Origin of the sequence: Lacrimispora struthionigena, from assembly GCF_048627165.1 — a bacterium.
GTDB lineage: Bacteria > Bacillota > Clostridia > Lachnospirales > Lachnospiraceae > Lacrimispora.
The window spans coordinates 2,707,672-2,765,342 of record NZ_JBMBWP010000002.1; the positions used below are offsets into that span (position 1 = coordinate 2,707,672).

47 protein-coding genes (1 of these 47 running past the window's edge) are annotated in these 57,671 nt (G+C 40.6%); 27 read left to right on the forward strand and 20 right to left on the reverse strand.

All coding sequences use genetic code 11. The features are described from left to right. Positions 1-57: 57 nt before the first annotated feature. Both ACOAOT_RS21655 and ACOAOT_RS21660 read right to left on the reverse strand, forming a co-directional pair. Positions 58-492, reverse strand: a complete 435-nt coding sequence (locus ACOAOT_RS21655; protein ID WP_420218840.1) for a DUF3021 domain-containing protein — start codon at positions 490-492, stop codon at positions 58-60. 11 nt (positions 493-503) lie between these two features. Next, on the reverse strand, positions 504-938 hold the full coding sequence (locus tag ACOAOT_RS21660; RefSeq protein ID WP_420218841.1) for a LytTR family DNA-binding domain-containing protein: 435 nt from the start codon (positions 936-938) through the stop codon (positions 504-506). Between the two features lie 406 nt (positions 939-1,344). Here ACOAOT_RS21660 and ACOAOT_RS21665 point away from each other — a divergent pair, with 406 nt between their 5' ends. The 8 genes from ACOAOT_RS21665 to ACOAOT_RS21700 all read left to right on the forward strand — a co-directional run bounded on the left by ACOAOT_RS21665 (position 1,345) and on the right by ACOAOT_RS21700 (position 10,305). Further along, positions 1,345-3,015: a putative manganese-dependent inorganic diphosphatase gene (locus ACOAOT_RS21665; protein ID WP_420218842.1), complete on the forward strand. Its 1,671-nt coding sequence runs from the start codon at positions 1,345-1,347 to the stop codon at positions 3,013-3,015. A gap of 11 nt (positions 3,016-3,026) precedes the next feature. Further along, the gene (locus tag ACOAOT_RS21670) at positions 3,027-3,665 is read left to right on the forward strand and encodes a flavin reductase family protein (RefSeq protein ID WP_420218843.1); all 639 of its coding nucleotides are present in this window, start codon (positions 3,027-3,029) and stop codon (positions 3,663-3,665) included. Then, positions 3,662-4,195, forward strand: a complete 534-nt coding sequence (locus ACOAOT_RS21675; RefSeq protein ID WP_420218844.1) for a shikimate kinase — start codon at positions 3,662-3,664, stop codon at positions 4,193-4,195. Before ACOAOT_RS21670 ends, ACOAOT_RS21675 begins: the two co-directional genes overlap by 4 nt. Before the next feature lie 314 nt (positions 4,196-4,509). Further along, entirely contained in the window at positions 4,510-6,192 is a 1,683-nt protein-coding gene (locus tag ACOAOT_RS21680) for a peptide ABC transporter substrate-binding protein (RefSeq protein WP_420218845.1), read from the forward strand. Between the two features lie 90 nt (positions 6,193-6,282). Then, a complete protein-coding gene (locus ACOAOT_RS21685; RefSeq protein ID WP_420218846.1) occupies positions 6,283-7,230 on the forward strand; it encodes an ABC transporter permease in 948 nt (315 codons plus the stop codon). After that, on the forward strand, positions 7,217-8,278 hold the full coding sequence (locus tag ACOAOT_RS21690; protein WP_420218847.1) for an ABC transporter permease: 1,062 nt from the start codon (positions 7,217-7,219) through the stop codon (positions 8,276-8,278). The genes ACOAOT_RS21685 and ACOAOT_RS21690 overlap by 14 nt, the downstream gene beginning before the upstream one ends. Before the next feature lie 10 nt (positions 8,279-8,288). After that, complete coding sequence (locus ACOAOT_RS21695; RefSeq protein WP_420218848.1) at positions 8,289-9,371, forward strand: ABC transporter ATP-binding protein; 1,083 nt, start codon at positions 8,289-8,291, stop codon at positions 9,369-9,371. After that, complete coding sequence (locus ACOAOT_RS21700) at positions 9,358-10,305, forward strand: ABC transporter ATP-binding protein (protein WP_420218849.1); 948 nt, start codon at positions 9,358-9,360, stop codon at positions 10,303-10,305. Before ACOAOT_RS21695 ends, ACOAOT_RS21700 begins: the two co-directional genes overlap by 14 nt. A gap of 57 nt (positions 10,306-10,362) precedes the next feature. On the opposite strand, the gene ACOAOT_RS21705 is transcribed toward ACOAOT_RS21700, so the two are convergent. Continuing rightward, the gene (locus ACOAOT_RS21705) at positions 10,363-12,042 is read right to left on the reverse strand and encodes a methyl-accepting chemotaxis protein (protein ID WP_420218850.1); all 1,680 of its coding nucleotides are present in this window, start codon (positions 12,040-12,042) and stop codon (positions 10,363-10,365) included. A gap of 428 nt (positions 12,043-12,470) precedes the next feature. Between ACOAOT_RS21705 and ACOAOT_RS21710 the strand changes: the two genes are divergently transcribed. Both ACOAOT_RS21710 and ACOAOT_RS21715 read left to right on the forward strand, forming a co-directional pair. After that, positions 12,471-14,756, forward strand: coding sequence for a glycosyltransferase (locus ACOAOT_RS21710; RefSeq protein ID WP_420218851.1), 2,286 nt, complete (start codon positions 12,471-12,473; stop codon positions 14,754-14,756). 36 nt (positions 14,757-14,792) lie between these two features. Beyond that, positions 14,793-16,628: a glycosyltransferase family protein gene (locus tag ACOAOT_RS21715; RefSeq protein ID WP_420218852.1), complete on the forward strand. Its 1,836-nt coding sequence runs from the start codon at positions 14,793-14,795 to the stop codon at positions 16,626-16,628. 307 nt (positions 16,629-16,935) lie between these two features. On the opposite strand, the gene ACOAOT_RS21720 is transcribed toward ACOAOT_RS21715, so the two are convergent. From ACOAOT_RS21720 to ACOAOT_RS21785, 14 genes are all read right to left on the reverse strand, one after another. Beyond that, a complete protein-coding gene (locus ACOAOT_RS21720; RefSeq protein WP_420218853.1) occupies positions 16,936-17,310 on the reverse strand; it encodes a hypothetical protein in 375 nt (124 codons plus the stop codon). A gap of 17 nt (positions 17,311-17,327) precedes the next feature. Then, positions 17,328-18,734 carry a glycine-rich domain-containing protein gene (locus ACOAOT_RS21725; protein ID WP_420218854.1) on the reverse strand — a complete coding sequence of 469 codons (1,407 nt, stop codon included), beginning with the start codon at positions 18,732-18,734 and terminating at the stop codon, positions 17,328-17,330. Then, the gene (locus ACOAOT_RS21730; protein ID WP_420218855.1) at positions 18,727-19,353 is read right to left on the reverse strand and encodes a hypothetical protein; all 627 of its coding nucleotides are present in this window, start codon (positions 19,351-19,353) and stop codon (positions 18,727-18,729) included. The genes ACOAOT_RS21725 and ACOAOT_RS21730 overlap by 8 nt, the downstream gene beginning before the upstream one ends. Positions 19,354-19,367: 14 nt before the next feature. Continuing rightward, the gene (locus ACOAOT_RS21735) at positions 19,368-20,858 is read right to left on the reverse strand and encodes a DUF5048 domain-containing protein (RefSeq protein WP_420218856.1); all 1,491 of its coding nucleotides are present in this window, start codon (positions 20,856-20,858) and stop codon (positions 19,368-19,370) included. An 8-nt stretch (positions 20,859-20,866) separates the two neighbouring features. Further along, entirely contained in the window at positions 20,867-21,760 is an 894-nt protein-coding gene (locus ACOAOT_RS21740; protein ID WP_420218857.1) for a hypothetical protein, read from the reverse strand. A 4-nt stretch (positions 21,761-21,764) separates the two neighbouring features. Then, positions 21,765-22,832: a hypothetical protein gene (locus ACOAOT_RS21745; protein WP_420218858.1), complete on the reverse strand. Its 1,068-nt coding sequence runs from the start codon at positions 22,830-22,832 to the stop codon at positions 21,765-21,767. Between the two features lie 36 nt (positions 22,833-22,868). Continuing rightward, positions 22,869-23,144: a hypothetical protein gene (locus tag ACOAOT_RS21750; protein ID WP_420218859.1), complete on the reverse strand. Its 276-nt coding sequence runs from the start codon at positions 23,142-23,144 to the stop codon at positions 22,869-22,871. A gap of 20 nt (positions 23,145-23,164) precedes the next feature. Then, positions 23,165-29,014 carry a hypothetical protein gene (locus ACOAOT_RS21755; protein ID WP_420218860.1) on the reverse strand — a complete coding sequence of 1,950 codons (5,850 nt, stop codon included), beginning with the start codon at positions 29,012-29,014 and terminating at the stop codon, positions 23,165-23,167. Between the two features lie 48 nt (positions 29,015-29,062). Continuing rightward, on the reverse strand, positions 29,063-29,281 hold the full coding sequence (locus tag ACOAOT_RS21760; RefSeq protein WP_420218861.1) for a hypothetical protein: 219 nt from the start codon (positions 29,279-29,281) through the stop codon (positions 29,063-29,065). Positions 29,282-29,397: 116 nt separating this feature from the next. Further along, on the reverse strand, positions 29,398-30,135 hold the full coding sequence (locus ACOAOT_RS21765) for a YomU family phage tail tube protein (protein WP_420218862.1): 738 nt from the start codon (positions 30,133-30,135) through the stop codon (positions 29,398-29,400). Positions 30,136-30,188: 53 nt separating this feature from the next. Next, positions 30,189-31,010: a hypothetical protein gene (locus ACOAOT_RS21770; protein WP_420218863.1), complete on the reverse strand. Its 822-nt coding sequence runs from the start codon at positions 31,008-31,010 to the stop codon at positions 30,189-30,191. A 219-nt stretch (positions 31,011-31,229) separates the two neighbouring features. Continuing rightward, positions 31,230-32,105: a hypothetical protein gene (locus ACOAOT_RS21775; RefSeq protein WP_420218864.1), complete on the reverse strand. Its 876-nt coding sequence runs from the start codon at positions 32,103-32,105 to the stop codon at positions 31,230-31,232. Further along, on the reverse strand, positions 32,102-34,867 hold the full coding sequence (locus ACOAOT_RS21780) for a hypothetical protein (protein ID WP_420218865.1): 2,766 nt from the start codon (positions 34,865-34,867) through the stop codon (positions 32,102-32,104). Before ACOAOT_RS21780 ends, ACOAOT_RS21775 begins: the two co-directional genes overlap by 4 nt. A 27-nt stretch (positions 34,868-34,894) precedes the next feature. Then, the gene (locus ACOAOT_RS21785) at positions 34,895-35,080 is read right to left on the reverse strand and encodes a hypothetical protein (protein ID WP_420218866.1); all 186 of its coding nucleotides are present in this window, start codon (positions 35,078-35,080) and stop codon (positions 34,895-34,897) included. A 465-nt stretch (positions 35,081-35,545) separates the two neighbouring features. On the opposite strand from ACOAOT_RS21785, the gene ACOAOT_RS21790 reads away from it, so the two are divergent. The 10 genes from ACOAOT_RS21790 (at position 35,546) to brnQ (ending at position 46,734) form a co-directional block, all read left to right on the forward strand. Then, on the forward strand, positions 35,546-36,664 hold the full coding sequence (locus tag ACOAOT_RS21790) for a C45 family autoproteolytic acyltransferase/hydrolase (RefSeq protein ID WP_420218867.1): 1,119 nt from the start codon (positions 35,546-35,548) through the stop codon (positions 36,662-36,664). Between the two features lie 16 nt (positions 36,665-36,680). Then, entirely contained in the window at positions 36,681-37,556 is an 876-nt protein-coding gene (locus tag ACOAOT_RS21795; protein WP_420218868.1) for an AraC family transcriptional regulator, read from the forward strand. A gap of 108 nt (positions 37,557-37,664) precedes the next feature. Further along, positions 37,665-38,450: an AAC(3) family N-acetyltransferase gene (locus tag ACOAOT_RS21800; RefSeq protein WP_420218869.1), complete on the forward strand. Its 786-nt coding sequence runs from the start codon at positions 37,665-37,667 to the stop codon at positions 38,448-38,450. Positions 38,451-38,611: 161 nt separating this feature from the next. Further along, the gene (locus ACOAOT_RS21805) at positions 38,612-39,121 is read left to right on the forward strand and encodes a QueT transporter family protein (protein ID WP_420218870.1); all 510 of its coding nucleotides are present in this window, start codon (positions 38,612-38,614) and stop codon (positions 39,119-39,121) included. 180 nt (positions 39,122-39,301) lie between these two features. Beyond that, positions 39,302-40,195 (forward strand): hypothetical protein, encoded by an 894-nt coding sequence (locus tag ACOAOT_RS21810; RefSeq protein ID WP_420218871.1) that lies wholly within the window; start codon positions 39,302-39,304, stop codon positions 40,193-40,195. 257 nt (positions 40,196-40,452) lie between these two features. Next, positions 40,453-41,832 carry a UDP-N-acetylmuramate--L-alanine ligase gene (murC, locus tag ACOAOT_RS21815; protein WP_420218872.1) on the forward strand — a complete coding sequence of 460 codons (1,380 nt, stop codon included), beginning with the start codon at positions 40,453-40,455 and terminating at the stop codon, positions 41,830-41,832. A 263-nt stretch (positions 41,833-42,095) separates the two neighbouring features. Continuing rightward, a complete protein-coding gene (locus ACOAOT_RS21820; RefSeq protein ID WP_420218873.1) occupies positions 42,096-43,130 on the forward strand; it encodes a DnaD domain protein in 1,035 nt (344 codons plus the stop codon). 33 nt (positions 43,131-43,163) lie between these two features. Beyond that, a complete protein-coding gene (locus tag ACOAOT_RS21825; RefSeq protein WP_420218874.1) occupies positions 43,164-44,153 on the forward strand; it encodes an ATP-binding protein in 990 nt (329 codons plus the stop codon). Positions 44,154-44,225: 72 nt separating this feature from the next. Beyond that, positions 44,226-45,404, forward strand: coding sequence for a ribose-phosphate pyrophosphokinase (locus ACOAOT_RS21830; protein ID WP_104439714.1), 1,179 nt, complete (start codon positions 44,226-44,228; stop codon positions 45,402-45,404). A 10-nt stretch (positions 45,405-45,414) separates the two neighbouring features. Further along, complete coding sequence (brnQ, locus tag ACOAOT_RS21835; RefSeq protein WP_420219465.1) at positions 45,415-46,734, forward strand: branched-chain amino acid transport system II carrier protein; 1,320 nt, start codon at positions 45,415-45,417, stop codon at positions 46,732-46,734. Positions 46,735-46,779: 45 nt separating this feature from the next. On the opposite strand, the gene ACOAOT_RS21840 is transcribed toward brnQ, so the two are convergent. The 3 genes from ACOAOT_RS21840 to asnS form a co-directional block, all read right to left on the reverse strand. Next, positions 46,780-48,642, reverse strand: coding sequence for an ATP-binding protein (locus ACOAOT_RS21840; RefSeq protein WP_420218875.1), 1,863 nt, complete (start codon positions 48,640-48,642; stop codon positions 46,780-46,782). 3 nt (positions 48,643-48,645) lie between these two features. Then, complete coding sequence (locus tag ACOAOT_RS21845) at positions 48,646-49,716, reverse strand: metallophosphoesterase family protein (RefSeq protein WP_420218876.1); 1,071 nt, start codon at positions 49,714-49,716, stop codon at positions 48,646-48,648. A gap of 163 nt (positions 49,717-49,879) precedes the next feature. Continuing rightward, on the reverse strand, positions 49,880-51,271 hold the full coding sequence (gene asnS, locus ACOAOT_RS21850) for an asparagine--tRNA ligase (RefSeq protein ID WP_420218877.1): 1,392 nt from the start codon (positions 51,269-51,271) through the stop codon (positions 49,880-49,882). Positions 51,272-51,517: 246 nt separating this feature from the next. Here asnS and ACOAOT_RS21855 point away from each other — a divergent pair, with 246 nt between their 5' ends. The 7 genes from ACOAOT_RS21855 to ACOAOT_RS21885 all read left to right on the forward strand — a co-directional run. Continuing rightward, a complete protein-coding gene (locus ACOAOT_RS21855) occupies positions 51,518-52,792 on the forward strand; it encodes a glucose-1-phosphate adenylyltransferase (protein ID WP_420218878.1) in 1,275 nt (424 codons plus the stop codon). Beyond that, complete coding sequence (glgD, locus tag ACOAOT_RS21860; RefSeq protein WP_170824088.1) at positions 52,789-53,910, forward strand: glucose-1-phosphate adenylyltransferase subunit GlgD; 1,122 nt, start codon at positions 52,789-52,791, stop codon at positions 53,908-53,910. Before ACOAOT_RS21855 ends, glgD begins: the two co-directional genes overlap by 4 nt. Before the next feature lie 26 nt (positions 53,911-53,936). Beyond that, a complete protein-coding gene (gene spoVG / locus ACOAOT_RS21865; RefSeq protein WP_104439707.1) occupies positions 53,937-54,224 on the forward strand; it encodes a septation regulator SpoVG in 288 nt (95 codons plus the stop codon). 141 nt (positions 54,225-54,365) lie between these two features. After that, positions 54,366-55,352, forward strand: a complete 987-nt coding sequence (locus ACOAOT_RS21870; RefSeq protein ID WP_420218880.1) for a diaminopimelate dehydrogenase — start codon at positions 54,366-54,368, stop codon at positions 55,350-55,352. A gap of 21 nt (positions 55,353-55,373) precedes the next feature. Next, on the forward strand, positions 55,374-55,784 hold the full coding sequence (locus tag ACOAOT_RS21875; protein WP_420218881.1) for a DUF3783 domain-containing protein: 411 nt from the start codon (positions 55,374-55,376) through the stop codon (positions 55,782-55,784). Then, complete coding sequence (locus ACOAOT_RS21880) at positions 55,781-57,508, forward strand: ABC transporter ATP-binding protein (protein ID WP_420218882.1); 1,728 nt, start codon at positions 55,781-55,783, stop codon at positions 57,506-57,508. The genes ACOAOT_RS21875 and ACOAOT_RS21880 overlap by 4 nt, the downstream gene beginning before the upstream one ends. Continuing rightward, positions 57,505-57,671, forward strand: the beginning of a protein-coding gene (locus ACOAOT_RS21885) for an ABC transporter ATP-binding protein (protein WP_420218883.1). 1,591 nt of this gene lie beyond the right edge of the window; the window shows 167 of its 1,758 coding nt (coding positions 1-167); its start codon is at positions 57,505-57,507; the stop codon falls past the right edge of the window. The genes ACOAOT_RS21880 and ACOAOT_RS21885 overlap by 4 nt, the downstream gene beginning before the upstream one ends.

Consider the following 57,671-nt stretch of genomic DNA (forward strand, 5'->3'; position numbering starts at 1 on the left):
AAGTTGTAAAAAAAAGATGGTAAGCTGTAAATAGCCTGCCATCTTTATCGTGATATTCTATTGTGAACGGTAACGCTCTCTAAGTCGATGATTTAGCTTGTCTGCTAATTTTTTATCTTGATATTTGCAAATTATATAAACCATAATATATACAAAAAGAAAAAGCAAAACGAATGTCAGCACTTCTTTGGTGTGGTTAATACTGATCCAGTCCCAAAGGCAGGCAAAATACAAAACTACGGATAAAAGTACTGGCAGGTGTATTGACTTACGAATGTACATCTGCTTTTTACTGAGTTCCTTGCTTGAGTAAAAAAGGAGATATGGAAGATCGCTGACAAAAGCCATCACTAGTATTCCGCCAATGTCATGCAGGGAAAAGCTGGCATCTGGATAAAATACCAGGCAAAATACGTACATAGAAGTAATAATCCCTGTTACTATAATGAAGAAGGAACGAAACATTGTTTTTATCAAATTTTCTATATTCATGCTGACGCCTCCTATATTCCGAGAATTCTCTTTAAATCGCTTACATACTGCCGGGAAATAATAACTTTTTCGTTATTGGAAAGAGTCGCTTCAAAGCGTCCGCTCAGCGCAGGACTTAGCGTTTTGATTTTACTTAAATTAAGCAGTATCGATTTTGATACCCGAAGAAAGTCACTTTTTAAAAGTAGGCTTTCTAATTCATATAATTTTTGTTTTGATTCAAGCACCTTATCTTTGCAATATAGGAAAGTTTTATTATCAACAACTTCAATGTAATAGATCTCTTTCGGTTGAAGACGGTGAATATTAGTTCCATCGTAAGCAATAAGTGCATCATGTAATTTAATCATAGCCAGTAGATGAATCAACTCGTCAGTCATCTCCCGGCATTTAATAATTATTTGGTCTTCTTCCCCGTCTTGTGATTCCTCAATGACAATTTTCAACTTATTTCACCTGCCTGCAGATTTAGAATATAATAATTTATTGTAGCATAAAGGCATTGGTATTACTATCGTAATTACAATAACACTCCATATAATGGAATTACTTTTGATTATCATTATTTGCCCTGAGAGGGAAATGTTCTCACCAAGAGCATGTTAACAGCAGTCATCGCTTATTTACAATTTACTAAATTATGATATAATGGGAATACTTCACAAAGAATAAAACCTTGTAAAATGAGGAGACCCCGGCTGCCAGGCAGTCGGGGCAATTATGAAAAATCTATGTGCAATTTGACTATTTAAGCGTTTTTGTTTGTTTGATTTCTATACAATTAGTATAAAAAATACATGTGAACACAATATGAACGCTGTGTAAACAGATTATGAAATAAAGGAGGAACGCATGGAAGAGAACCGTAGAAACAGGAAAACAATTGTAATTGGACATAAAAATCCGGATACAGATTCCATTTGTTCAGCTGTCTGTTATGCCAATTTAAAAAGGCTGCTGACAAAGGAAGACTATCAACCGGGAAGAGCTGGGCGGGTGAATGAAGAAACCCAGTTCGTACTTAATTATTTTGGAGTTGAGCCTCCGGAGCTGATTGAGAATGTAAAGACCCAGGTACTGGATATTGAGATAAGGGAGACCAGAGGGGTAAAGAAAAACCTTTCTTTGAAAAATGCCTGGAATTTAATGCAGGAGGCCAATGCTGTGACCATTCCTGCTGTGACTGACGATGGAATGCTAGAGGGGCTTATTACAGTAGGTGATATTGCCAAGTCCTATATGAATGTGTATGACAGCAGTATTTTATCAAAAGCCAATACCCAGTATGCTAACATTGTGGAGACTTTAGAAGGAAACATGGTGGTTGGTAATGTCAGCGATTATTTTAATAACGGAAAGGTTTTAATTGCTGCAGCCAATCCTGACATGATGGAATATTATATTGCCAAAGGTGATCTGGTTATTTTAGGAAACCGCTATGAATCCCAGCTGTGTGCCATTGAGATGGAAGCAGCCTGCATTATTGTCTGTGAAGGTGCTGCAGTATCCATGACCATAAAGAAGCTTGCCCAGGAGCGTGGGTGCGCAGTTATGACAACTCCGTATGATACTTACACAGCTGCCCGTCTGGTAAATCAGAGTATTCCCATCAGTTATTTTATGAAAACAGACGGACTGATTACCTTCGAGGTAGAGGATTATATTGACGATATTAAGGATGTAATGGCCAGCAAACGCCACCGCGATTTCCCTGTTCTTGATAAGAATGGAAAATACAAAGGTATGATATCCCGTAGAAACCTTCTTGGCGCCAAAGGAAAGCGTCTGATTCTGGTTGACCATAATGAGCGGTCCCAGGCAGTTGAGGGAATGGAAAGTGCTGAGGTGCTGGAGATTATCGATCACCACAGACTTGGAACTGTGGAAACCATAGCCCCGGTATTCTTCCGCAACCAGCCAGTTGGATGTACGGCTACGATTATATACCAGATGTATCAGGAAAATCACGTGGAGATAGAACCCAAGATTGCCGGTTTATTATGCAGCGCCATCATTTCCGACACGCTGCTGTTTCGGTCTCCTACCTGCACAGAGGCAGATAAGAGGGCGGCTCTTAATCTTGCAGACATTGCAGGGATTGAGGTGGAAAAATACGCTTCATCCATGTTTGCAGCAGGAAGCAATTTAAAAGGGAAAACAGACGGAGAGATCTTCTATCAGGACTTTAAGAAGTTTACATTTGGAAAGGTGAACTTTGGAGTAGGACAGATCAGCTCCTTAAACCCCAAGGAACTGGATGAATTAAAAGAGAGAATGCTTCCTTATATGAAAAAGGCCAGAGAGGAGCATGGGGTAGATATGATGTTCTTCATGCTGACCAATATCCTTACAGAATCCACGGTACTTCTTTGTGAGGGACAGGGTGCGAAACAACTGATTGCAACTGCATTCCGTGCAGAGGACTCCACAGACAGCAGTGAAGATCATCTGGTAAGTCTTCCTGGTGTTGTATCCAGGAAAAAGCAGTTGATTCCTGGTATCATGCTTGCAGTGCAGGAATAGAGGGAGGAATCATGAAAGATAAGAATAACAGAGAGTCCGGGCAGGCGAAGCCATCCGGAAAGATAGACTGGAAGCCTGGAAATATGCTTTATCCAGTACCTGCAGTTATGGTGAGCTGTATGCGCCAGGGAGAAAAGCCCAATATCATTACGATAGCCTGGGCCGGGACGATCTGTTCTTCTCCTGCCATGCTGTCCATTTCCATCAGGCGGGAGCGCTACTCCTATAATATTATTAAGGAAACCCGCGAGTTTGCTTTAAATCTGGTGACTGCCGATTTGGTACGGGCAGCAGATTACTGCGGTGTGAAATCTGGTAGGGACGTGGATAAATTTGCGGATATGAAATTAACCCCCTGTTCTTTAACAAATATAGGAGTGCCGGGAATCGCAGAAAGCCCGGTGATTCTCTCCTGTAAAGTTACAGAGATCAAGCCTCTTGGAAGTCATGATCTTTTTCTCGCTGAGGTAGTAGGGGTAACGGTAGATGACCGGTATATGGATGAGCAGAACAAATTTCATCTGAATCAGTCAAAACTGATTACTTATTCCCATGGAGAATATTTTGAGCTTGGAAAAAAGGTGGGCACTTTTGGCTATTCAGTAAGAAAATCGGATAAGAAGTCAAAGGACAGGAGGAAAAGGAAATGAGAAGAAACCAGAATCTTGACAACATTACCTTAATTGGAATGCCGGCCTCAGGAAAGAGTACAGTAGGAGTTCTTTTAGCAAAGCGCCTGGGCTATTCCTTTGTTGATGTGGATATCGTAATCCAGGAACAGGAGGGAAGGCTGTTAAAAGAGATCATTGCTGAGGAGGGACAAGAGGGCTTTCTTCATGTGGAGAACAGAGTGAATGCAGAGCTTTCCGTTCATAACAGTGTCATTGCCCCTGGTGGAAGTGTGATCTACGGAAAGGAAGCCATGGAACATCTTAAAAATATCAGTACAGTGGTTTATTTAAAACTTAGTTATGAAGCAGTAGAGGAACGGCTTGGTAATTTAACGGATCGTGGAGTTGTGCTGAAAGATGGAATGACACTAAAGGATTTGTACGAAGAGCGGATTCCTTATTATGAAAAGTACGCGGATATCACCGTTGATGAGACCGGAATTGATGCCGGCGGTATCGTTGATGTACTTAGAGGTATATTGGAAGAGCGTTTCGGATTGGAAACATAATGGAAACATAAAGGAATGAAAGCAAGACGTTGAATTGATAAGATTCTGCGTCTTATTTTATTTGTACCAGCATATTTATATAAAAAATGAGGTGATAATGTTAATATATTTAATTTATTAGTTTAAAATATTAAGTAAGTAATTCAAAAATTAACTTATTGATTTTATTATAAGCAATGGATATCGAAAACTATTGACAAATATATAAAAATATCATAAAGTTATAGAAAATTAAGACTAAGGCGTCTGAACAGAAAACAATTCTGCCAGATGCCTTTATTTTTTTAAAATTAATTGCATTGGGAGGTAATTAAATGAAGAAAGCCATGAAAAAAATGGTATCACTGGGAATCTCCGGACTAATGGTCTGGTCTTTGGCCGCTTGTGGCAATTCCAAACCTGCGGCTCCAGTCTCAGGCACAACCCAGGCTGCGGCGGAAACGAAGGCGGCGGAAGCGGCAAAAGGGAATGCATTAAACGTACATATCGATGTGGAGGTTGCTTCCATGGACCCCCAGATAGCGACAGATGGAACATCATTCGAAGTAATTGCGGATACAACGGATGGACTCTATGAACTGGATGCAGACGGGAAACCGGTTCCCGCATTGGCGGAGAGTGTGGATAAGAGCGCAGATGGGCTGACTCTTACCTATCATTTAAGGGATGCAAAGTGGTCTAATGGAACACCTGTTACAGCTAAGGATTTTGTATTTGCATGGAGAAGGGCAGTGAATCCTGTAACGGCAAGTGAATACGCTTTTATTGTTGGAATCGCGGGCATTAAGAACGCAGATGCAGTTTCTTCTGGTGAAAAACCAATAGAAGAACTGGGAGTAACTGCGGTTGATGATAAGACACTGAAAGTAGAACTTGACGTACCGGTGCCATTTTTTGAATCTTTAATGGCTTTCCCAACCTTCTATCCCGTAAATGAAGAATTTTTCACCAAGTGTGGAGATCAGTATGCAAGTACACCGGATACACTGCTGTCAAACGGACCATTTAAGATTACCGCCTATGAGCCGGCAGCAACTACTATTACTCTGGAGAAAAATCCGGATTACTGGGATGCAGGAAAGGTAAAACTTGATGGTATTAATTATCAGGTTATTAAGGATTCCCAGCAGGCAATGCTTGCATATCAGAATGGAGATCTGGACTTAGTTACACTTTCTGGTGAGCAGGTGGAACAGTTCCAGGCAGATCCTGAATTTAAAAATATTATGGCAGGATATTTATGGTATATGTCACCCAATACCAAAGTGGCAGGCCTTGAAAACCTTAATTTAAGAAAGGCATTGTCCCTTTGCTTTGACAAAGAGGCAGTTTGCAAAAATATTTTAAAAGATGGTTCAATTCCGGCATATTTTGCAGTACCAACCCTTCTTGCAACAGGTCCTGACGGAAAAGATTATAGAGAAGATGCAGGAAGCAACTACTTTAAGACAGATAAAGCGGAAGCTTTGAAATATTGGGAAGAGGCGAAAAAAGAACTGGGAGTTGAGAGCCTGACTTACACCATGATTGTGGAAGATACGGAATCTGCCATTAATGTGGCACAGTTCCTTCAGTCAGAAATTCAGACCACGCTTCCGGGAATCACCATTAACTTAGAGCAGATGCCTAAGAAAAACCGTGTAGAGCGGATGCAGGAAGGTACTTTTGAACTTGGTCTTACCCGTTGGGGACCGGACTATGCGGATCCTATGACTTATCTTGACATGTGGATTACCGACAGCCCCAACAACTATGGCTTCTGGTCAAATGCTGAATATGATTCCATTATCCAGTCTGCTAAGAAAGGGGATCTTGCACTTGATCCTGCAGCAAGATGGAAAGCCTTAATTGGTGCAGAAAAGATTGTTTGTGACAATGCAGTGATTCTTCCTGTTTACCAGAAGGGAAATGCAGTAATGCAAAAAGCTGGTGTTGAAGGCGTGGAATTCCACTCCATCGCGATCAACCGTTATTTTAAGAATACAACTAAGAAATAAGACTTTGTAAGTTTTATATTCTGGCTGCCGGAGGGGTTACAGGTCCTGCCTGTTATTCCTCTGGCTGCTTAATTTGGGAGGGTAACGTTTGTGAAACGATATATTGTTAAGAGAATCTGCATTTCAGTAGCCACTTTGCTGGCTATCCTGCTTATATTATTTCTGATGCTGGAATTAATGCCGGGTTCCCCATTCAATGATGAGAAACTAACCCAGTCTCAGGTGGCGCTGTTAAATGCCAAGTACGGTCTGGATAAACCGGTATTCATACGGTTTTTAAATTATGTTAAGAACATGCTGTCCGGTGATTTTGGGGTATCCTATACCATTTCCAAGAATACGTCTATTACTACTCTTTTAGCAACCAGACTTCCTATTTCCATCAGAATCGGAGGGCAGGCAGTTTTACTTGGAACTGTGGTGGGACTGATATTGGGACTCATAGCTGCTTTAAAGCATAATACGATTTTTGATACCATGACAACGGTCATTTCTGTTCTTGGAGTCAGTCTTCCATCTTATGTATTTGCACTGGGACTGTCCTATACTCTTGGCTATCAGTTTAAATGGTTTCCTTTATTGTATCAGCAGCAGGAAGCGGTGAAATCTTCCGTTCTTCCTACCATCTCCTTAGCCATGTTTACAGTAGCAACCGTAGCCAGGTTTACCAGAACGGAAATGCTGGAGGTTCTGGGTTCCGATTATATGCTTCTTGCAGAAAGCAAAGGACTTCCGGGCTGGCGGCTCATACTGATTCATGGATTAAGAAATGCACTGATTCCCATTGTCACAGTTCTGGCGCCTCTTGTTGTCAGTCTGATGACCGGTTCTCTGGTGGTGGAAAAAATATTCTCCATTCCTGGAATCGGAAGCCTTCTGGTCACGGCCATTCAGTCCAATGATTATAATGTGATCGTAACTCTGGCATTTATATACAGTGCCATGTATATCGGAATCATGCTTGCTGTGGATATCTTATATGGTCTCATTGATCCACGGATCAGGCTGGCGAAGGAGGATGACTATGAGCAGTCATAACAGGGAATCAGTATCGTTTGAATTTAAGCCGGATGATTTTATTATGGCTGATAACCGCAGGATTGGAATTGACCGGGTTTATCCGGCACAGTCTTACTGGAAAGATGTTATATCTTCCTTTTTAAAAAATAAAGGAGCAGCAGCGGGTTTTATTGCTATAGTTTTTGTCATTTTTTTGGCAATTGCGGGCCCATATATGAATGGCTATACATACAATGAACAGATCATAGCAAACCAGAATCTTGCACCAAGAGTTCCGGTTCTGGAAAAGTGGGGAATTATGGATGGATCAGAGACCATGAACACCTCCACTGGTAAAGTAACAGTTAACCGGTATGTTGATCCGCAAAAGACTACCGGACTTGAAAATACTTATTACTGGTTTGGTACAGATGTACTGGGCAGGGATATATTTACCAGGACGTTTATGGGAACAAGAATCTCCCTTTACATTGCTTTGGTGGCGGTTCTTGTTGATATGTGCTTTGGTATGAGCTACGGTCTGATCAGCGGATATTTTGGGGGTGCAGTGGATAATGCCATGCAGCGGTTTGCGGAGATTTTAAATGGAATTCCAACCCTTGTCATTGTTACCCTTCTTATGCTGGTGTTAAAGCCAGGGCTTGCAACCATTACTCTGGCACTTGCAATTACCGGCTGGATTGGTATGAACCGGGTCGCCAGAGCCCAGGTTTTAAAGCTGAAGGAGCAGGAGTTTATTCTTGCATCCAGAACACTTGGAGCGGGGGATTTCTATTTGATTTTTAAGGAAATACTTCCGAACATTTTTGGTCAGCTGATCATAATGTCCATGTTTTCCATACCAAACGCAATCTTTACGGAAGCATTTCTTGCATTTATCGGCCTGGGGGTTCCGGCACCGTTAGCTTCTCTTGGGTCACTGATCAGCGATGCGTTTAAGTCCTTCACAACCCATCCCTATATGATCATATCACCAGTGATCGTTCTGGCAGTTATTATGCTCAGCTTTAATATGCTGGCAGATGGACTGAGAGATGCGTTTGACCCGAAGATGAAAGAGATGTAGGAGGCAGATTATGAATAAAGATAAGGTTTTATCAATCAGAGATTTATCCATCTCGTTTCAGACCTCTGCCGGCGAAGTAAATGCCATTAGAGGAGTCAATCTGGATTTATATCAGGGGGAAACGCTGGCTATTGTAGGAGAATCGGGCTCCGGTAAATCAGTGACTGTAAAGGCAATTATGGGTATATTAAGCGGAAACGGAAAAGTAAAGAGCGGAACCATTGATTTTACCTCACGTAAGAGTGGGGAGGAGATAAAAGAAGAACTATTGTCTTTCAGTAAAAAAGAAATGCGCCGCCGGATTAATGGCCGCCGGATCGCCATGGTATTTCAGGACCCTATGACTTCTTTAAATCCAACCATGCCAATTGGCAGTCAGATTATGGAAGGAATGCGTTATCACTATAAAACCAGTAAAAAAGAAGCATATGAAAAAGCGGTGAAACTTCTTGATCTGGTTGGGATTACAGAGCCGGAAAAGAGAATGAAAAGCTATCCCCATCAGCTTTCCGGAGGAATGAGGCAGAGAGTGGTAATTGCAATTGCCTTGTCCTGTGATCCTGAGATATTGATTTGTGATGAACCTACTACTGCTTTGGACGTGACCATTCAGGCTAAAATACTGGAACTGATTAAAGATATTCAGAAGAAAACAGGAATTTCTGTCATCTACATCACCCATGATTTGGGAGTAGTGGCGAAGGTGGCGGATTATGTTGCTGTGATGTATGCGGGGAAAGTGGTAGAAAAAGGGCTTTCTGAGGAGATCTTTTATGATCCCAGACACCCCTACACCTGGGGATTGTTGTCTGCCATGCCGGATTTAGATACCAATGACGAGGTGCTTTATACCATCCCCGGAAGTCCGTTCAATCTGTTAAATAAAACAGAGGGTGATGCATTTGCAGAGAGAAACCGGTTTGCATTAAATATTGATTACCGTATGGAACCGCCTATGTTCCAGGTCACGGAGACTCATTATGCGGCAACATGGCTTCTTCACGAAAACGCACCTGCTGTGTCAATGCCAGAGGCATTAAAGGAAAGAATTAAGAGAATAGGGGAGGAGGTGAATATGCATGGAGGAGAATAGAAAACCGCTTTTGGAAGTGAAAGGTTTAAAGCAGCATTTTAAGCTTGGCAGGAAGTTTTCCATAAAAGCTGTTGATGGAGTTTCTTTTCAAATATACCCAGGAGAAACCTATGGTCTGGTGGGAGAGTCAGGAAGCGGAAAATCTACCATCGGAAGGTCTGTTATCCGTCTGTATGAGCCCACTTCTGGTGAGGTGTGGTTTCAGGGAACAAAAATTTCGGGAAAACTTTCCCCTCAGGATACAAAACATTTAAGAACTAACATGCAGATGATCTTTCAGGATCCCATGGCTTGTTTAAATCCCAGAAAAAAAATTCTGGATATTGTTGCCCAGGGACTTGATATTCACCACATGTACACAACCCTGCAGGAGAGAGAGGAAAAAGTATATCGGATTCTTGATATGGTGGGGCTTTCCAGGGAACATGCCAATCGTTATCCCCATCAATTCTCGGGAGGTCAGAGACAGCGGATCGGAATTGCAAGAGCGCTTATTATGGAACCGGAATTAATTATTGCAGATGAGGCAATTAGTGCATTGGATGTTTCCATTCAGGCCCAGGTTGTAAACTTGATGAAAGAGCTTCAAAAACAGACGAAGACAGCCATATTATTTATCGCTCATGATTTATCCATGGTAAAATATATTTCTGACAGGATTGGAGTTCTCCATTTGGGCCATTTGGTGGAAACGGGGACAACAGAAGAAATATTTTTAAGGCCGATCCATCCCTATACAAGATCTTTATTGTCCGCAATACCAAAACCGGATCCTGTTTCAGAACGGAGCCGGACGGCATTTACTTATGACCTAAAAGGAATGGGGATCGATTATCTGTCGGGGACGGAGCATCACGTAGAGGGTGAGCATTATGTTCTCGGAACAGATGATGAGGTGAAACGGTGGCTGACCGATGATTTCTTACAACAATAAAAAAAGAAGGTATGCACATTGACGGGCATACCTTCTTTTTACTTCTTATCGCTTAATTTAATCTTTTAACTGAAACTGTTTCATCAGAGATTTAAGCATCTGAGCCTGACCGGCCATCTCTTCGCTTGCTGCAGCACTCTCTTCCGACGTGGCGGAATTCGTCTGAACTACGCTTGCAATCTGGTCAATGCCCTGTGTAACCTGGTTGACTGCAGTGGCCTGCTGTTCGGATGCGGTGGAAATCTGGTAAACAAGGTTGGCTACTGTCTGGGATGATAATACAATGCGATCCATGGATTCCTTTGTTTCTTTTGCAATGTGATTGCCGGATTCTATGGAAGCCAGTGCCCGTTCAATTAGTGCAGCCGTATTCTTGGAAGCTTCCTGACTCTTGTTGGCAAGATTTCGAACTTCGTCTGCGACTACGGCAAAGCCTTTGCCTGCATCACCTGCTCTTGCTGCTTCTACCGCTGCATTCAGCGCCAGGATATTGGTCTGGAAAGCAATGTCTTCAATGGTTTTTATAACCTTGCTGATTTCAGAAGATGCTTCGCTGATGGTATCCATTGCAGAATTTAAATGTTCCATTCGTGTTTTACCGAACTCTACCTCGGCAGAAGTCGTTTCAACCTGAGTATTTGTTTCTTTTGCATTCTCAGCATTCTGATTGATATTGCTTGAAATATCGTTGATTGTTGCTGCCAGCTCCTGAATGGAGGAAGCCTGTTCAGTTGCTCCCTGACTAAGCGCCTGAGCACTGCTTGCAACCTGTTCTGCACCGCTTGCAACCTGATCTGATGCCTGAGTGATTTTAATCATAACATCATTAAGGGAATCAGTCAGATCCTGAATGGAAATCTGAACATCCCGGAATTCACCTTTAAATTCTTCCGGATCGTGAGGAATATTAAAATCTCCATCCGCCATCCGCTGTGTGGTTACGGAAATATAATTCATATAGTAGGAAATCCGTTCCATCATGGTTCTCATGCTTTCGGCTAAATGTCCCAGTTCGTCGTTAGAAGTATACTCAACATGACAGTTTAAGTTACCCTGAGCCATCTTGTCAGCTACGTCTTTTAATTCATCAATGGGTTTTATAATACCGCGGGTGATATAGATTGCAATGAATATGGAGATTGCTATGGACCCGAGTATGATAATTATCATGATAATTATGAAGATATTAGTCTGCATTTCCAGCTGATGTGATTTAGCATTGCCGTCATTTGATTTATTTGCCAGCATCGTATTGATGGTGTTGGCGATATCAGCTGCCAGTGGGGCTGCCTGGCTGCGGAAAGTGGACATGGCTTCCTGGGTGGATTTACCTGCAAGTTCTATGGTATTGCTTCGAATACCTTCGTATTTGGTCATTTTTTCAACAAGTTGGCTGTAAAGTTCTTTCTCAGCGGGAGTCTTCATTCGACTCTCTACCTGCTTCATCATCTTATTAATTGTATCAACCTGTGTGCTTAAGTTCTGTTTCTGTTTTTCTGTTTCAGATGCATCCTCTGAAAAGATTATGTATAAAACTGTTGCGCGATGTGCCTGAAATGCCTGCCCAAGGCTTCCGATATCTCCTTGCGCGAAACCATAATCCTGAAGTTCAGTACTATACTCCTGATTAACGGTGCGGATGAGCAGGATTCCTATGGTTCCTGCAAGACCAGAAAATAATACGACAATAAGAAATGTAAGTAATAACCGTTTTCCAACTTTTAACTTTTTCAGCATGTGTTTTCCCTTCTTTACCTCTGTTCTTCATATACCTTTATTCCATAAAAATCCTTAAACGCATTGTAAAATAATTCCGTTTATAACAACATTATATAACAATGGTAAGAATTAGTAATATCCAAAATATGGTATTATTGCAATATTATAATTGCTTTATTGACATTAGTCAAGAACAGTTAATGACAATAATTCCGCATAAGGTCCCCCCCGTTTTAGGGAAGTTTTAACGGTCTTTTCCCTGTGATATCAGAAACAGAATCAGGAGGTGTTTATTGGAATCATTGTTACATCGTTCCCATCCACTGATTCCTGACCGCAGATCTGTTGACTTAAAGCCGTAAACCGTATATGATTAGGCTCGGACTTCACATGATAACTTCTTTTGGTGAGGCAGGAAATTAATCTGTCTGCATATGAGGGGGAATATGATGAGACAAGAAGATAGAAAAAGAAATTTGCTTTTTATCGTAACAATTATTTTGATGTCAATCTATTTAATCTGGAGACTTGTATTTACGCTGCCTTATCATCAGGGCGCATTAAATATGATTTTTGGACTTCTTTTGTATACTGCGGAAGCAGTTACTGTCTTTACTACCTTTGAACTTTTTTACCAGAAAATGCGTATGAACCGGTATCATCTGGAATGCCCGGAAGTACCGGCGGAATATTATCCTGACGTAGATGTTTTTATCGCTACTCATAATGAACCTGCAGATATTTTGTACAAAACGGTAAATGCCTGCACATTTATGGAATATCCGGATAAGAATAAGGTTCACATCTATCTTTGCGACGATGGAAACAGAGAAGAGATTGCGAAACTGGCGGAAGAATTTCAGATTGGATATCTGGGACTTGCTGATAATAAACATGCAAAATCAGGAAACTTAAACCACGCTCTAAGCAGGACCAATTCCCCGTTAATCGCCACATTCGATGCGGATATGATACCACAGAGAACGTTTTTAATGAAAACAGTTCCTTATTTTCTGCTTTCCAGATTTAAGAAAGAAGATGGGGGCTGGAAGTTAAGAGCGGAAGGTGAGATAGATAAAAAATTTCGGATGGGCATAGTCCAGACCCCTCAAAGTTTTTATAATCCGGATTTATTTCAATTTAATCTCTATGCAGAAGGTAACATACCAAATGAACAGGACTTCTTTTCAAAAGAAGTGAACATTATGAGAAATTCTTCCAATGCAGTGGCCTATACCGGAAGCAATACGGTAATTTCAAGAGAAGCGCTGGAGGAAATCGGAGGCTTTCCTTATAACACCATAACTGAGGATTTTGAGACAAGTATACGTATTCAGAAAGCTGGTTATATCACTTATGCAACAGATGAGATTCAGGCAGCAGGACTGACAACGACTACAGTAAAATCCATGTTAAAACAGAGAGTTCGCTGGGCAAGAGGCGTGATTCAGAGCCTGCAGAATACAAAAGCTATCGTTACAAAGAAACTTTCACTGCCAGCAAGAATCACTTATTTAAACAGCTTTTTGTATTGGTGGTCATTTTTTAACCGTCTGATATTTATTCTTTCACCAATCCTGTTTGCCTTATTTGATTTTAAGATTGTAAACAGCGGATTTTGGGATGTAATTGTTTTTTGGCTTCCTGCTTATATTTTTTATAGCACTTCAATGCGGTATTTATCAGGCAATATTAGAAACCAGAGATGGAGTCAGGTCATTGACACGATCTTCATGCCGTATTTGATTATTCCTGTGATACTTGAGACGCTTCATATTCATCAGAGAAAATTTAAGGTTACCAATAAGAAGAGAAATGTGAATGAATCACGGTTTGGCTATATTCTTTATGCGATTCCCCACATAATTCTTCTTATTTTATCAGCAGCAGCCATGATACGGTTTGTTAACGGAAAATATGGCTGGGCACTTTTATACAGCAGCGTCATTATATTCTGGATCGCATACAATATGGTCGCACTGTTTTATGCTATCTTTTTTATGCTTGGAAGACCCGCTTATAGAAAATCGGAACGTTTTATGGCAAATGAAAAAATAGTGGTGGAGTATAAGGGGCAGGAGTATGAGGCTGTCACTGTGGATTTATCTGAGAATGGAGTGGCATTTCGTATGGAAACACCGGTATATTTACCGGAGCAGGAAGTCATTCATTTTACTGTTATTTCCAACCATTATAAGGCCCGTCTTTGCGGGAATATAAAGTATGTGAAAAAGGATGAAGTTGAAGGGGGCTGGCGTTATTCAGCCTTAGTAGAACCTGAAGATGAAGGCAGCAGGCGTCAGTATATGCAGCTTATTTATGACAGGGTTCACAGTCTGCCAATGGAAATGAATCTTTGGATCACTGCTTACGACGATATGATAAGAAATATAAAAAAGAGGATTAGCAAAACATTTTACGATCAGAGAAAATTACCTCGGATACCGGTTAATAAGGAGATTGCTTTTTCCAATGGAGCGACCTGCAAAGTAGTTAATTTTAATTTCAATTATTTTTCTGTTCTGAATTTTGATGCAAAAGGGAATGAGGAAGATCAGTTTGATTATAATACAGAGAAAGGAATCAAACTGACTTTAAAGAGAACAGGAAAATACCGGCAGCATTCGGTGGAAGAGCTGTTGGCAGTTACTAATATTGATGAACTGATTGAAAAAAATCAAATCGATAAAATCCTGTCTGATATATCAAAAACGGACGAAGGTGAGAAATAAAAAATGTTATGGCAGCTTCAAAGTGGATTAATAATTTTGCTGATAGGTTCAATGACTGGTTATATGCTTTTTGCAAAGGAGTTACTTCAGCTTCAGAGTGAATTTATTCCTATTTTCGTTTTTTCCTCTCTGGCCTGCGGGGTTTATTTCGCGGGCCTTGCGGGGTATTTATACCTTGGAGCCGTGATTCTTCTGGCAGGGGGAGTTTTACTTGCGGGAATTTATGGGGTCAGAATTCTATTTAAGAAATATAAAATCCATGCAGAGATTACTTTATTTAAAAGTTTGTTTGTGATTGGCAGCCTGTTCTTTTTTTATCTGTTATACAGGAGCAGGCTGATTCACTATGACAATTTTTCTCACTGGGCAGTGGTTCTAAAGCAGATGTTAAGCACCAATGCATTTCCGGATGCTACCTCTGCGCTGATCGATTTTAAAAATTATCCATTGGGAACTACTTCGTTTATCTATTTTATCTGCCGGTTTGCGGGGCACTCTGAGGCAGTAATGCTGATTGCTCAGGGACTTCTGATTTTTTCCTGTTTTTATGCTTTGTTTGGCGTTATAACCGAGAAAAAAAGGTTTTTACTCTATGCGTTTTTAGCCGCAGGCTGCTCTACACTTTCTGTGTTTAATATTACTATAAGAATCAGCAATCTGCTGGTTGATTTTTTGCTGCCAATTTTTACGTTGGTTTTATTTGCTGTTGTTGATCGTTATGAGAAACAATTGGTAAAGGCATGTTTTGTAATAGCGCCCGTTGCCGGGCTTTTAATGATTATTAAGAGTACTGGAACGATCTTTGCCGGGATTGGGTTTTGTTATCTTATATTTATATGGTTAAGAAACAAGGATAGAGATTTGGTTAAGAATGGATTTGCGGTACTTTTTTCCATTGGAGTGGCATTGATTCCCTGGTTATTATGGAGCTGGCATATGGCCGCGGCCTTCAAGGGAGTTGAAAATAAGTTTGATGTGACGCGGCAGGTGGATACCGTATTTGGTGGGAAAACTCAGGAGGAAGTCAGACAGATTGTTAGTCTGTTTATACGGTCGGTTTTTGATTTGAAAAGCAGACCGTTTATGGGGATTTTGGCGTTTAATCTGATGGCAGCGGGAGGCAGTATATTTGCCTGGGCAGTGTTGAAAAAGAACTGGAGACTATGGAAGGCTTTAATTGCACTGGATGTTGTAGTTATAATTTATTATGCTGGTATATTGGGTCTGTATATTTTCTCCATGCCTTCTGATGAGGCTCTCAGGCTGGCGGGATTTGAACGTTATGCTTCCAGCATTGTAGTTCTTTTTGCGGGAGGTCTGGTTTTATGCGCAACCGGGGATCTGGAACGAACTTTTTATTATAGAATCGGACAGGTTTCGGATTTGATGGCTTTTAAAAGTGTGGATAGCAAGGATCGATATCAGAAAGGGGTTATTGTCTGTATTGCATTAGCGGTTGTTCTTCTGATGTCGGAGTTTAATGGTATGAAGACAATACAGGAATCTTATACTTCTACATTGCCTTATAAGGTACGGCAGGTCACGGGAGACCGGTGGTATCAAGATGGGAAGATGGATGAGAGCAGGTATTTGTTTTATGCAACGGATGCGGACGGACAGGTAACGGATTATTATCTGCAGTATATTGGGAAATACATGCTTTTTGCGCCTCATGTGGATGGCATCTGCGCTTTCTATGAAGATAATATGGACAATCTTCTGAGTGGGTATGATTACCTGGTGGTGGTGGAGAGTGACGTGGAGGTGCGGTATTTGCTTAAGAAGCATTATGGGGTAGCGGGGGAGGTTGGGGTTTATCGGGTTGAGAGAGATGGGGGGAAGGTAGTATTAATCGAGAATTGTAAGGGTTGATCAAAGAGATGGATTATTAAGTATTAGGTAACATTAGGCTTTTTTGTTAAGTTAAAGATATTTTCCGATAGAATGTGATATAGCCCCTATATTTTCTTTTAGGTCTAATCTATAGGGGCTAGTTTATTAATTTGACTGAATATTATTTTATAGTAGATTTAAGAAATGTTAATGCCATTTTTAACAAGTAATTCTTTGACTTCATTTCTAATTATTATAGGAACCTCATCCAAAGTTTTATAAGTTACTCCAGTTTTAAGACTTGTCTCAATTAGGTCCGCATAGATATAAGAAATTACGTTCATAATTAGTTATCTCCTTTCATGTGTTCATACATTTCTACCAACATCTTTTCAAGTTTTAATATTTTGCTCTCGAGTTTTAATTTATCCTCATAAGTATCCGCCAGTACGAGTTGTGAATTTAATAATTTTCCATGTAGTAAGTCTATGTTTTCCTGTTCAGAGGGGATATATGCGACCTCCTTTACCGTGCCGTCTTCTAGAACGTGGTAGAATTTATTATTTTCGTATCTATCCCCAACGGTCGATGCATATTTAGTTGTATCTGTTGCAAATGCGTCATTTCCGAATGATGCTCGGGCTAATAAATTTGCTAGTTCATAATTTTCACATTCAAACCTATTTTTCACTATGTTTTCATAAATTAATGCATAAGTCATATGATTTTCACCTCTTTCTATCCAATATATCTGATTAAGCATACTCCTGAACCACCATTACCTCCAAAGTGCGTGGTTGAACTTTTAAATCCAAGTCCAGTTGCACCGCCACCACCACCACTACCTGTACCAGGCGTACCAGGAGTTGCGTTTGATATGGTGGCTTGTGCCCCGGTACCACCGCCACCGCCACCGCCACCGCCGGGAAGTTCTGTATCTCTATCTTGACCGCCACCACCACCACCACCCCCTGCGTATAGTGTACCATTATATTCTCCAAAAGCTCGTGTTGTGCTATGTTGACCATACCTGGGGGAGGCGCCTGATTTATATCCGGTATTTGTTCCACCGTCATTTCCATCTGTTCCGCCATAACCTCCCACTGAATATGCTGCATTCCCTGTTGTGGTATAAACCCCAGAGCCGCCACCAGAGCCACCAATACTGCGATCACCACCAGCTGCTATACATATTGTCTGTTGGTTATATACGAAATTACTAACACTGCCAGCATATCCAGTAAAAGAACCGGATTCACCTCCAATCCCTCCACTTCCGACATTAATATAAATAACTCCTCCAGGGGACACATTAAAATTATATAAAGTGGCTGTTTTTCCACTATTTCCACCCCAACCTGCATATGTACCGGAATCATGCATACCCTTATCTCCAGCCTGACCACCACCTACAGCAAATAAATCTACCGAATAAACATTGTTAGGAACAACCCAAGCGGTGCTTTGGGTGAACACTTGAGTTATTTTATGAATAGTTATACTGGTTGCTTTTGTAATATTACTAATCCATTCTCCACTATTTCTAGTTGTGTAACTAAAAGCTGTAAAATAATAAGTAATCCCCACACTAAACCCATCTACTATTGCATTTGAAATTCCAGATGCATTTGCATTGTTTCCAAAACCTTTATAATATCTTGTCCCATCAGAGATATTAGTAGGATAACTACCTGTTTTTCCAATAATAATAACACCAGAAAAAGGACCTCTTGATGGATTCTGCCAAGTAAACATAATTTTGGTAGCTGAGTATGGGGTACAACTAAAAGACAGTATACTTTGTAAGTAGACTGTACCCGTTATGGAATATCCATTTACCCAGGCTGTTTTCCCGCTTATAATATCGGAAGAAGAGGCAGTAGCTAGTGTCTGGCTCCTTAGACTGTTTGCTTCCACCGAGAAATCCTGTGCATGATACCCCTTTTTTACCAGAAATAAACTTCCTGCGTTAAGGCTCTGATTTCCGGTAGTTCCGTTATTTGCCATTGTACCAGTACCAATCTCATCGTTGGTATCCGATCCTACATATGTCTTACCACTTAATACAGTATCCTTTGTAGCGGAAACTTCATCGGAACCAATTCCCCCGCCACCACCAATATTTGTTACACCACATTTAGCCATTTTTTCTCACCACCTCTATATTCCTAATATTTAAAGTACGTTTAGGTGATTTACTGGCTTCCAGAACAAGATTGCCTGCGCCGGTATCATCTTTCACAACAATAAAAGCCTTTGCCGCTGCTACCATGCTGTCGGAACTGAAGTAAACATTCACCGTATCATTTTCCTCAATTTTATCCGAATTAAAAGTATAGGTAAGATTACTATCCCATGCCGTAACCGGAATAGATAATTTGGTAGCAATGGATACACCCGTCAGATAATCTGTTTTTTCCGCAGAATAAGAATTCAGCTTTTTTTGGTCTTCAGCCGGACTGTCATTTATGCCAACAGTTTTCTGTGCGACATCTTGTATCATTGCATCCACTTCCTCTTTAAAAAACTTTTGAGTTGCTTTTACTCCATCGAGTAAGGTGTTAAATTTGTCTGCATTAAATAAAGACTTAGTCAGATTAGGATACTTTTCCTTTATAGCAGCCATAGCATCCACATCATTGTTAATCCAAGCCTCATTGTATTGCTCAATAGCCGGACGCATAGTTGCAGATACGTCCTGCATGCTGGGCAAGTCGCAGATTTTTTCAGGAAAACTGCTGTGAGGATATTCTGAATAACTCATTTTTAAAACCCCTTTCATTTACTATTATAAACATAAGAAAAGCTCTCCAGAAAACGATAGAGAGTAATGCTCATTGTCCCTTCGCCTGTGGACCAGCTTATGTTTTTAACTATGTATTGACTGGTTACGTAATTGTATCTGGGTGTATATTCAACTTTTGTATTGACCTCAAGCCAGGGGATTACCAGTGAAGTCAGCTGTATGGTGTCCTTCATGGCAGTGGACTGGTAGGTCAGGTATTGTGCCTGATTATAACAGGCGGCATCGTCACTTAGGGTATTGTAGTCCAGGGATTGGGGGATTTCGTAACCTAAGTTTGTTACCGAAAAAGGGCAGTCCTTGGATCTCTCAACGTATTTACCATAGCACTGAAATTGTCCTAGTAAGAAAAGCGCTCCCGGTATGGTATTTAAATTAGTAAGTCTTCGATAACGAAAGACATAGACAGTATCTTTTTTCAAAACGCCCGCTTTTAACAAATTACCATCCCCATCGTAAATAGGAATAGCGGGAGAAAATCCGTTTATAGTAAACATAGGGGCATCAGTATGATCTGCAGTAACTTTAAATGCAAGTTGTGTAAGATTATCAACATCCTGCCAAGAACTTAAGGAATCAAAATGTACATCATAAACCTGATTCTTATATGTTGAGGTATCCGCATACCGATCCTTCGACTCTAATTCAAGCACCTTTCCCCATACCTCAGTTACATTGTAAATCTCATCGAATTTCACATCGGTATCTTCGCTTATAATAAGATTTCCAAGCAGCGAGTCATTAATTGTAACTGGTTCATCCAGGCAGGTAGGTATCTTTCTCCAGACAAATGTTCCATCTGCATCAAAATAAAATTCCCAGGAATCATAAAGATCCCGAATCTTAGTCCAGATATCTGCGTAGGTTGATCCAGTCTCGAAAGTCAGGTCATAGGGAACTGGTTTTCTTATGTCTTCAATAATGTAGTTTTCAATTCCTGCCTCTTTTACAATTGCAAGGACAGAGGAACGAATATCCTCTCCGGCAGGAATGGTAATAGACTGGGACGCAAAAGCAGGCGGATTGTTAGAAGAACCATAGCCCGCAAGATGTCCGTTTAATGTTCCGTCATATAGAGCCATTAAATCAGCACAGGTGACAGAAAGTCTTTTTTCCTGTAAAGAAAAAGTATACTTCATGCTCACATAGCAAAAGATTCCAAGAAGATACCATGTGATTTCACCAGTGCGCAGCGATTTAATGCCATAGTAGATCCGAACCCGTTTGTCCATCCAAATTTTCTTATCCTTTCCAATGGCAAAGGAAGAATTTAATACAATTAAATCAAAGCTGTAACTCCTCCGTTGAATGGATTCATTATCCTGACTATAATTGTCTGAAATGATCTGGCCCTCCAAAGAGTCCAGAATTTTATAGGAGGAGTTAAGCAACTCTGCTTTCAGGAAGATCTCCTGTGTTCCCTGTTTTAAGAGGCTGATATCAGATTGTGTTACTTGATAATTCATGGGTTCACCTACCTGTCAATGTCAGCGTTAATAAAGCCGTTGTCGTATAAATCGCCGGGGTCATAAGCACTGCCGCATTCTGCAACACTGAACTTGGTAATTACGTGTTCATAATGGTCGGACTCTTCAGAAATATCACCGCTGGTGACGGCCATCATATAGATATTTCCAAGATAATCCTTCAGAATTTTGGGTTTGCCATTTGTGAGAAAATCGTAAATTCCATTTCTATATTCCCAGGAGGTGTGTGTCTGCCAGCCATCTTTTGTTGATTCAATAAAGGTACAGGAAACATCTCCCGCATAATAACGGACACGCCCGCCTTTTAATATCACTGGTTTTTCACGTCCCAATAGCTCAATCAGGCTTGTTTTTTGGGTCAGCTTCTTTTCAAAGCCTGTGTCCAGGATCATCGGGTAGGATATATCCTTTTCACAGATAAAGTAGGAGTCAAAGAATGATTCAATCCGATTTGTAATATAACTGTTTTCACCGCCTGAAATAACTGGTACATAGGCATATTCTACAGTGCCCACGGGTTCATAATAATCCATTAACTCAATTTTAAAATCATCATTAGAGGTAATGGATTTTTCATAAATGGTTTTGAATTTTTTATCGCCCTTAACTTTCTTTTTAATCCGTATAGATTCCACAATACTTTCCGTGAAACTGACGTTTCCACCATATAGGTTGTCCTGGAACAAAGCGTGTAATCGGGTATCAAATCCCCATATGGCAGGAATTTTAAAATCTGTTTCTGTCATAGGGGTCAGGTTTACTGTGGAGTAAATTTCGTCAAACACTGCATTTGCAATGGTTAAGTCAGTCACATCTGAAGAGGATGCAAAGGAGGAGGTCAAAGATTCTTTACTTGAAGCAAATGAACTACCTAAAAACATTGGATCACCGCCTTTCTGCCTGGTTCACCACACTGGCATTTATTTCATATGCATTGCCAATCCGGTTTAGGTGAAGTAAAAATTGTTGGTTTGTATCAGGGAAAGTTACATAGTTACTGAACAGAATATATTTGATTCCTGAAGTTTCTGCCTGGAGTTCAAAAAATGCTTTCTCTCCATTGGAATCAGATAAAGTACCTTCCCGGTAAAAAATGTTTACATTGGATTTCCCACTATCTGTAAAACGAATAATTCTTGCGTTACGGTCGGGCTTGTAAAAAAGAAACGCTTTGGTGAAATCACCTTTTACTTCAAAACCAATATCATAAGTGACTGAGTTGCCTCTTAAATCTGCAAACTCATGGTCAATATAGGTGACTTCCTTTTCCGGTATGCCAACGGTTGAAGTGATATTGCTTTTTATTTCAATGGCACCAAGCTCTGCTCGGTTATTTAACTCAAGCGGATTAAATATCTGGGCTTCTGTGTAGGATACGGTAAACAGAATGTAGCCGGTGTCTAATGTCATGTTATGGAGAGTCTTACCAGTAGCCCGTATGTAATATTGTTTTGCATTTTCAAGACCGGAAATCAGATAAGTAAGATTATCGGTTTTATACAGGTTACCAGAAGTCGAAAGTTCTGTTTTTTGATAGGTATAAAGGGTAATGGAATAATAATCTAAAAGTTCGTTCTCAGCTTGGTTATAGGTTAGCTCTGTCTGATAGGCTGATGTTTTTATAACATCTCCAGGTTTAATGGATAAGTGAAACTTGGGAGTCTGATAACAGTAAAAAGGGGTACCAATGTTTGAAAAGCTGGATTCTACTCCATCGACATCGATTACCGATAGATAGGCAATATAGTACCCCCCATTTTTTAAAGTTGAATCAGGCGGCAGAAGATAGCTCTGCTTCATGGTGCTTATGGTCTGGTCATATACTACGTCCCCTGTTGAATTATCCTTAATCAAACAGCGGACCTTAAATATCTGATTTCCCTGCCATGTAAAGTTGATATTAGTTCCTATGGAGGAATCAAAAGGTTCTATTGGGTGAATAATTGCATGCATATTAAACTCCTTTTCTTTGAATGCATATGCTGTATTTTATTTAAATTCCGACATCTGGATATATAAGGAATTCCAATCATTGCAGGGGGCGCATACCCACACAGCATCATTGAGATTAACCTGTGTATTGCATCGGGCTGTATAAGTTTTGTTTTTATAAGAAATAGTACATTTTCCATCTTTTGCAGCGCCGTTGACCAGTGCGCGAAATGTCCGGTCAAACTTAAGATTTTCCGATGCCGAGTTAATGAGATAATTCATATCTTCGGCTAGTTTTTTATAAACGTCCTGTAGATTTATTGGTATCACCATCCTTTCCTGATTTTACAGCATTAGCGCTTTCCGGTTTGCTGTATGATAGCACTTTTTAATCCTCCGTTAAGAATTCCTTTTGCCAGTTCGTTTGGATCACTGCATTCATTAATACGAATATCTCCAAATTCAAAATTTGTAATTGTCTGACCTGGTTTAGCACCAGCGTCAGTAATATATGAACCGGTTCCAGGAGTGAAATTCCAGGCATGCTCCAGATTGGATAAGAGCATATCCTGTTGTTCTGTGTTAAATACAGCCTCATTTTTGTGCAAAATAGAAGCAAATTCATCAGAGTCCAACGGCTTCAGACCTAAGAGTTTCATCTTGGTTTCTCTGGCAGATACAGAGGTTGCCCCGATCAGTCCTTTGGAAATTCCAGCTTTATGTGTATCACCAGGTCCACCACTTACATAATCGCCTCCCATATACGGTTCACCGCTTGATTGCCCGGAATTTTCATCATCATTATTGTCTGAAGATGACTCTAAGTTATCCCGTACATCTTTCAAAACGCTTAGCATGGAAGCAACATTATCTGTCAGCTGTTGCCAGCTTGAAGTATATTCTGATATGGTTCCGTAATTTTTGTTATACTGCTCCAATGATTTTAAGAGTTCAGAGGCGGAGTCTTGTATCCCCTGTCGGAATCCGGCTAGAATACTTGATCCATCTGGATTTGTACCCTTTATGGATGCGTAGTAATCATACAGATTTTGCAGATTTTCTGATGAGGACATCTTCTGGTTCAGCTGGGACAGTAAATTGTTAATTCCAGTTAATGCCTGATTGTAGGTTAATGTACCTTCTTTGTAGGCGGTTGTATAGTTTTCCAAAAGGGCATAAATTTTCTCTGTACTTTCAATCTGCTCTTTATAAGCACTAATCTGCCGTGTAATTCCGGTATAAAGTCCATTTATATTTTGGAAGAGGCTATCATCTTTCCCGGAGAGTATTTTATCCTTCCAGCCAGTGCCAAGAATTTCATCGGCTTTGGCATCATTTTGAGACTGTGTAATTTTTGCGTTAATCTCAGACCATTTATCCGATATTTTTTGTAGTGATTCTATTTGACTCTGATAGTTATCATTTAAACCATCCAAAGTCTCCTGAAGGGAATTAATCTGAGATTGAATTTCATTGGTCTCTATTTCAAATTTGGCATCCTGTACAGCTTCTTTAGCAGCCCGCAGCTTATCCGCATCCTGTTCATAGACAACTTCTCCGTTACGGATTACTTTCTCTGTTGCCTGCTGATTTGCTTTTTGCAGATCATAGAGAGATTGCTCGTATTTTTGCTGCAGTTTAAGTTTATCATTTTGTTTATTTAGTAAATCTAATTTATCCTGCAGTGATTTTTTAGATGCTTCATATTCTTCGTTTACCGCATCTTTTTGTTTGTTTATGGACGTTATTTGTTCATTGATAGCTCCGGTTACAGCATTGATCGCAGTATCATAATCGCTTCTCAAGGCTTCCAGGCCGTCAGAAATTTTTTGCAGATCAGAAGATGCAGCGGATAGTTTGTCTAAGGGCATTTTCAGCAGTTCTTCGTTCCATTTATGGAGATTTTGTACCATGGAAGACATTTCTGAATTCACGTTCTGCAGCTTGCTGTAAAGCTCATTCCAGTTGTCGGACCCTGCGTCATAATGGTTCATAGCCCTTTCAATTAAGTCTGCCTGTTCCCCCAACTGATCAGTGAGTGTCAGTCCGTTTGAAATAAGCTCCTGGTAATATCCGGAGTCCGCTTTTTTGCCGGAAGCTTCCATTTCGCCAAACCAGTTTTCCATTGCAGACTGAACATCCTTATACATATTGCCCACAGTTTCCAGGCGCTCAATTGGCAGCTTTAGGAGTTGGAAGTTATATTCTTCCTGCGCCTTTTTTAAGTCATACAAAGATGACTCGGATTTGTTTATTTCATCTTTCAGCTTGAGATAGGATTCTGAGTTTTCTGAATTCAGACCCTGGTTCAGTATGTCCTGTAATTCTTTTCGTTTATTGGCAAGAATTTCATTCGTAACAAGCTCTTCCTGACCGGATAAATGAATCAGCTTTTTATAGAGGGAAGAATCTACTACTTCGCCGGATGATTTAATGTAAGCAATTTGTTTTTCAATGAGGGAGCTGGAATTTCGAATCTGTTCATTCTCTGCCTCCAGTGCCGATGAACGATTTTCGTAGCTGGCCATAAAATCTTCGGTATAGGCTTTATTCAGATCGTTCACTTTATTTTTCGATATGGTAAGTTTGTCATAGGCAGAAATAGCGTTGTTAATTAGTTCTGCTTCTTTTCCGGAAAACTGTTCGACTGATAAACTTCCGTTTTCAATTTTATATCTATAATCAGGGTTTACAGCAGATACGGTATCTTCATACTGCTTTTGGTATTGCGCTGTAATTTCCTTTTGCCTTTCCAGCGAGAGCTTGTCTGCATCAACCAGCTGATCAAGAAGACTTTGTCTGGAAGCGGACCAGGTTCCACCCTGTATGGTTTTATAGAATTCCTCCATGGACAAACCGGACTTCTCAGCCATTTCCTTCAGCTCATTTAGCTGCTCGATGGAAGGTGTGGTTGTAGAATTAAGTATATCCTTCGCGTGGTTGAAATCTTGCTGGGAAACACCAAGGTAGTCAATATTGCTGTCTGATGCCGCATCTTTTAATCGGCTTCGGGCCTCGTCCAGAAGTTTTTCTTCTCGTTCGATCCAGTTGATTTCCTGGGTTGATTGTGATGTTGAGTTTGGGCTAAAACTGGAGTTGGAATTTGGGCTGGTAGGTTTATTCAGAGGAGTTGTTTTTGGTATTTCAGGAACAATTATCTGTGCACCTGCAGCATCATCCAGTTTCTTTATATTTTCGTTATATTTAGAAACCTCTTTATCAAGAGTCTGCCCCTGTATTTTCGAGTATTTTTTCCTCGTCTCCTCTTTAACAGAGATTGTATTATCTTTATTTACGGAGATATATGTATCAAATAACTCATCAGGTGTAGGTGCGCCGTCACCAGTGCCTCCTAAAATATTTGATAATTTATTCTTAAAGCCAGTGTTAATTCCAGACTTTGCCCGAACCAGATTATTCCAGTTTTTTAAATCATCACCGTAGGCAATTGCAAGATCCTCAAACAAGCGTTGATTACGATCTCGTACAGTAGAGAAGAAGTTTTCATCAAATTGCAGTTTATAGACAATGTTTAAACGATAAGCCTCCGCATCATTGTTATAGCACTCCTCCAGTTGTTCCATTAGTTCGTCATAATTTAAAGCTCCTTGGCTGTATTCAAGAACAGCAGCTGATAGCTGAGGAAACTTTTTTGAAATGGCATTTAGACTGCTGCTTCCAACTTCCTGGGTCTCGGCAAATTGCTGTTTGACGGCTCCAATTAGCTGAGCAGTATTTTCCATACCTGATGTTAAATCCGAACTTGTTACATAGTCTTTGGAGAAATCTTTTAAGCCATTAACAGCATTTTCTGCGCTGACTCCGGTTTCTTTCATAATTTTATTCAATTCAGTAAATGAAGAAATGGAGTTTTTATTCAGGTCACCCGAATTTAAGAAGTTTATATACTCTTCAAGTTTTACGGCACTTAGTTCAGATAATGCACTATTAAAATTTTCATTTTTTTGTTTTCCTATCTCTTCTTCAAATTCTAAGTTAAATGCGGAGATAAAATCTTCTGGTGACATATCGCTTTTTACTAATAAATCGGTTTTAATATCTGTTGTGGTAAGCCCGCCATTGGCTGCTTGTTTTATCAATTCATCAATTTGATTTTTATCAACATCTAAATCAAGACTTACCTTTAATGGAACTGCAGGTTCAGATGACCCGAATTCTAGAGCGAAATCATCCAGCCCGTGTTGGGCCTGATCTATTAAGTCTTTATTTTTAACTGGGTCAAGACTGGACAGGTTTTGTTGTATTTCAGGCACAGAATCTTTTATATTACTTTTAAGTTTATTTAACTGTGCTTCAATGTCGGATTTTTCCATTTGAAGGGAACCCAGTTTTTTATTATCATCAAAAGTTTTCTTTTCTTTATTTTCAAGCTGTGATTTTTGGTTTACTACGTCTTCATACAAGTGTTTTAATTCCTGATAATCTGCAAGTTCATCCTTTAGCCTGTCTAAAGGAGTTGAATGTTTAGTCCTCATATTTGGTGATTCGTAAGATTCCGTATCATCAAAATATCGATCATCCATCCCTTTGAACTTCTTATAACCCTGTGTAGATTTAAAATAATCTTCTGATTTGTCATTTGCGTCATCTGCCGCGATATTTTCAAGAGCACTCTTTATTTTGAGCTGATCTTTTAACCCTTCGTTAGCTGCTGTCAGATTTTTTAATTCATTCTGCTCTACAAGAGTAAGACTGTCTTTGGATTTTAGTTCATTAATTCGCTGGGCTGTAGTTTGTAGCTTGTTATTAAGACCATCAACCTCAGCTTTAATGTCTGCCAGTTTCTGTTGGGCATTGGCAGCAGCTTCTGCAGCGATGTCTGTCTGGTGCTGCTGATCGTATATGGCTTTTCCAAGGGCTTCAATTCCCATTGTAACTAATTGCATTCCAATGGCGGAAACTGTTGAAAATGCAAGATTTAACAAAATAGTTTTTTTTCTCAAAAGGTCTGTCTGTACTTCGGCTTTATTTAAATATTTTTGATATCCTGCCAATGAGGCGGGCGCCTTTTTCGTACATGTTCCAAGGTAGTATCTTAAATTTTCATGATTTTTCGCAATGGAAGCAGATAGGGAATCAAAGCCGTACTCCCCTTTGATTAGCTGTTCTTCCAGCTCATCAACCGATTTTGATATATCCTTAAAATCCGATGCAGAACTCATTAATCCCTTTAAATCAAAGGCTTTGGGTGCTGATTTAGTTTCGTTAACAGGGGTATTGTCATTCTTAGCCGTGACCTTTAAATCTACAGTTGCAGCTAAGGCCGGAGAAGAACTGATTTCTGCAATCTTTTGAGGAATTTGATTTAAATACTCAAAAAGGGTTTCAACACTTAAAATGGTCTCAAATAAAAAAGTGCTGCCACTACTTAAATCCGGGTTCATTAGGGAGTGGACAAAGCCGTCCCATGCATTTTGCATGGAGACCAGTCGATTTCCCCAGGAAATGGTGCTCTTTTCAAAAAGGCTGTCCATTGTTTGAAACACCTGTATCAGCTGATCTTCCTGGCCGGATATGGAAACCTGACTGTTTTTTAAAACCTCAAGAACCCCTTCTAAGTATTCCTTAATACTTTTACCATAGGTACCGGCCGCCTGAAGAGATGCTTCACTTAACTTTTGGACATCATTCGAAGCAATACCACTAAGATCAGATATTTCATTAAATAATAAAGAGATTTCCCGGGAGGTTTTCACTGCCTGTCTGAATTTCACAATTCCAGACACAACCAGTTCCAGCGAAGCCGTAACCAGAGATAAATTCTTCTGAACATTACTGAGATCCATATGAATTTGATCTTGTTTCATTTCTAATTTTGGTAAGGTTACATAACGCTCCAATGTGTCCGTAACATTTTGAGCCATTTTTCTTGCTGCAAGTTTAATTCCCAGATTGTTGATTTTTATATCTTTGAGCGAAACCTTCCGCAGTGAATCATTTATTTCTTTGTTGATGCTGCGGACGTCAACGGTAGTTTTCAATTTAAATGCTTTTACATTGTTTTCCAAATCCTGTATGGAAGCGTTTATGCTATTTTTACTTTCGCCCTTAGAAAGAGCTGCTATCAGGCGAAGTTGACTGATGGTCTTTTCTAATGCTTTAATATCCTGATTGATTTGCTTTGTACTTTTTTCTTTTTCCAAAGCTGCGGTTAGTTTAATCATAGAATCATTGTCTGCCATATGTTATCCTCTTAATAGGTAGGTGGGAGATTAGGGGTTACTCACATATCAGATACATTTATTTTTCTGCCAGCGTTTATAAACCAGTTCGCTTTTCGCCTTATGAAACCAGGCAACGATTTTTCCTTCCTGCTTTTCTGATTCCCAGATAAATTCCGGCTGCAGGCCGTTGGAACAGTAAAATATAATTTGCCGCAGGGAAGATATGGGAATAAGAGAATCTTCACCGTATACGGACTTTGCTTCTTCCAAAGAATAAAATTTCAAAATACATTCTCCTTTTTAACAAGAAAATAAAAAAACAGGGAATAACGATTGTATGGTACGTCGTTATTCCCTGAGTGTTATATTTAACACAAACTACAATCGTTTACATTCAAAACTTATGCCTCAGCCTCTGCGTACTCAACCATGTCGGCTACATTTCCATCCTTATCTTCCAGGCATGCAAATTCAATCTTAACAGTTGCAGCATCTCCGCTGGAAGAAAAGCTTAAATCCAATGCCTTTTTGGGCTTGCATTTGTAAGCAGTAATCACATAAGGAGTAATTACTCCGTTTTCATCCTTTTCTACGGTTTTCATGGTGATGTAATAGTCCTGAGGGTTTTTCTTGTTATTAAAGCTGATTTTCTGAACTCCGGATTCCTTCACGGTTAGATAGCCAACTTCATAAGACTGACCAACTACCAGTTCAGCTGGCGTTGCTGCTGTAAATTTAGTCTCCTCTGCAACACCCTTAATAGATTTACCACTAAAGTCGCCTTCTCCATAAACAAATACAGAAGTGGATTTTACCCCTGATGGGAGAGAAAGTTCGCCGGCAACTGTGCAGGCAATGGTTTTCTTTTCTGCAACTACTGCAGTGGTATCAATGGTGCCATCAGATAATAAAGCATAGAGTTTAAATGGTTTTACCTGCGCCTCTACAGTCATGGTTCCATCCATAGGATTTGAGAATGCGATTTTCTTAGCACCCTTGCTTGTGGCGTATGTTTCATCAGCTGTGAAACCAAAGGTAGTTACATTGGCATCCTCAAAGAAAAGATAAGGAGCCAGTGTTTTCAAAACGCGGATATCCACGTCGCAGCAAGTTCTGTTAGCTTTGTTAATGTTTGTCATTTTAAATTCCTCCTGATTTTTAAATTATAAAAAAAGACCAGCGTTTTGCAGGTCTAATTTTCCTTAAATAAATTTTTGTACCACTGGGATGCGTCAAACTGCTTCTTTTCATCCCCCCAGGCAGCAACTGTCATGGATTGTATATCGTAGAAACTGTTGACTTGAAGCCGTTTAAACTGGTCATATAGCTGATAGACTGTAATGCCCCATATATTATTAATATTAAGTGAGGGATGCCTGGCAGAAACTGCCGAAATAATATTGGGCAGATCCATATTTTTATCTGTCTTAATTCCTGATCTGTTATTTTTCTGAGCCTGCAATGCCCGATAGTAAAGGGTTTTGGCCAGTTCATTTTTAAATACAGGTTTCTCTGTCTCTGATTCTTTAGTTGAGACTCCATTTCTTTGAAGAATTAAATCTGCTATTTCTGGGTAGGCGGCTTTGGAAATAAAGCAGACTGAGCTTTCCCCATCTTCCTGATAAAAACCTTGCTTTTCCGGAGAGTAAGTAAGGCGGAAACCTGAGAAAAAGGATAACGCCTGTTCCAGACTGAAGACAAGAATCGGATCAAAAATAATAATATCCAAAAGCTGCAACGAATCTTTTTCATCCTCTGGAAATGATTCATACTGCGTACGCATTCTTCTAAAAGCCTGTTTTTCTTTTTCAGAGTAATTAGAAAAGTAATGGAACTGTTCATGATCAATTCCGTAAAAATATGATTCTTTATCCAGCATCAGGGCTGCCAAATAGGATTGATATACAGGAAATGTAATTTCTGATACTTCTTTCAGCAGTGGAGACCGAATATGTAGGCCGTTTTGCAGAATCAAAGGGTCCGTGCCCAGTAGCGTTCCATAATCCAGCTTCATTGGATTACCTCCTTTCGTAGATTCAAATTGTATGCAAACGGCAGTCTGACAGCTTAAAGCTATCAGACCACCGGTAACAAGGAGTGTATGAGAAAGGGAATTTCAATTATTACCTTTCCATATTAGTAAAATTACAATCGAACATACGTTTGCATTTTACCTTGTATTATCAGGGTTCTCAAGTCCCTTATGATAATACCGGGTTGAAATGAACCCAGTCTACACAGTTGTTTTATTACGGTAACGCCTCATTTTCAACTTCTGAAGTTCTTTACGGTGAGAGGTCTTACATAAATCGCACCTGCAGTCTCTGCTGGCCGCTTCTGCGTTAAAATGCTTTCCACAGTCTATACAGGTGATACTCTTTATTCCTAATGGAGTATAATAAGGATTCTTCTTTACACAATCTTTGCAGTATTTCTTATTAACAGATGTTTTACGGACTAAGATACCACATCCGGAACATCTTATATAATCCTCACCTTTATAAAGCCGCCACTCATAACCCAGCTTACGGTAATCAGTAATGTAGAGCCTCTTCTCAGCTTCATTATTAACAAATAACACCTTTATGCTCAGGTTGTCGATCTTGTTAGCAAAATCAATCAGGCCAGCTTCTTTCAGCTTGTGAAAGCGAATGTCTTTTTCATAAGAATTAGTAGTAATACAGGCAAGTCTGTAAATTTCACTGTCCGGATTATTTACCCAGTTTTGATTGTTTTTATTTCTATAATTATGATACTTTGCCAGACATAAGAGGGTAAATGCAAGACGTTCCAAAACCTTATCTTTGATCTGACTTATAACATCGAGTTCATTAGAAGTAATCCAGACTCCGTCACATTGGCATAGAGGATACTTTAGGGCTCGCTCTGCACAGGTTTCTATAATGCTTGTCCAGTCCACAGGATTATATCTTGGATAATGCTGCTTCATAAAATCCTGAAGCTGCTCAATCAGTTTATCACCATTGCAGTCCCAGATATGATAATAATAGCGGGCCAGAAGGCTAAGGGTCTGATAGGGCTTTGAAAAATCAATCTGATCAGATGTAAGTAATTGTTCTGCATAATTTTTTTCATTTAAAATAATCAAAGTAACTCATCCTCTCCTAATTTTTTTTCTTTTATAATGAATGATTCTCCTCCAAATTTAAATTCTCCCTCTGTTTCTGTCAGTACAGGAAAATGTATGGTGTTATTATTTTTTATAAGAAGATTTTGTATAATGGTATCTCCGCAGACATCCCACACAAACTGCTTCGATTTATTGGTGGTGTAGCACATATCCAAAAGAATTTCACATAATTCCAGAGCATTAGGGCAAATGGATTCACAGGCGGAACGAAATTTCATCATCATCATAGCCCGGTTTGCAGCGGTCTCTTCTTTATCCAAACGCTGGGTTTTAGCAGTCTGCTGATAGAGCTTCAAAGTCTCATCATATTCTTTTTTTATAGTTTCTATTTTTTTATAATCACTTTTCTGATAGTTAATATCACATTTTAAAATGGTGTAGTCAAATGCGGTATCATTTTTTTGGTCAGTGAGAAATTGACCAAATTCATCTTCAAATAAATGGCAGATCCGATTGATAGTACAGAGATTGTTTCCGGTTGGCATAAATTTTTGATGGTATTCCAGAAATTCTGCCTGCTGGAGTGTATAATTCGGAATCTGTTCAAGATCCTTAAGAGGCATTTGGAAACGCCGAATACATTTCTTATTGCTGTCAGTGGTGTACTTTTTATAATCCTTCATAAGGTCAGGGTATATGTATCTCATAAAATAAGGTTTTTTTTCAGCTACTATGTGAGAGCAAAGTTTTTTAAATTCCTTTTCTTCTTCTGTTGTTTCAGGCAGCTGGCCGCAGGCAGCTTTATCGTACCAGTACCTGGGCATTGGCTTTGAAAGGATTCCCTTGGCCTTATCTATTGAATTTTGCTGGTAATGCTGCCCGCACATAATTCTGTATTCAAGTATCCGATATTCCTGGCTATCCCGTTTAAAGCTGGACTGAAGTTCAATCATAGAGGTGATTTTATTGGTTGTAGAGCCAATTTCATCACCAAAGGATAAAATATTTGCTTTGACAAGATGGGATTCGTCTGGAACAATCTTTTCAGCCTGCCGTTGAACGCATTTAATAGTAGGAACGTTTCTGGTATTTTTCAAAATGATTTCGTTATCGGTTGTAAAAAAACTGTCACTGTCTTTATCCGCTCCGTTTAAAGCATCGCAGGTGGAATCCCAGGAATTAAGTATCATTCCGGTCTGATTGTACTGATACCAGTAATCCATTTCCTGGCTGTGAACCACAGACTGCTTCCGAATGTTGTTGTGACAGGTCATAGGAGCGCGAAAGCATGCAATTTCTTTTACATTTTTTGATATCCAGTATCTGTGATATACCTCTCCTGGTTTTAACAGGCCGGTAACAGGAAGGCCAAAGATTGACTGAGCCAGAGAGTAAAGGTCTCCAGATACAATGGCATAATTACCGGAAAGCTGAATGGATCCTTTTGCGGCCATCTGAATCCTTTTCTTTATCATCCCATAAACCTTACCCAGTATAAATGGATCATTCATCATCCGGGAATCAATCATGAGTGCCTTAATAAAATCATTGTTCAGGCACTCCATTTGATCCTCTTTCAAATACATTCCTTTTAAGAAAACAAGAGTTTTCCCCCAGTCCATGCATAGGGCACCTTTCAGCTCCTCCATAGTAGGTTCACAAAGTTGGATTAACTCTTCCTCTGTAAATTCATAGGTTTGAAGAAACTGATAATTTGCATTTCTAACATGTTCCAGCTTAAGAGGTGTAGTCTTTGATACGGAAAACTGATAATGGTTTTTCCTGGAGCAGCAAAGAAAATGCTCCAGACTTTTATAGGAGTCCCAGAGTTTTACCATTGAAGTGGTAAGTATGACATCAAAATCCCGGACATCCCGAAGTGTCCCCCAGGCATCCGTAATCATAAAATTTCCGTGGTTGATTTTACGGGCAAAATCTACATAATCAAATGTAAAAAGCATCCCTTTTGTCCATGCAAAGCGTGTATTGATGCCTGTGATGGTCTTATTTTCTGCTAAATCTCCATGGAGCTCTTTATTAACGAGCCTGGAATATTCCGGAGTCATAAGACCGTATCCGTCAGAATCACAATAGTTGATTTCATAATCTTTTTCATGAGTCATTTCTGGCTCCGCGCCATCCTTATCCTGTATAAGGATGACATCTTCCTTCCAGGACACATTACAGTCTTTTACAATTACAATGCGCGGCATGGAGACGGGAATGGAGCCACTGCAGATCAAAGCCTGATAGGCTTCCAGCTTGGCCGGTATCAGCTTTTTGTTTAAATCTCTGTCATTGTCCATACGATTTTTAATTTCATTGTAAATACGCTCACTTACATAAGTTATTGTAGACTTTTTTACACCACCGTTAGTACCCAGTAGTCTTCGGTACCTGGTGCCATTTACTGAAAATCCTTTGTTTGCTCTGTAATAATCCTTGCTTGAATTCATAATCAGATAAAGGCAGTCTTTCTGATGTTGGAGATTGTATAACTTCTTGTATAATTCTTTTATCTGTTTTTTAGCTTCTTCACATCTTTCCAATTTTTTTAGTATATTTAATTTCTGTTTAATAGAAATAACCTTGCTGTCTATATCCTCGTTGCCATTTAACTCCATAATCCAGCGCAGCAGCTGGCTGTCTCCTGTGGCTACCACATCATTTTTATTATTAAGTGCAACGGAAAGCGGAAGTGTTAAGTTCCAGTCTGCATTAGCAAGGCGTTTGCTTTGCAGTTTATATATATATTTGTGACAGGATTGTTCTCTGACCAATTGTTTTTTCCCCCTTATTATTTCGTTTTAAGTATTATTTTTGTTCTGCATCTTTGCTTTTTCTGACTGAACTTTACGTTCTTCCGGCGTATATGGGGGTATATGGCGCTGATTTGTACGTTCGGTGCAGAAATCTCGAATACTGAGCTCACCTGCATAGACTCTGTGAAATTCTTCCCTTGTTGGTATGGTTGGTTTATTAAATGATTTCATATAGATTGGTTCTCCTTTTTGTTTTTTATCTTTTGGCAGTTTGCCGGTCAGATATTTTTAAAATAGGAGAGAAGAAATAAAGGAAGTAAAATGAGAAGTTTTTGAAAGGGGTATATTTGGTTGTAGTTTATTTTGTGGTGTGGACAAATAATAACACGATGTAGACAAAATGTCAACTACTGATTTTAATGGTTTTATATTATTAACTCTTGACTTCATAGGTTATCAGTGTTATCATGGCAACAGAACATGCGTTCGAAAGAGAGAGAGAGGGAATAGGGGAAGAATAAAACCATATTTTGGGAAGATAGTATAATTTATTTATACGTGGTATATTTTATAGGTTAGGTTGTGGGGAAATTACTTTATAGAAAAATTGATAATAGCATATAAAAACAGCAGAAAATATCATGCAATATGCCTTCTTACTGATTAAACTAGACTCAGAACAGGAGGAATAATAATATGATTCATGTAACAGCTTATACTGTAAACCTGGAAGGTAATAATTATGAAGTAGGTTACCAAGCCGGAAAGTTTATGGGGGAGAATTCCCAACTGAGATCAATTCATACCCAATCGGTGGAAGGATTTGGAGCAGGAGATTTTAAAGAGGCACAGACATTGTTCAGCCGATGGTGTCCGGGACTGAATGAGGAAATCCAGGGATTTGCGGATGCGTTGCAGGTCAAGGCAGAGCAGATATATTTCTATGGAATGACTTATCTGTTACCCCGTTGCAGCCAGGTTGCACTTTTACCATCTATGACGGCAGAACAAAAGCCTCTTCTTGCCCGGAACTATGAATTTAATCATGAGGCAGAGGATTTTTGTCTTGTAAAAACTAATATTACAGGAAAGTTTGCCCATATTGGCACCAGCGTACTGTTTTTTGGGCGGGATGATGGTATTAATGAGCATGGACTTGCGGTGACCATGAGTTCCTGTGGATTTCCAGTAGGGGCGATGCCTTATATGCGGGAGCCAAAGATGAAAGGTCTACAATTCTGGGCAGTCATTCGGGCTTTATTGGAGAACTGTAAAGATGTAAGGGAAGGCCTTGAGTATATTCGTGATATGCCAATTGCATATAACCTGAATTTAATACTCCTTGACCAGGCTGGCAACGCAGCTTTGGTAGAAACCATGGATGGAAGATTATCCTATAAAAAACTGGATTCCACTTCGCCACAACAGTTTTTACATGCCACTAATCATCCGGTCTTACCGGAATTAATTCCTTATGAACCCAAAGCATTTGTCCATTCTTTGAAACGCTACGATTACATTACAGGAACCTTGACCGACGCCAGTAAAGTTACCAGAGACCAGTTGAAGCATATGCTTTTGTCAAAATATCCTGAGGGATTGTGTACCCATTATTACGAAGAGTTTTTTGGCACTACGAAGAGCATGATTCTGTCTCCGGCAGATAAATCAATCGATATCTGTTGGGGCGGCAGAGAAGAGAATAGTTGGGAACGTTATAAAGTGGTCGATACCATGAAAGAAACAGCCAGGGAAATTGGATTGAATTTGGAAAACGCCGATCCGGATATTTATACATACCGGCCGCTTCTATAAAAAGGAGAGATTTATTATGGATTACCGGAAGTCGCTGGAACAGGCAGTGATTTATATCGAAGCCAACTTAAGAGAAAACATTCGTGTAGAAGAAGTGGCCAGGGCTGCCGGTTATTCCTACTATCATCTCAATCGTCAATTCTATTCCCTTCTTGGTGAAACCATAGGAAGCTATATAAAAAAACGTCGCCTTGCCGATGGGGCAAAGCGGCTGCTCTATACAGATGAGAGAATTATTGATATTGCAATTGACAGTGGATTTGAGTCATCAGAAGCATTCAGCAGGGCATTTAAAGCAGTATATCGGGTGAGTCCTCAGTTGTACCGTATCAATCGATTGGATGCTTATGTTGGAGCAAAAGAACGATTGGATCAGGGACTTTTACAGCATCTAATATCTAACGTAACGGTTCATCCCAAAATTGTGACCATGCCAGAGATAAAAGTGGCAGGAATACGGGGCAAAACCACACTCTCTGATATAAAGCTAAGAGATCTTTGGAAAAATGCAAACAGTATGCGTAGCCACATACCCAATCTGGTGAAGGGAGGCAGAGGTTTTGGTATTTGTGAAGCCTGCAATGAAAATACTTTGTATACCATGAATGATTTTGTTCTATTTACTGAAGTGGCGGGTTTTGAAGTGGATACATTGGAGGACCTTCCACCACAATTTGTAAAAAAAGTTCTGCCTGCAGGGAGGTGTGCTGTTTTCACTCACAGGGGAAGTTTAAGAATGCTTCCTCAGACCTTTGAATATATTTGGGGAACCTGGTTTCTGGAAACAGAAGAGGAATTGGATTCGCGGGAAGATTTTGAACTCTACGATAATCGGTTTCTGGGCTACGATCATCCTGAGTCCGAAGTAGATTTATATATTCCCATTCGATAATCCATGGAATTAGCGAGATAGAGGTGGCTTACTTGCAAAATCCCCCCGACTCCCTTATGATAATAGATACATAACTATTAATTTATTTGGGATAAGAAAGGTAATATTATGTTTACAAAACAAAGCCTGAAACAGAATTTAAAAGAAATGGGAATTCAGCCTGATGACACATTATTGGTGCATTCATCCATGAAAGCAATCGGAGAGGTTGAAGGTGGAGCAGATACTGTACTGGATGCATTCATGGAGTATTTATCTGAAGGTCTTCTAATACTGCCAACTCATACATGGTATACCATGTCGGAATATCATAATGTATATGATCCACGGATAGAGCGGGCTTGTGTAGGGATTTTACCCAATCTTTTCATGAAACGGAAAGGTGTTCTTCGTTCGCTCCATCCCACCCATAGCTTAGCGGTGTACGGAAGGGACAGCGAAGCCTTTATTGAAGGGGAAGAGAATCGTACAACCCCCTGCCAGCCAGGCGGAAGCTATGACCGCTTAATGGAAAGAGGAGGCAAGATTCTGCTTCTCGGTGTGGGACATGAGAGAAACACCTTTATCCACTGTGTGGAAGAGCATTTAGATGTGCCTGACCGTCTTACTAAGGAGCCCACATATTTTAAGATAGTGATGCCCGACAGTCAGATAAAACCTTGCTTTATGCACCGGCATGAAAATTCTGTTACAGACCATATCTCAGAAAATTATAAAAAGCTGGAGCAGGCTTTCTATGACAGACATGCAGCAGTACAGGCTGCATTTGGCAATGCCGCCTGCATTCTGTGTGACACGAAAGCAATTTTTGAAGTGACGAAAGACGTCCTGTCCCACCAGATCAATTGCCTGATTGAATTGGAGACCATTCCGAAAGAGTGGTGGCAGAAATAATAAGGCAGATTCTGGGTATGACTTGCATTTGTACCTAATTTGTGCTATAGTATCACCCGTAATAAGGCCGTGGAACCCTTTTTTTACAGGGGATTTCACAAAAAAAGACCGGTGTGTTCGAGACCTTCCACACCTAAAACAAAACTAAAGGAGAATTGAATATGAATTACAAATTATCAGGAAAAACTCATTTCATGGTTTTTTCCGCAGTTATTGCTGCAATCTACACGGTGCTGACTATGGCATTTGCCCCAATCAGTTTTGGACCTGTCCAGTTTCGGATTTCCGAAATGCTTTGTATTCTCCCCTTTTTTACGCCAGCCGCAATCCCAGGATTATTTATCGGTTGTTTCCTGTCTAATTTTTTGTGCGGTGCAGCAGCTCTTGATGTGGTTTTTGGTAGTCTTGCCACTCTGATCGGAGCCATTGGAGCGTATAAACTCCGGGGAAATAAATGGCTGGTCTGTATTCCGCCCATCGTGTCCAATGTTCTTATTATTCCATGGGTTCTTCGATATGCTTACGGTTCACCGGATATGATCTGGTATGCGATGGTTACTGTTGGTATTGGGGAAGTTCTTGCAGTCGGAATATTGGGGAACATTTTGCTGGGCGTACTTAATAGATATAAACACATTATATTTGGCCGTTTTTTATCGGAAACGGTTTAAAAGATGATCAAAAACTTAGTAACTCCTGACCCATTTAAAAGTCAGGAGTTTTTTGTTGATTTCTCTTTCAATAGATAGTTACATGTGGTAAAATATATTTATCTGAAACAATGTAATGTAACCGATTTGTAACCGTTTTTTTATATAATAAATTTGTAAACAAAGGACTATGGTGAAGGGATGACAGTTGGTAGAATGAGTGTGGTTCGTAATGGAGATAGATATTTTACAATAGCAGTAGATGAATTTGAAGATAGTAGTATTAAAGGAGTTTTATTCCACGACAGAGATTCAGAAGGAATATTATTTGATAGTCTTCTGGAGATGTTTTTTAATATGGATCGGATCTTTGATCAACTGGGAAGCCCCAAACAGACAGTTCAGAGGCGGCAGTTTTCCGGAATAGAGGATCTTTCTCCGGAAATAAAGAAAAGCAATGAAAAAGAAAGAGCCGGTAAACTGGCTACTTTTTATGTTTTTGTACAGTATCGGTATTATGCAAGCTGGCAGGGGAACTTTAAGTGGATTGAAGGAGACGAAAAGATACCATTTGAAAGTGAACTTGATTTAATTCTTTCCATGTATGGGTTATTGAGCGGGAATGAAAAGAAAGAACAGGTTAATAATATTATTACTACCTGCCATGTGGCGATTGACAGCTACCATTCAGGAAAATTTACTGGGAACTATCAGAATATACCTTCTGAGATATTAGAACAGCAGATGAAGCCCGTGGATCTTGTAAAGTCCCTGGGTACTTTTATGGAATACGAATTAAAAAATGATGATATTCCCAAGTACGGGCTAAACTATGGACAACTAATTTCCAGTGATGCCTGTACGTTTTGCAGAAGAGGGGGAAAGATCGCTTCTTTTTCCATTAAAGTACTATTTCACGAACACTCAACCTGGCAGGGGATTATCTACTGGAGAGAGGGACGGCAGCAGCAGCTGTTCCGCAGTTATAAGGAAATGCTTTATTTAATAGCATCAGTAGCAGAGGCTTCAGAAGGAACTCCTGGTTTTAGGGGACATCTGCCGTCAGGAGCGGAGCTGGCATTATCCGGATCATGATTTTCGGTGTCATAAAATGCACTTTACAGGTCATAGAATCTGTAAGGTGCATTTTTTTAATTAGGGGATTATATTGCAGCTGCAAATGGGGTATTTTATCACCAGACTTTGTCCTTGTTTGGATTCCCCGGTAGATTTTCTGTTGTTTTTCTTATATAATAAAGAAGAAAGCAATTGACTTTATAAGAAAAAAGCAGTAAAAGTAAGTGAAAGTAACAGTTACATAAATAAATTATAAATTTAAGGATGGATAAAGCATGTATCATATTGATTTTCATAAACCACAGGCAGTTCATTTTATCGGTATTGGAGGAATCAGCATGAGCGGTCTGGCTGAGATTCTCATGGATGAGGGATTTTCGGTGACCGGATCAGATTCTCATGAATCAGAGCTGACACATCACCTGGAAGCAAAAGGCGCAAAAATTGTGTACGGACAGCGCGCAGAGAATATTACAGAAGGAATCGATGTGGTGGTTTATACGGCTGCGGTACATTCTGACAATCCGGAGCTTATGGCTGCAAAAGAACAGGGACTTCCCATTTTAAGCAGAGCAGAACTTCTTGGTCAGATGATGAAGAATTATGAAAATTCAATTGCTATTTCGGGTACTCACGGAAAGACAACCACAACCTCTATGATTACAGAGGTTCTTCTTTGTGCAGATGCAGACCCTACTATTTCCGTAGGTGGAATATTAAATTCTATAGGGGGAAACATTCGTGTAGGCGGTCCGGAACTATTTGTGACTGAGGCCTGTGAATATACCAATAGTTTTCTCTCCTTTTATCCAACAGTGGAGATCATATTAAATATTGAAGCAGATCATCTTGATTTCTTTAAAGATATCAAGGATATTCGTAATTCATTCCGTCTGTTTGCCCAGAAGCTTCCAGCGGACGGACTTCTGGTGATTAATAATGACATTGAAAATATTGAGGAAATCGTCCGGGACCTTCCATGCAAGGTGATTACTTTTGGTAAGAAAGACGGAAGCAGATATCAGGCAGAAGCAATTGCGTTTGATGATCTGGCAAGAGCTACCTATGATTTAAAGATTGATGGCTCCGTTGTGGATACAGTAACTCTTGGGGTACCAGGAGAACATAATGTGTATAACTCCCTGGCTGCAGCAGCCGTATGTGCAGAACTGGGAATATCATTGGAGCAGGTGAAAAAGGGACTGAAACATTTTACAGGCACCAACAGGCGCTTTGAAAAGAAGGGCGAACTGGGAGGCGTGACCATCATTGATGATTATGCTCATCATCCACAGGAGATTCGTGCGACCTTAAGCACAGCACAGCACTATCCACACAAAAAACTGTGGGTTGTTTTCCAACCCCATACTTATACACGTACAAAGGCATTTCTTGACGAATTTGCAGATGCGCTGTCTTTGGCAGATGAGGTAATTCTTGCAGAAATTTATGCAGCTAGAGAAACCGACAATCTGGGTATCAGCTCTGCAGATATCGTGGAGAGAATCGAGAAAAAAGGTGTAAAAGCGCATTATATTACCTCGTTTGATGAGATTGAAACATTTATTTTAGAAAATTGTATACACGGTGATTTGTTGATAACTATGGGTGCCGGAGACATTGTAAAAGTGGGAGAAAAGCTGTTGGGCTTATAGTTATCCACATTATCCACATAGTTTTCAACATTTTATGTTAAGAAACTATGTGGATTTTTTAATTTACATAAATTATCGTCTCACAATTTAGAAAATCTCGATTTTATCAGCAATTCAACAGGATCATAGTGGATAAACTAAGATTATGTATACTTGGTTTCCACATTATCCACAATATCCACAATTGATTTAGTGGATAACTGCCCCTATTTTCTTTTGGAAAGACCTGTGGTATGATAGGAACATGATAAAAAGGTGAGGTTATGGCGGTGAACTTTAAAAGCAGTTTTAAGATCAATGGTACGATAATATCCAATCAATTCATAGACGATTTTATGGCTTCGGCCAATGGTGAATACATAAAAGAATATCTATTTCTGATGCGTCATGAAGGGGAAGAGGTTACTGTTTCCATGATTGCTGATGCTTTAAACCATACAGAGGCAGATGTAGCCCGTGCCTTATCCTATTGGAAAAAAGCGGGAGTATTAAGCGAGGAGGCAGTCTCAAAACCGGAGGTTTCTCCGGCTGTTTCGGAGACTGCATGTTCCGGGCGCCCAGCAGATGCAGTGAAAAAGGAGATACCTTCACCATCTGCAAGCAGAAAATCCTACACTCCGGATCAGATCAGTGGGCTGGCAGGTGATGAGGATTTTTCTCAATTGCTTTATATTGCCCAAAAATATATGAATAAAGTGTTCACTCAGAGAGAATGTGAGGTATTTGCGTATCTGTATGATGGTCTTCATATGCCTGCAGAGCTTTTAGAGTATGTTGTGGAATATTGTGTACAGGGCGGTCATACCAGCATTCGATATATTGAGACAGTGGCCATCAGCTGGCACGAAAAGGGTTTTAAGACAGTTGATGATGCTAAGAATAATGCACTTACATTTTCTAAGGATTCCTTTGCGGTCATGAGAGCATTTGGGCTGAGCGACCGTAATCCCGGAGATTCAGAACGGGAATACATGGATAAGTGGTTCCGTACTTACGGATTTACCAAAGAGCTGGTTATGGAGGCCTGCAGCAGGACTCTGACGGCGACACATTCTCCCAGTTTTCCTTATACGGACAAGATTATAGAAGGCTGGAAGAAAGCAGGAGCCCGTACGATGGAGGATATTAAAAGACTGGACGAGCAGCACGCAGACCGGAAAAAGAGCAGCGGGGATAAAGGTACGAAGACAGCAGCCAGTGCAAAAGGGAAGAACGGACAAAACCAGTTTCAGAACTTTCCTCAAAGAGAGATTGATTATGATGCTCTTATTCTTGAACAGCTGACAGAGTTTAAATAACGATAGATATGCACAATAGAAACGGAGGTAATTATGGCACTGAGCAATTCACAGTATGATGCCATCATGCGGGCTTACGGTCAGCAGCAGTTAAAGAACCGGCATGAACAGGAAAAGCGGATTGCGCAAGTATATAATAAAATACCTGTCATAAAGGAACTTGATGATTCCATCAGTACAAAAGCAGTCTCCTGCGCACGCAGGCTTTTGGATGGGGATAAACAAGCCTTAAAAGAGCTGAGAGAGGAAATTGCAGATCTGCGGGAACAAAAGGCGGTTCTTTTAAAGTCTGCGGGATATACCGTTGATTTTATGGAGATGCAGTACTTGTGTCCGGACTGTAAAGACACAGGGTATTCCGAAGGCATTAAGTGTCACTGCTTCCGACAGTCAGAGATGAAATATCTATACGCACAATCCAACATTGAGCAAATCATTGCAGTGGAAAATTTTAACACATTTTCTTATGAATATTTTGATGATACAAGAGTAATACCGGTTTTAAACCGGACAGTGAAGCAGTATATGATGCAGGTAACGGAAACCTGCCGAAGTTTCGTTAAAAACCTGCCGAAAGAGCATGGGAATTTATTGTTTACAGGTCCAACAGGAGTGGGAAAGACATTTTTAACCAATTGTATTGCCAAAGAGCTGATCGATAAGTTTTACTCCGTAATCTATTTATCCGCTAACGATCTCTTTGAGGTATTCTCCAAAAACCGGTTTGATTATCAGGATGAAAACGATATGAAAGGAATGTATCAGTATATTCTGGACTGTGATCTTTTAATCATTGATGACCTGGGAACAGAGTTAAATAACAGCTTTACCTCTTCCGAACTATTTTACTGTATTAACGAACGGCTTAATTCTTCAAAATCCACAATTATTTCCACCAATCATCCCATTAATGAATTAAGAGACCGGTATACAGAGCGGGTGACTTCCAGACTGATCAGCCGATATACCGTTATTCCACTCTATGGAGATGATATCAGGATCAGGAAAAAACTATCCGATTAACTTGACTATTTTCGCGCATAATGTTATAAAAGAACCGTTGCATTGCATAAGGACACGTTGGAGGAGAAACAAATGCTTTACGAAGAGAAAACGATAGAAACCATTCCGGTTGGACCATTGGGCTTAATTCCCTTAAAAAGCTGCAAGGAACTGGGAGAGAAAGTAAATGATTACCTGGTGTCATGGAGACAGGAGCGGGAAAGTGAACATAAGTCTACCATCGCTTTTTCCGGTTATCAGAGAGATACTTACATCATAGGAGCCAGCACCCCCAGATTCGGAACCGGAGAGGCAAAAGGCACCCTGCAGCAGTCTGTGCGAGGTGATGACCTTTATATCATGGTCGATGTGTGTAACTACAGCCTGACCTATTCTCTGTGCGGTATGACCAACCACATGTCCCCTGATGATCATTTTCAGGATTTAAAGCGTGTGATCGCTGCATCAGCAGGTAAACCAAGACGTATTAATGTAATTATGCCTTTCTTATATGAGAGCCGTCAGCATAAGCGTTCCAGAAGAGAATCTCTTGACTGTGCATTGGCACTTCGTGAGCTTGTGAACATGGGTGTGGAGAATATTATCACATTTGATGCTCATGACCCCAGAGTGCAGAATGCTATTCCGTTAAAAGGTTTTGAGACGGTTCAGCCCATATACCAGTTTATCAAATATTTGTTAAAAGAAGAGAAGGAACTGGATATTGACAGCGAACATATGATGGTAATCAGCCCGGACGAAGGCGGCATGGGACGTGCAGTATTCTTTGCCAATGTACTGGGACTGGATATGGGTATGTTCTATAAGCGTCGTGATTACACCCAGATTATAAATGGACGTAATCCTATTGTTGCCCATGAATTCCTGGGAAGCAGTGTAGAAGGCAAAGATGTAATCATTGTTGATGACATGATTTCCTCTGGCGAAAGTATGCTTGATGTTGCAAAAGAACTGAAACGGAGAAAGGCAAGAAAAGTATTTGTCTGCGCTACGTTCGGACTCTTTACCAACGGACTTGCAAAGTTTGATGAATATTATGAAAATGGATTAATCGACAGGATCTTAACCACCAATCTGGTATATCAGACACCGGATCTTCTGTCCAGACCTTATTATATTAATGTTGATATGAGCAAGTATATTGCCCTTATTATTGACAACTTAAATCATGATGCTTCCCTCAGCGGTCTGCTTAACCCAACAACCAGAATCAACCGTCTGCTGGAGCGTTACCGCGCCGGAGACCGTTAATTACGAGGATATTATGGAGCGATTGACTAAAGAAAAATTAGTTTTAGCCGGACTTACGGTATTCTCCATGTTTTTTGGAGCAGGAAATCTGATCTTTCCGCCTTTTCTTGGAGCGTCAGCAGGAAGCGTTACCTGGATTGCAGTGGCAGGATTTGCAGTAACAGCAATCGGCTTTCCGGTTTTAGGCGTCGTGGCAGTGGCACAGTCCGGAGGACTGGACAAGCTGGCGGGGCGTGTTCACCCGAAGTTTGCTTTTGTTTTTACCCTGTTAATCTATTTATCCATTGGCCCTTGCCTTGCAATACCAAGGACTGCAAGTACATCTTTTGAGATGGCAGTGGTTCCCTTTTTAAAAGAGGGAACTTCAAGTGCACTGATGCAGTTTTTGTATTCCGTGGTATTTTTTACCATTGCATTTGTAGTAGCGCTAAAGCCAGATAAATTGACAGACCGTCTGGGGAAGATTCTGACTCCCATACTTTTGGTTCTGATCGCAGTGATCTTTGCCGGCTGTATCATTCACCCGGCGGGAGCTTATGGAACGCCTTCTGAAACATATCAGAAAGCTCCGTTTGTTAAAGGATTTCTGGAAGGTTATATGACTATGGATACCATTGCAGCCTTAAATTTCGGTATTATTATATCGCTAAATATTAAGGCCATGGGTATCAAGAAAGAAGCAGATATAGTTCATGAAACAATCAGGGCCGGTTTTTTTGCAGGTGGAATTCTCCTGCTGGTTTACAGTGCCTTATCACATGTTGGCGCAGTGACCGGCGGTGCATTTGGACTGGCAGATAACGGTGCTCAGACCTTGAATCAGGCAGTACAGTTTTTATATGGGAAAGCAGGTCTTATTCTGCTGGCAGCAGTTTTTTTTATTGCATGTCTGAATACCTGTATTGGTCTGATCAGCTGTTGCAGCAAGTATTTCTGCACCATTATACCCAAGGTTGGCTATCGGACGTGGGCGTTTTTATTCGCCTTTGTCAGCCTAATTATATCCAATGCAGGACTTAATAAGATACTGGAGATATCAGTTCCTGTTTTAAGTGCTTTATATCCTATTTCCATTGTACTGATTATACTATCATTTGCTTTTCGTGATGGAAAACGATGGAGAGCGGTCTATGTCTGTGCCATGGGTTTAACCGGAATTATAGGAGTGTTGCTGTCACTGGAAACGGCAGGAGCAGATATATTACATGCAGAACTTATAAAGCTTCCATTTTATTCATACGGGCTTGGCTGGATATGTCCGGCAGTCGTGGGTATTGTAATTGGAGTTATAATCGAAGCTATAATGGGGTCACTAAAAACTCATGATTAATAAAAAATCCCTGAAAGAGATGTCAAATCTCCTTCAGGGATTTTTCTATATTTCGATTAAATGATAGGGCATTAAGTTTGCAGTCATCATTTGAGCTTCCCGCTGGTGGCAGGTAAAAATAATGATCTGATTTGTATAAGTGCCAGCCAGCCATTTTAATCCGGTCTTTAACCTGTCGTCGTCATAAAGAACGAAGCTGTCATCAAAGATAAATGGCATTCTTTCGTCTCCGGTCTGAATCAGCGTTGCAGCAGCCAGACGGAGAGCCAGATAAACCTGATCCATAGTTCCGCTGCTGACCTGCTCCAAAGGTACCAGCTTGGTTTTCGTATTTAAGAAGATGTTTAAGTTCTCATCGACGCTCATGCTGGTGTAGATTCCTCCAGTAATTCCGGAAATTAAATCGGAAGCCGCTTTATTTAAGTATAGTCCGAACGAGTCTCGGATTGAGGAAGATAAGCTGGTCATTGTTTCCAATGCTAAGTCTACCGCTGAGATTTCTTCCCGTATACGGTCATTTTCAGCAATAATATGCTTTAATCCTTCCGCCTGGGTCTTACAGCCGGATAAATGATCCAGCTTCTTCTCCAGCTCCCACTGACTTTTTTGCTGTGTCTCTATGGTAACTCCGCAACCTTCCAGCTTCTTATTAAGCTCTTCGATCTGGGCTGCTTTCTGGCTGATGGCTGCTTCTGATTTGGATACGGCAGAGCAAAGCCTTGTGAATTCAGCCATGCGATTTTTAAATGCCTGTATGGATTCCGGAGTAATATCCGTATCACCTAAGTGCCGGGACAAAATCTCTTCAAGTACTTTGCCACTCATTTCCATATCCTTCATATGATGGCGGATTCTTAGAAAAAGGAGCAGGCCAATCAGATAGAAAATAAGAGCACCGCTTACAAAAACACTTAACAGCAAAATGAGATCAACGCCGTAATATGCGGAAAAATAATTGGATTCTCCCATATAGTAAATAACACCGGTGCTGCAAAGTAAAAGTGTAGCTATAATAAGTGAAATGGCGGAAGTAAACTTTGTAGGTTTCCTGTTACAGGCGGCCTGAGCTTCCATATAATCATCATAATGCTCCTGAGCCTTCTGGGAATAGGAATCTATGGAGTCGTGATCGGTAAACTGGTTGCTTGTGAGAACCTGCCTGCCTCTTGCCACTTTTTTAATTAATTCTTCCTTTTCCGCCTGGCGTTCTTCCAGATCCGTCTTCATATCCACCCGAAGCTTTTGGTAGGTCTGAATCTGGTTTTCGTACTCAGGGGCTGAAATTTCCTTTTCAATGTTGCGTATTTCACTTAACAGAGAGGTGTAGGTACGGGCAGCTTCCGGCACCATCTGGGATTCCAGTTCCTTTCTCTGAGACTTTAAACAGGCGGCGGCCTTTGTTATGTTAAGCGCAAGATTGCCAGTAGTATTTAAGTTTGCAATGTAATTTTTCAGTTCCGTCACCATACCTTCATCAGTAGCACTTTTTAACTGACCGATGCTGATGGTGTTGATGTAGGAGGTTTCGCTTAAACCGCAAAGAAGATCATCTAAAAACGCCTTAGTGGGCTCGATTTCTTTTCCAGCCGTTTCATCCACTACCTTAAACTCTTTTTTGTTTTTCTGGAAAGTTCGTTCAATCCGGTAGATGTGTTCCTTATGTTCCACCCGGATCTGGCCTTCATAGGTCCCGCTGTTTTCCCAAGGCTCGAAACGGGAGTAGAGATCATTTCTGGAAGCTCTGCCTCTTTGCCGCTCAATTCCAAAGAGCATGCTGCGGATAAAGGTATGGATTGTGGATTTTCCAGCTTCATTTTTACCGTAAACAATGTTGATTCCATCATGGAACGTTAAGTTCCTGCCGTGAAATTTCCCAAATCCATTGATGTAAATGTCCAGTATTTTCATGGGTCAGCTCCTTTCATCCGTTGTACGAAGCAAAGCATTGATTCCGTAATAGAGTGCTTTCTTCTCCACCCCGCTCATCTCCGGCTTTTGAAGTGCCTGGATAAAAAAGCCGATCATATCGCTTGGGTGTTCCGCAAAGAGAGCAGAGAAATTATACTGTGGTTCAGATTCGTCTATGATTTCCAATATTTTAAAACGGGTGGAAAGCATATCCAAATCAAAGGTAATATCAGGATCCCTCATACCACGTATGCGAAACCGGTAAATATTCTCCCCGCCCCGGTTTTGAATCTCCTGGGTAATTTTCATGGCTAGTTCTGTATTGGTTGTGGCTGGGGTGACATTGACTGCAAGAGAGATGTACTGAAGCTTTGCAAGAGGGATGAATTTTAATGAGGTTACCATACGGGTTACCTCGTTGATCTCTCCTACCATCATGCCGTGGGGACCGGATTCTGTCTTGTCCAGAGGTTCCAGAGAGCCTGCAAATGCCATACGGTTTTCAATGAGAATCTCAGGACGGTGAATATGTCCCATAGCGATGTAGGAGAAGTCCAGACTAGACATGGCACCTTTATCAAAGGGGATATGGTTGGCATCTCCTCCGTGGCCTAAAAGGACGTGAATTCTTCCGTTGTTTGGTACCTTTAAATGATCAAGACGGTTTTCGGGTATCTCCACAGAGTGATAGCTAAAGCCATAAACCTCCGTATTGATCTCTTTAAAATAAACGCTTTCCAGCTCCTCGCCCATGATATAAGAGACGTTAGGAGCCCAGGTAAAGCTTAAAAGAGCCGAATTATTACGGATGCGGTCATGATTTCCTGCTATGATGACCACACGCACCCCAGGAATGGTTGAAAATAAATAATTAACCTCTTTTAAGTCTCTGGCAAGGGGCTGGCGGTGAAAAAGATCGCCGGAAATAAAAAGACAGTCAGCTTCCATAGTCTTTGCCTGGTTTACCGCCTTTGCAAAAGTGTCTTTTATATCCTGGGAACGTTCCCGGCTCCAGGGCTTATCGCTGTCAGGGCTCATGCCCCAGTGAACATCTGCAATATGTATGAATTTCATCGTCAATACCTCGCTGGTACAGCACTGTACAGAGAATCTGGTCTTGCTGTACGGAATCCTCTTTCATAGACTTGGAACCACATATAAAAGAAATCTTAAACTCCCTTCATACATGGTTCCGGTATAAAGAGGCTGTCTGATTATTGGCAGCAGCCTCAGCGGCTTAAAGTTCGCAGTTGTTAACGGTTCTTGGGAATGGAACCACGTCGCGGATATTGGACATACCTGTTAAATACATAACACAGCGTTCAAATCCAAGACCGAATCCGGCATGACGGGTAGAACCGTATTTTCTTAAATCAAGGTAGAATTCATAATCTTCTTTCTTAAGTCCCAGTTCATCCATACGTGCGGTGAGCTTGTCCAAGTCATCTTCCCTCTGGCTTCCGCCAATAATCTCACCGATTCCTGGTACCAGACAGTCGACAGCAGCAACAGTCTTGTTGTCTGGGTTCATCTTCATGTAAAATGCTTTGATTTCCTTTGGATAATCCGTCACAAATACCGGTTTTTTATAGAGCTGTTCTGTTAAATAACGTTCATGCTCGGTCTGTAAGTCACAGCCCCAGAAAACTTTATAATCGAATTCTTCATTGTGTTTCTCTAAAAGCTCAACTGCTTCGGTGTAAGTCACATGAGCGAATTCGGAATTTAATACATGGTTCAGTCTTTCTAACAATTCCTTGTCCACAAACTGGTTAAAGAAGTTCATCTCTTCCGGTGCGTGCTCAAGAACATAACGGATCACATATTTTAACATGGATTCTGCCAGTTCCATATCATCCTGAAGATCAGCAAAAGCCATCTCAGGCTCAATCATCCAGAATTCTGCTGCGTGCCGGGTGGTATTGGAGTTCTCAGCACGGAATGTAGGACCAAAGGTATAAACATTCCGGAAAGCCATGGCATAGGTTTCAGCGTTGAGCTGTCCGCTTACGGTTAAGTTGGTTGGTTTTCCAAAGAAATCCTGAGAAAAGTCTACCGCTCCCTCCTGGGTTATTGGAATATTCTTTAAATCCATGGTTGTTACCTGGAACATCTCACCAGCGCCTTCACAGTCACTTCCTGTGATGAGGGGAGTGTGTACATAGACAAAATCCCGCTCCTGAAAGAACTGATGGATGGCATAGGCAATGAGAGAACGTACACGGAAAACTGCCTGAAACGTATTGGTTCTTGGACGAAGATGAGAGATGGTTCTTAAATATTCAAAGGTATGGCGCTTTTTCTGAAGTGGATAGTCAGGGGCAGACGCACCTTCAATGTCGATTTTTGCGGCCTGAATCTCGAAAGGCTGTTTGGCTTCCGGTGTGGGAATCAGGGTTCCTGTGACGATAACCGCTGCGCCAACGTTTAATTTGGATATCTCTGAAAAATTATCCATGGTGTCATGATATACGATCTGAAGCGTGTCAAAATAGCTTCCGTCATTTAATACAATGAAACCAAAGGTCTTGGAATCCCTTAAGCTTCTCACCCAGCCGCCAATTGTAACTTCCTTGTTGAGAAATGAATCTTTGTCTCTATATATTTGTCTTACTGTGGTTAATTCCATAATAGCTTCTCCTTTTACATGTTCGCATACTTAGTTAAGATTATACTGTATTTTCGGCCTCGATTCAAGGGGGATGGGGGTCAAAAACGCTGTATCTGTACTAAAATGTAAAAGAAATGACAAAAGCATGAAAAATGTCGGAAAATGCACAAAAAATTATCACAATAATTCAAAAATTTGTTCACTATTTTACGAATGTGTGGTATAATGCTAGTACAATAAATATCAACAGCAAGAGGTGATAACGTGATTAAAAAAGAGATGATTGCCATGCTTCTTGCGGGCGGTCAGGGCAGTCGTTTAGGTGTTCTGACGCAGAAGGTGGCAAAACCCGCAGTATCCTTTGGCGGAAAATACCGGATCATCGATTTTCCGCTTAGCAATTGCATCAATTCAGGAGTCGATACAGTAGGGGTCCTGACTCAGTATCAGCCATTGCGTTTAAACACTCATATCGGAATAGGTATTCCGTGGGATTTAGACCGTAACGTTGGCGGTGTCACGATTCTTCCTCCCTATGAAAGAAGCAAGGGAAGCGACTGGTATACTGGTACAGCCAATGCCATCTATCAGAACCTGGAGTATATGGAAACCTATAACCCGGATTATGTTCTTATCCTCTCAGGGGATCATATTTATAAGATGGATTATGAGGTTATGCTGGAGTATCATAAAGCAAATAATGCTGATATCACTATTGCTGCCATGCCGGTCCCTATTGAAGAGGCCAGCCGTTTCGGAATTCTGATCACCGATGAGAACAACCGGATAACAGAATTCGAGGAAAAACCTGCAAATCCCAGAAGCAATCTTGCTTCCATGGGCATCTACATATTCAGCTGGAAGGTCTTAAAAGAAGCGTTAATTAAAATGTCAGATGTTCCCGGCTGTGACTTTGGAAAGCATATCATACCAGACTGTTTTGATTCAGGGAACCGTGTATTTGCATACGAATACAACGGTTACTGGAAGGATGTAGGAACCTTAAGCTCTTATTGGGAAGCCAATATGGAGCTGATTGATATCATTCCGGAATTTAATCTTTATGAAGAGTATTGGAAGATTTATACCAAGAGTGATATTATTCCGCCTCAGTATGTGTCAAAAGAGGCTGTCATTGACAGAAGTATTATCGGAGAAGGAACTGAAATCTGCGGAGAGGTTCATAACTCCGTCATTGGTGCGGGTGTAGTAATCAAGTCAGGGGCTGTAGTGAAAGATTCCATTATCATGAGAGAGTGCGTGATAGGGGAGAACACTACAATCAGTAAAGCAATCATCGCTGAAAACGTTATTGTCGGTGCAGACTGTGAATTGGGAGCAGGTGATTTCGCACCCAGCAAATACGATCCCAAGGTTTATCAGTTTGATCTGGTAACCATTGGTGAAAATTCAGTCATACCAGATAAAGTAAAGGTGGGGAAGAACACAGCAATTGTCGGAGAGACCATACCGGAGGATTATCCGGATGGGGAGCTGGCAGGTGGTGACTACATCATAAAGGCAGGTGGTATGAAATGAGGGCCATAGGAATTGTATTAGCAGGCGGAAACAGCAAAAGAATGAGGGAATTATCCAATAAAAGGGCCATAGCCGCTATGCCCATTGCAGGAAACTACCGCAGCATAGATTTCGCACTCAGTAATATGACCAACTCTCATATACAGAATGTGGCGGTTTTAACCCAGTATAATTCCAGATCTCTTCATCTGCATTTAAGTTCTTCCAAGTGGTGGGATTTCGGTAGAAAGCAGGGAGGCCTGTATGTATTTACCCCTACCATTACAGCAGAAAGCAGCGACTGGTACAGAGGAACTGCCGACGCCCTTTATCAGAATCTGATATTCTTAAAAAACAGTCATGAGCCATATGTGGTTATCGCTGCAGGAGATGGCATCTATAAGCTTGATTATGGAAAAGTACTGGAATATCATATTGAAAAGAAGGCTGATATCACCGTTGTCTGTACGGAACTTCCGGCAGGAGAAGACACAACACGCTTTGGAATTGTGAAAACCAATGATGACGGAAGAATTACAGATTTTGAGGAAAAGCCAATGGTTGCTTCCTCTAACACAGTCTCCTGCGGAATCTATGTAATCCGCAGACGACAGCTGATTGAGTTAATTGAGCGGTGTGCCATGGAAGACCGTTATGATTTTGTGAGTGACATTCTCGTCCGTTACCGGAATCTAAAAAGAATCTATGCCTACCGTATGAATACATACTGGAGAAACATTGCCTCTGTGGAGTCCTACTATAAGACCAATATGGACTTTTTAAAACCAGAGGTCAGGGATTATTTCTTCCGACAGTATCCGGATGTTTATTCGAAGATTGATGATCTGCCACCAGCAAAGTATAATCCTGGAGCTTCTGTGAAAAACAGCCTGATTTCCAGCGGCAGTATTGTCAATGGAGTAGTAGAAAACTCCGTTTTATTTAAAAAAGCTTATATTGGTAACAACTGTGTCATCAGGAATTCCATCATTTTAAATGATGTTTATATAGGAGACAATACGGTAATAGAAAACTGTATCGTGGAAAGCCGGGATACCATCCGGGCCAATACCACCTATATAGGAACGCCAGACAATGTAAAAATTGTCATAGAAAAAAACGAAAGATACACATTATAGGAAATGTGACGGGAAGGGGCTTTAACATGCAGATTACAGACGTAAGAGTTAGACGCATCGAAAAAGAGGGTAAGATGAAAGCTATTGTATCCATAACACTGGACAATGAATTTGTGATTCATGACATTAAGGTAATTGAAGGAGAAAAAGGCCTGTTTATTGCCATGCCAAGCCGCAAGGCTGCAGACGGGGAGTACCGGGATATCGCACATCCCATTAATTCCGGAACCCGGGATATGATCCAGAGAGTAATTTTGGATAAGTATGAGACCACGGCTCTTGAGATGCCGGAGGTTGCAGCAGCATTTGCTTAAGTAATATATGATTTTAATCCGCAGACCAGTTTTATCCGGCTGCGGATTTTTTTTATCAAGAATCAATAGAATACGGGATTTACACCAGTGTTCTTGTAAACTATAATAGAAAGTAATAAATTTGCGAAAGGTGGGTCATTTATGACTATAAAAATAGGAATTTTAGGCTATGGAAATCTTGGAAGAGGTGTGGAATGTGCAATTCTACATAATCCGGATATGGAACTTAGTGGGGTATTTACAAGAAGAGATCCCAAATCAATCAGTCTGCTTACACCTGGGGTAAAGGTTTATCCGGTTGATGAGGCCATTTCCATGAAGGAAGCAGTTGATGTACTGATTCTCTGCGGAGGAAGTGCCCATGATCTTCCAGAGCAGACTCCCCAGTTTGCCAGATATTTTAATGTGGTGGACAGCTTTGATACCCATGCTAAGATTCAGGAACACTTTGAAAAGGTGGATGCCAGCGCCAAAGAGGGTAATAAAACAGGAATAATCTCCGTTGGCTGGGATCCGGGTATGTTCTCTTTAAACCGCCTGTATGCAGGAGCCATATTACCAGGTGGTCACGATTATACCTTCTGGGGTAAAGGCGTCAGCCAGGGTCATTCAGATGCCATACGTAAGATAGAAGGTGTAAAAGATGCAAGGCAGTATACCATTCCTGTGGAAGAATCTCTGGAAGCAGTGCGGAGTGGGAAAAATCCGGAGCTCACAACCAGACAGAAACATACCAGGGAGTGCTATGTGGTTTTAAAAGAAGGCGCAGATCAGGAAAGAATAAGGGAAGAGATTGTGACTATGCCCAATTATTTTGCTGATTATGATACAGAAGTTCATTTTATCAGTGAAGAGGAACTGCTGCGGGATCATAAAGGAATTCCCCACGGCGGATCTGTGATAAGAACTGGAACAACCGGCTGGAAAGATGAGAACGGCCATGTGGTTGAATACAGCTTAAAACTGGATTCAAACCCTGAATTTACCGCATCTGTTCTGATTGCTTATGCAAGGGCTGCCTATCGTTTGAATAAAGAAGGGCTGAGCGGTTGTAAAACCGTGTTTGATATTGCACCTTCCTATTTAAGCATATTAGATGGCGAACAACTTCGCAGACAACTGCTATAGACAGCAGCAGGAGGAGACGAAATGTCAGTAAAAAAAGAAATGGTATTGTATTATTGTCCGGAAAAGGATAGTCAGAAAGGGAACGATTCAAGAATTGCCAGGTTAAAGGCAGTTCTGGTACGAATGGGAATCCGCATTAAAAATATTACACCAGAGCAGACCGGTCAGACGATCGGTTATCTGGCTGATATTGAAGGATTTGAAGAGCAGTCATCAGGTGAATATCCCATAGTGGAGGAAGAAGTTCTGGTAATGAAGAATTTTTCCAGCAGGAAAATTGATGAACTGCTAATGAATTTAAGGCGTTCCGGAGTATCAAAAATAGCTTTAAAGGCTGTGATAACAGATACCAATTCGAAATGGAGTTTTTACGAATTATATCAGGAACTGAAGAAAGAGCATGAGACTATGTCTGGCAAAGAAGAGTCATGAAACGGATTATAACGTATTATTTAAAGCCCTATTATCTTCGGATGACTGTGGGCTTTTTCATTAAATTTTCCGGTACGCTGATGGATTTATTTCTCCCCTGGACACTGGCCCGCATGATTGATGTGGTGATTCCGGCAGGAAGAAAGGAAGAAATTTTTTTGTGGGGAATCTTCATGCTGGTATGCTCTGTTCTGGCGGTGACACTAAGCATTATTGCAAACCGCATGGCATCGAGAGTGGCAAGTGACTGTATTTTTACCATACGGGAGGATTTATTTCGCAAGGTAATGATTCTTTCAAACCGGCAGGTTGATGAAATAACAAGACCCTCCCTGATCTCCAGACTTACCAGTGATACTTATAATGTGCACCAGATGATTGGAAGAATTCAGAGACTTGGAGTACGATCCCCAATCTTACTGGTGGGCGGAATTATAATGACTTTTTTACTGGATCCTGTTTTAGCCTGCATCCTTTTAGGGGTTCTTCCCCTTCTGACAGCAGTGGTCATTGGTGTTTCCGGCAAAAGTATTCCTCAGTTTACCCAGCTGCAGGAAAAGGTGGATGGATTTGTTCGTCTGATTCGGGAAGATATAGCCGGAATTCGTGTTATTAAAGCCCTATCCAAAGAAGACTTTGAGCGGGAACGGTTCAATCAACATAATCGTGAGGTAGTGGATTGGGAGAAACGTGCTACCGTTACAACCGCTATAATAAACCCGGTCATGAACCTGTTTCTCAATATAGGGTTGGTGTGTGTTGTAATTGCAGGTGCATACCGTGTTAATGAGGGGCTATCCAAAGTTGGCACCATATTGGCATTTATGACTTACTTTACAATAATTTTAAATGCTCTCATGTCTATTTCCAGAATGTTCGTTATTGTATCAAAGGCAACCGCGTCAGCAGAGCGGATTGACAGAGTTTTTAAAGGTGAAGATGAGACCTCTTTTCTACTGGTACCTGCATTAAAAGAAAAGGAAAAAGAAATTTCATTTCTGGAATTTGATCATGTATCCTTTTCTTATGACGGTACTGGTAATCATTTAAGGGACATCTCATTTCGAGTGGAAAAGGGAGAAACACTGGGGATAATAGGGGCAACGGGATCGGGAAAATCTACGGTTGTTAATCTTCTTTTGAGATATTACGATCCGAATGAGGGTACAATCCGGATCAATGGACGGGATATCCGTGGGATGAGCCTTAAAGATTTAAGGTCCAGGTTTGGAACTGTATTTCAAAATGATGTGATATTTGAAGAATCCATATTTGAAAACATACGAATGGGGCGTAATATTTCTGAGAAAGATGCCGTTGATGCAGCTGGCTATGCCAGGGCACTTGATTTTATCGGAGAAAAAGGGGGAATTTTAGAATCCTTAAATATCCGGGGTGCCAATTTAAGCGGAGGCCAGAAGCAGAGAATCCTTATAGCAAGAGCCCTTGCCGCGCATCCTGAAATTTTAGTACTTGATGATTCTTCAAGCGCTCTGGACTACAAAACAGATTCCCAGCTAAGGAGAGAACTAAAGGAAAACTTTTCCCGAACTACCTGTATCCTGATTGCCCAGAGGGTTAGCTCTGTTATGAACTTAAACCAGATTCTGGTACTGGATGAGGGGGCTGTCATTGGGCAGGGAACTCATGAAGAATTGATGAAAACCTGCGAAGGCTATCGGGAAATAGTTACTTCTCAGATGGGATCGGAAGGAAACGTATGAAAGACTCACAAAAAAGCACAATAAAACGTTTAATGCCTTATCTGATGAAATACCGGTTTTTACTTCTTCTTGCCTTTGTTATGACAATAGGAAGCAATCTGCTGGCATTACTGGGACCTTTGCTTTCCGGATATGCTGTTGATGCCATAGAACCTGGGAAGGG

Coding starts and splice junctions, on each gene's coding strand:
- ACOAOT_RS21800 (WP_420218869.1), top strand. CDS start 37,665: ATGTTTACAAAACAAAGCCTGAAACAGAATTTAAAAGAAATGGGAATT.
- ACOAOT_RS21750 (WP_420218859.1), bottom strand. CDS start 23,144: ATGGTGATACCAATAAATCTACAGGACGTTTATAAAAAACTAGCCGAA.
- ACOAOT_RS21770 (WP_420218863.1), bottom strand. CDS start 31,010: ATGAAGCTGGATTATGGAACGCTACTGGGCACGGACCCTTTGATTCTG.
- glgD (WP_170824088.1), top strand. CDS start 52,789: ATGAGGGCCATAGGAATTGTATTAGCAGGCGGAAACAGCAAAAGAATG.
- ACOAOT_RS21670 (WP_420218843.1), top strand. CDS start 3,027: ATGAAAGATAAGAATAACAGAGAGTCCGGGCAGGCGAAGCCATCCGGA.
- ACOAOT_RS21730 (WP_420218855.1), bottom strand. CDS start 19,353: ATGAGTTATTCAGAATATCCTCACAGCAGTTTTCCTGAAAAAATCTGC.
- ACOAOT_RS21725 (WP_420218854.1), bottom strand. CDS start 18,734: ATGGCTAAATGTGGTGTAACAAATATTGGTGGTGGCGGGGGAATTGGT.
- ACOAOT_RS21710 (WP_420218851.1), top strand. CDS start 12,471: ATGATGAGACAAGAAGATAGAAAAAGAAATTTGCTTTTTATCGTAACA.
- ACOAOT_RS21705 (WP_420218850.1), bottom strand. CDS start 12,042: ATGCTGAAAAAGTTAAAAGTTGGAAAACGGTTATTACTTACATTTCTT.
- ACOAOT_RS21880 (WP_420218882.1), top strand. CDS start 55,781: ATGAAACGGATTATAACGTATTATTTAAAGCCCTATTATCTTCGGATG.
- ACOAOT_RS21735 (WP_420218856.1), bottom strand. CDS start 20,858: ATGAATTATCAAGTAACACAATCTGATATCAGCCTCTTAAAACAGGGA.
- spoVG (WP_104439707.1), top strand. CDS start 53,937: ATGCAGATTACAGACGTAAGAGTTAGACGCATCGAAAAAGAGGGTAAG.
- ACOAOT_RS21870 (WP_420218880.1), top strand. CDS start 54,366: ATGACTATAAAAATAGGAATTTTAGGCTATGGAAATCTTGGAAGAGGT.
- ACOAOT_RS21785 (WP_420218866.1), bottom strand. CDS start 35,080: ATGAAATCATTTAATAAACCAACCATACCAACAAGGGAAGAATTTCAC.
- ACOAOT_RS21655 (WP_420218840.1), bottom strand. CDS start 492: ATGAATATAGAAAATTTGATAAAAACAATGTTTCGTTCCTTCTTCATT.
- ACOAOT_RS21790 (WP_420218867.1), top strand. CDS start 35,546: ATGATTCATGTAACAGCTTATACTGTAAACCTGGAAGGTAATAATTAT.
- ACOAOT_RS21820 (WP_420218873.1), top strand. CDS start 42,096: ATGGCGGTGAACTTTAAAAGCAGTTTTAAGATCAATGGTACGATAATA.
- ACOAOT_RS21765 (WP_420218862.1), bottom strand. CDS start 30,135: ATGACAAACATTAACAAAGCTAACAGAACTTGCTGCGACGTGGATATC.
- ACOAOT_RS21720 (WP_420218853.1), bottom strand. CDS start 17,310: ATGACTTATGCATTAATTTATGAAAACATAGTGAAAAATAGGTTTGAA.
- murC (WP_420218872.1), top strand. CDS start 40,453: ATGTATCATATTGATTTTCATAAACCACAGGCAGTTCATTTTATCGGT.
- ACOAOT_RS21745 (WP_420218858.1), bottom strand. CDS start 22,832: ATGCATGCAATTATTCACCCAATAGAACCTTTTGATTCCTCCATAGGA.
- ACOAOT_RS21740 (WP_420218857.1), bottom strand. CDS start 21,760: ATGTTTTTAGGTAGTTCATTTGCTTCAAGTAAAGAATCTTTGACCTCC.
- ACOAOT_RS21680 (WP_420218845.1), top strand. CDS start 4,510: ATGAAGAAAGCCATGAAAAAAATGGTATCACTGGGAATCTCCGGACTA.
- ACOAOT_RS21825 (WP_420218874.1), top strand. CDS start 43,164: ATGGCACTGAGCAATTCACAGTATGATGCCATCATGCGGGCTTACGGT.
- asnS (WP_420218877.1), bottom strand. CDS start 51,271: ATGGAATTAACCACAGTAAGACAAATATATAGAGACAAAGATTCATTT.
- ACOAOT_RS21875 (WP_420218881.1), top strand. CDS start 55,374: ATGTCAGTAAAAAAAGAAATGGTATTGTATTATTGTCCGGAAAAGGAT.
- ACOAOT_RS21755 (WP_420218860.1), bottom strand. CDS start 29,014: ATGGCAGACAATGATTCTATGATTAAACTAACCGCAGCTTTGGAAAAA.
- ACOAOT_RS21845 (WP_420218876.1), bottom strand. CDS start 49,716: ATGAAATTCATACATATTGCAGATGTTCACTGGGGCATGAGCCCTGAC.
- ACOAOT_RS21700 (WP_420218849.1), top strand. CDS start 9,358: ATGGAGGAGAATAGAAAACCGCTTTTGGAAGTGAAAGGTTTAAAGCAG.
- ACOAOT_RS21840 (WP_420218875.1), bottom strand. CDS start 48,642: ATGAAAATACTGGACATTTACATCAATGGATTTGGGAAATTTCACGGC.
- ACOAOT_RS21675 (WP_420218844.1), top strand. CDS start 3,662: ATGAGAAGAAACCAGAATCTTGACAACATTACCTTAATTGGAATGCCG.
- ACOAOT_RS21810 (WP_420218871.1), top strand. CDS start 39,302: ATGACAGTTGGTAGAATGAGTGTGGTTCGTAATGGAGATAGATATTTT.
- ACOAOT_RS21665 (WP_420218842.1), top strand. CDS start 1,345: ATGGAAGAGAACCGTAGAAACAGGAAAACAATTGTAATTGGACATAAA.
- ACOAOT_RS21805 (WP_420218870.1), top strand. CDS start 38,612: ATGAATTACAAATTATCAGGAAAAACTCATTTCATGGTTTTTTCCGCA.
- ACOAOT_RS21690 (WP_420218847.1), top strand. CDS start 7,217: ATGAGCAGTCATAACAGGGAATCAGTATCGTTTGAATTTAAGCCGGAT.
- ACOAOT_RS21795 (WP_420218868.1), top strand. CDS start 36,681: ATGGATTACCGGAAGTCGCTGGAACAGGCAGTGATTTATATCGAAGCC.
- ACOAOT_RS21830 (WP_104439714.1), top strand. CDS start 44,226: ATGCTTTACGAAGAGAAAACGATAGAAACCATTCCGGTTGGACCATTG.
- ACOAOT_RS21695 (WP_420218848.1), top strand. CDS start 8,289: ATGAATAAAGATAAGGTTTTATCAATCAGAGATTTATCCATCTCGTTT.